Genomic DNA, 57,671 nt, shown 5'->3' with positions numbered 1-57,671 from the left:
GAACGCCAGGAGAGGCGCAAGGGGCTCCTGATCCGGTGGGGCGTAGTGGCGGCTGTGGTGGCCATCCTGGTGGTGGTGGGGCTGATTGTCACGAACACCATTCGCGGGCAGGTCCCCGACGCCGGTCCGGCGCCGTCCGGCGGCAACGAGTATGGCGGGATTGTGCTTTCGTCGAGCACCGAGATGGAGTCCTTCGAGACGGGTGACGTCGATCTGGCCACCCTCCCTTCCGATCCGCGGCCTGCCGGGGAACTGCCCCCGGGCATTGCCGCTTCGGGCGACGGGGAACCGGTGCAGGTGGTCTCCTACGTGGATGTGAACTGCGTGTTCTGCGCGGAGTTTGAGAGCACCCACGCCGAGCAGATCAGGACCTGGCTCGACGCCGGGGAGATCACGATGGAACACCGCAACGTGGCGTACCTGGACCGCAACTCCTCCACCGACTACTCCTCCCGGGGCGCGAATGCCTTGGCCTGCGTAGCCGAGGAATCCCCCGAGGCGTACTTCGACTTCTCCACCGGGTTGTTTGCCAACTATGAGAACGGCGAGCTCGACGACGCCGGGCTGGCGAGTCTCGCCTCAACGGTGGGTGCAGCGGACATCTCCACTTGCCTATCCGAGGGCACGTTCCGGCCATGGGTCAACTTCACCACCGAAGCGGCTGAGCTGGATGGCATCACCGGGACACCGACCATCTATGTGGATGGCGAGGCAGTACCCGAAGCCATCGACAATTTTGCGGAGTTCACCCAGGAGAAGATCGACGCCAAGGGCTAGTTTTCGCTGACGCCCCGGCTGGGCTAATCTGGACTGTGCGCAATCGATCGGTTTAATGCCGATGACGGCGCCAGCTGGCCTTGCCAGTTCGCCTCCTTAGCTCAGTTGGCCAGAGCACCTGTCTTGTAAACAGGGGGTCGCCGGTTCGAATCCGGCAGGAGGCTCCACGAAATGCGATTTGACTAGGGCATATGCTATTTTGGCTGCCGATATTGGCGGGCATGGCGCTCCAGAATCAAGAATAAAATCAAACTTTGGCACGCTGGTGTTGCGATCTTTACCGCCGTCAGGCCCCGAGCCGCATAGAACATCACATGAACGTAAATTCTGAGAACCGGCTGGCTTCAGTTGCGGACCTGCCAGAGCAGCTTTTGACTCGTGCAGATGTGGCGCAGTGGCTAAGCCTTAGGCCGAAGACTTTAGCGAACTGGGCGTCGTCAGGACTCGGTCCTAACTTCGTGAAGTTCCCATGCGGCAGCCTCCGGTATGAACGTGCCGCAGTCCAGACGTGGATCGAATCGAATCGGCGGGCGGCCTGATGGGTCGTGCACGCATAGAGCTCGGTGAATACGGGTCGCCTAGTGTATCCGCAAGGAAAAACCACACGGGTCAGTACCGTGCCTGGATTACGGTCCGCGAATGGAACGGTAAAACCAGGATGCTAACCGCCCACGCGACTACGATGGGCAGGGCCCGGAACCAAATTTTGATTCGGGCTGAAGAATGGGCGAAGAGCAACAAAGTCTTGGGATCAGACCCCACAATCGATCAACTTCTAAAAACGTGGCTGAACTCGCGTTCCACCACTGAGAGCGCCGTGGACGGCGAAATCTCTCAACAGACGCGTGCTAGCTATGAGTACTACGCGAACAAATACATCGTCCCCGAAGTGGGGCAGATACGAGCAAAAGAACTTCGTGCCAGTCACGCCAAGCGCTTCCTGCTGGGCTTGATTACGCCGGAAGGCGGGCACACCACTGCCCGATTATGCCGAACAATCTTGAAACAGGCTTTTGATTACGCAGTGGGGGATGACGTTATTGGCGCCAACCCCGTAACATCCGTAATTCTGCCGACGAAGAGGAAGAGCCGGCCTCGAGCACTTCGCGATGATGAACTGCTGACGCTCCGGAAAGCAATCCACAGTTGGCGTCGCGAACCAGGCCTTAGCGGTCCGCCCCGGTCGGAGCATCTGTCAGATGTGTTCGAAGTGATGCTCGGTACGGGTCTGCGAATAGGTGAGGTGCTCGCGCTTTGCTGGAAAGACATCGATTTGATTGATGGGCTTGTGACAGTGCATGCCACTCTGGTGGAAGAGCGTGGAATGCGGGATGAACACGGTGCCATGCAAATGGGAAGGTTCTTCTACCAGGATCGACGGAAGCTGGGAGCACCGGACTATTCTATCCAGCTTCCCGAATGGGTACATACCCTTCTGATTGCTCGGAGGATCAATGCGCCCGCTCTTAACCCGATCGATGCCGTATTTGTCAGCAGGGAAGGAACTTAGTTGCGTATGAGCAGCATCCGGCGGAGCTTCAATTCGGCGAAAAAGGAGGCGAACATTCATACAGACTTCGACTGGGCCACACCGCACACGTTGAGAAAGACGGCAGTAACGGTTGTGGCTCATGCCGCCTCTTTGGAGGAAGGAGCACGTCAGGCTGGACATACCGATGACCGGGTAACTGAAAGGAACTATGTCGATTCGACGATGAAGGTTGCGCTGAATGGGGTGGTGCTGCAATCGCTTGCTCCTAAAGGGAACGGTTCTCCATAGCGATCTTTCAGGCGGAAGCTATCACCGATCGCCGGCGCTACTAGGTTCTTCACATAAAAGGGGGATATGTGCTGTCACGCTCAGAAGTGCGAGTGGTGGATCCGACGCCATTCAGTGCTGGGTGGAACCTTGAGATTCCTTCGCAATGAAAAGGTCAGGGGTTCGATTCCCCTAAGCTCCACTACGAAGGCCCTTTGGCCTGCGGAAACGTCGGCGTGAAGGGTTTTCCTCCTGTCTCGCGAAGGCTTAACCACACGAAAACCACACGCCTTCGGGTGATTCGGGATCAGCCTTGGGTGTTGGATTCCGTGCGTCTGGGCCTCAGTGACGGTGGGTGGTATTTACATAGACATGCCCTCCGGTCCGGATAGTGATGCAGTGCCAAACTTTTGGAGGACCGCTGCGAGGTCCGGCGACTGGGTTGCCTTGGCGATGTAGTGCTTCTCCGTGATTGCAGTTCCAGCGTGACCCAGCTGTACGGCGGCTTGTTTGGAACTGTATTCCTGGCCGATGAGAGTGGCAACGGATTTCCGGAAGACATGCGGGGTTACCCACTCAAAGGGTGATCCAGCGCGGGCGTCCCGCCATTGCCTGCGGAAGTTGTGCGGGCTGCGCACGGTTCCGGTGGAAGACGGGAACAGCACGTCTCCGGGTTTGGGCTGCCGGGCTAAGTACCTGCGCTGGAGTGTTTGTACGCAAACGGCGGCACCTTCATCGTGCGAAAGCCGGCCCTCGTCTTCGGGTGGTCTTGCCGGTAGTCGCCGCGGCCTTTCTCCATCACAACGGTTCCCGAGATCGTGATGGTCGATGGTTCCACTCTAAGGTCGACGTCCTTCCAACGTATGGCCAGGACTTCACCAATTCGGGCGCCCGTGGCAAGGAAAATGTCGAGAACGTCCAGCAGGTCCGGCGCGCGTGGCCGTCCTTGGTATGTGGGGCCCTCCTGCCACTGACCGCTGACATCTTCAAGCGCGCCTGGAAGCACTTGCGGATCGCACGAACCGAAGCCGCGGCGTATATCTGAGGTCACGATCACGAGGATGCTGCCCGCACTGACGGCCGAGCACTGGGCACAGACGAGCGCCTAGTACGACTTCTTCAAGCAGGAATTCTTCCGGCTCACCACCCCACTCCTCGAAGACCGGTCATCGAAATATTCCGCCTGGGACGACTAACGGGTGTTGCGCGCGACGTCTAGGCACTCACCGAATTGCGTGCCTTGGAGTCGTCCTGAGGATCGCCACAGGTGTGCGCAAGGGTCTGGAGGTAATGGACCAGAAGGGGCAAAGAACGGGATTCGCATCGAGCGTCGAGCATAATGTGATTCATGCCCGGGTCTTGCCGGAGGTCTGGTCACCACCGCCCAATCAATCATCGCTAGCGACGAAGTTGTTAACTTTGCCATCTTGCGGGCCCTTTAAGGCGGACGCCCCAAAGGTTGAGGAATTTCAACCGGGTACTTTTAACTCGTTTATTATGGGTAAAAAATCAGCGGGAATCCCTTGAGATGTCATCAGGTTCAATTTCGAGGAGTAGTTTTTCAATCAATCTTGGAAGGTCAGGTCCAGCGCGGAAGCAATTGGACTTCGCACAACCGGTTGCTCCGGGATGATTTTTGGTTCGACATGAAAGACACATCCAGCCAGGCAGGGTCTGGCTGCCAGATTCAGTCAAGACAGTCTGGATATTGCGAGGATGTAACCTGCTGGCTCGCTGTAGAGCTGCCTCCCGCACATGACCATCTGGATCGGAAAGGAGGCGGAGATGCTCGTCGCTGAGATGCTCGTCAGCACCAATTTCGCACCAGGCAGCCGCGACCGCACGCAGAACAGGATCCTCCCCGTCGATCCAGCATTTCGGTTCCGGTCCATCGACGAGGGAGCTGAGTGTGTGAGCCGCCAGTCGTTCATGTCTTGTGCTGCTAGCAAGATTGGGAAGGATTTCCCGCAGCATGGGGGCGGCCCTGTCTGCTACGGGGGAATCCCAAAGAGCCATGCAAGCGAACTTCGCGTGGGCCTCTCCCCACGTCATCATCCTGCCGAGAAGGATCACTGCTTCATCTGGGTTGGCAACAGCCTTCCAATTATGAGTATCTCGTACCTCAGCACCGTCAAAGAGGGCGTAGTACGGGTCTGAGTTGCCCATAGTATCCATGCGTTGCAATGTGAGCTGGGCCTGGGCCGACACCACGAGGGAATCAAACCCAAAGAGGGTTTCGGTAAGCTCCAGGACGGCTGGGATTTCGTCGGGTTTTCTAAACATGTGCAAGCTGCTGGCCTCGTTCAAATGGAGTGTCTCCAGGAGGTCGGCGAGTTCATCAACCCGTGTCTGCTGTTGGTAGGTCAGGTCAGCCAGCGGTCGGTCAGCGAGTACATTGAGCAGCCTGCGTTCGCTTTCTTGGTCGAAGTTTCGAAGCCAGTCGGGTATCTTCAAACCCGGGAAGTCCTCCGTCGTTTTTGCGGCATCAGCCTGAAAGCCGGCATGAACCAGGATCTTTTGCAGGTCCCGGACGAGACTACGCGGACCATTTTTTACTAGCTCGATGACGGCGGTGTGAGCGGCTGGCACGACCCCTACGAGGACCTCGGCGGCGGCAACCTGAACACTATGCAATCCTCTGTCGGTGAAAATTTCACGCAGGTGGGAGGTCCCCTGTTTCTTAGGAACCGTAGTTTGCGGGAGGTTCCTGATCGTAAGGACCGCGAGCAACGACTCAGGTTCATGCTGAAGTTCCTTGGGCGAGCGGAACCTCAGATCTAGTGCAGCCCGCATTAATTTTTGCCGCTCAAGGTCATGGGTAGTGGCGGCGGACTCAATAGTTTCACGCATGTCAGCGGTGATGGGGAGTTCGAGTAACCGGAGCCAGCTGTCCCACCCCAGAGATGTTCCAGTCGCCATATCAGCGATCAAACCGGCACTGATAGCTCGAAGGGCCAAAGGATTCATCACGGCGCCTTCTCGGTACGCTCGTACTGCTGCGTGAAGAACGCTGCGGTCCTGCTTCTGGCCGGCGACAGTTCCGAACGCTTCGGCTGCTGATTGGTTGATCCCGGCTGCAAGGATGAGTGGCTCGAACTGACCAGCATCTATCCTGGCGTTCACCCAGTCGACGATCTTATCGGGTTGGGTAATCGCTCGGAGGGCATCTCCGATTTCAGCGAACAGTGCCACTCGGGGTGCCACCGTTTCCTGGGAACCTGTGATTACGAAAATGCCGCTGACGTCAAAAAACCGGACGGCGTCGCGAGCTGTCACTTCTGCGTTCCCCAAGCTCATATCCCAATAGGCGGCTATTTCCCCGCCAATAATTGAAACCAGTTCTTCCATCCCTATCCGCCCGTTTGCACCCAGGATTGCCGACGCTTCACTGGCGAACGCATGCATGGCTGCCGTATTGATGGATCTTCCGGTTAATGGTCCTAGGGAAGTCGTGTCAGGCCTGGACAGCTCGTGCCGCGACACAGCATCCCGAACCACGGCTTCGAGGATGCGGGCGCGCCCCTTGGGCAATGTGTCGATGTCCTTCTCCGCCGCCAGCAACGCCAGAAGAACAGGAAATAGAGGTGTTTCCTGGAGAGTTGAATCAGCTGCAAGAGCGTTTCTCACCCACTGCATCCGTTCATCCACCCATTGATCGGCGTCTGACCTTGCATCTGTGACCGGTTGAGCCCCACCTGCACGAATCAGGATTGCCTTGATGATGCGCTCTGCATTTTGGGGACGCCGGAGTGCGAGATTGGGCCATCCCAGTGTTGCCGCGAAGCCGTACGCAACGTCACGTGTAGAGAGCAACGCATCAACGTCGTTGGAAACAACGGACATGAGTTCGTCGATTTGACGCGTCACGCTGGCTCGTTGATCGTAAGTTTCATCCAGTGAATCCATCAACAGGGATACCCCACCAGCGGACAGGCGGCGTTCCAGCTCGCCACGAATAAGTTCCCTGTCCTCAGGCTGGTCATCACGTACCGCGATCGACAGCAACCGGTCCTGGAAACTCCGCTCATGGCCAAGCGCATCAACGTCCTTGAGTGAAACGCGGATAGGCAGGGGTGCGCCCGGGAGTTCGCATAGCTGGGCCGCGAGTATTCGGATAGCAGTCGATTTCCCCCCACCAGGCAACCCGGTAAGGACGACCCGACCCCGTCGGAGAAAAGCCCATACAAGGTCAGCTTCAGCTCTGGGGTCGTCTAAATCATTTCCAACCCGTACCTGGGCGTCCGATTCCGCGATCGGGAGCGGAGCAAACTGTGCACCGAGATCACGGAGGTCGATCGAGCTACCTTCGCGAATCATGCGGTCCCGGTATAGCCGCAGCGCTGCGGACAGCCGCTCCAGTTCAGCCGCCGGTGTATTCCCAGCTACGGTAAGTTCAATCCCTGTCCCACGAAGTTCTGACAGCCAGCCTTCCAAAAGATGTCCGCCCCGAATTCGAGCCATCCGACCGGCGGCTGAAGTTAATTCCTTCCATGCCCTTAGGGCATCCTCCGGTAACCCTGTGGAAACCACCGACCCCAAGTACCCGACAGCTTCACGGGATCCGGTATGTTCTAGCTCTTCGACAGCCAGTTCACAGATAACACCGCACCTGAGGACAAGTGCCCGTTGTGCAACCGTCAACTCACTTAGTAGTTCATCCAGCACGGCAAGTGCGCCGGCTTCGCCAGCTGTAGGCGGTCCCGGCTGATCTGATTTATGCCGTTCCAAAACCCGCTGCAATACCTTCATAGGACCAGAAAGCGACCCGGCGACGATAACCAGCCGGAGTGTCCCCGGATCAGGCGACGACTGGGCGGCGTCAACCCATTGGGCCACAGCCGTGGAGAGCGGTTTTCCCTTACGGAGAGTCCGCTTGGCTTGTACGAGTGCGGTCCAGCCCGATTCGAACTCGACTCGAATATCATCGAGGGCGTCCTCGGTTTCCAATGCCACGGACCGAACCTGTGCCGTTCCCGCTGGGACACCGAAACCGACTAGTGGATTTCCGGACAGGCCGCATGCCACAGCGTAGGCGGCGACACCTCGCCTGTACTCAACGCCAGCGTCTCCGGATGCGCCGGCAACGCTGCCGTGTCCCGCTCGCGGCGTAGTTCGCACGTTCGTCACAGATCCTGCATTTGAAATGGTCGCGACACATCTTGGTCATGCAATGGCTGATCCTTTTTCATTCGTTTCGAAGGGAAATCTCATTGTCCTACTTCATGGCACTCCTAGGGGAGTGATGCCCGCAGCAGGTACATTTCGAGGTCGGGCCAGAGCTCGAGGTCCTAGTTGAACTTCGCTGCCTGTGGGCTGTGATCCTGTAGGTCGGCGAAAGCTCACATGCGCCTTGAGGGGAGAAACAGGCCGGTCTGAGGAAGTACAAGCTGCGGGGACATGAAGGACTCGCCAGTATGCGCATGCTTCGTATAGCGCCGCATCTGTACTCTGAAGAGTCGCCTGACTAGGTCACAGGCGGCGTACATGGCCAGGACGATACCTTGCTCGTCAGAGGTGAGGCGCCCGGCGATGATCTTTGATTGTAGGTCATCTTGAGCGTCCATCATGGTCAAGAAGCCACTGATCCAATTCCTGCCGTGGGTGGCGGCGGAGCACATCTGCCACATGAGGACGGGTGTCGTACCAGCGTCGAATGCTTCGCATGCAGCTTGGATTATCTTCAGGCTGCCGGGCGCGCGGCCTTTGATATTCTCGCGCTGGAACCCATTGCGGACGATGGCGTCATCAAGGATCGCCCGACGATGGGTAGTGTCTGCATCCGTGCCTTGCACCGTTTCGTATGCTTTGGAAACTTCAGCCAGATTGATGCTTTCAAGCCTAAGGGCACGGATGGCAGTCTCGCGCGGGGAGTCATCGGCCAAGATCCATAGTCCTGCAGAGGCTGTCTCCAGAGCGGCTCTAATGAGTGAATATGGGGCGAAGATGTGCTGTGCTTGTGCTTGCCCCATGAGAGTTCGCACCGCGTGTAGATGGTCCACTGCTGTCAGGAGTAGGTAGTTCGCCCCATGAGATGCCTGAAAAGGCTCTGAAAGCTGGTTTGCTATGTCGGCATGAGAGTGCGGCTCGACCTGACGGGTGACATGCACGCGTTCATGCCACATATCGATCTCGTCAAATAAGCGTGCGAGTGTGTCCAGAGCATCTTGATGTTCTCGTTGCGTTCTTCTACGGACAAAGAAGCCCTCGGATCTAGCTGGTTCAGACATCTTTAGTCGTAGTCCACTCTCAGTAGCTGGGGAGTATGTCGGATGCTGCAGCGGTGAAGGGAAGCTGCCTCAATCCGGTTCGATACTCGACATATGCGGGCGTGGGCGACCCTTTGACCTGACGCCACCGCCGGCTTAGCTCGTCCTGGCCCAACGAATGAACGGTAGCCTCTCCTGACATTCCTTGTGAATCCGAGAGCGCAAGTCGCCCGAATACCAATTTACGTTGTGCAGCAGTGCGCTGGTAGGGAGGCTGTGCATAGCCACCGCTCCTCTGCAACCTCATCCCATCGTCCTCCAAGCGCGGGAGAGCCACGTGGGCGATGATCCAAGCCTTGGCCCTCACTCAGACCATCAATAGCTTCAAAACAAACGACCAGTGACCAAACAACAACGTGACTGTTGCGTCGACTGCTCGAATCCGCAGCACCCCCACTGGGCGTTTTATCGGGCAGGTCTTACGGGAATCGACCAGTGAACCATTCATACGGACCCCTTATAGCTGGCCAGGTGGAATGAAGGTGTCCCGGTGGGGGACCGGTTAACGGACGCTTCCATGTACCCAATAGGGTCGGCTGTCATGGCCCGACGCTCGAACTCGCTGGTCGTCGACCGGCGCCAGAACTTGCAGATGTAGTTGAAAGTCTCTTCACCCGGCGTCCGGCCTGGACTCCGCGTGACAAGCGGGATCAGTGCAGAAAATTCCTTAGCCCTGGGCAGGTTGAGCGGTGGCTGAAGGTATGGTTGACGCGGCCCGTCGCCAAGGCTTCTGCGTCCGAACCCCCGGGGTCCCCGGGTTGGTGATGAGTGCACGGTCCAGGATGTTCTGGGCGGCGTTGGTGTCAGCGTGTGCCTGGTGTCCGCATTCCATGCAAGTGAAGACCGCTTGGCTCTCGCGGTTGCGTGCATCGATGTTTTGGCAGGACTGGCATTGGCGTGACGTATTGCGTGGATCGACCCGGATGACGTCCATTTTTTGGGCCAGACGAGTAGTGAATTGCCGCCAGCAAGAGGCAAGGATGGCCCGGTTCAAGCCAGCCTTCGCGCGCGCATTGTTGGGGAGGAAGCTACCCGGGATGTCGGGATCTGGCCGGGGTGCAGGGCGGCGGACCATGTTGGCGATCTTCAAGTCTTCGACGGCGGCCAGGTCGTAAATCCTGGCCAAGGCCGTTGTGGTTTGTTCGACCCAGTTGGTCCGCCGGTCTTTCAGGGTGCGGCGGAGGCCGGCCAGCTTCGCAAGGGTCCTGGCACGCTGTTTCGACCCCTTCTCCTGCCGTGCCAGTCTGCGCTGCAGAGCCAGGAAGCGGCGTTGTTCTCCCCGGGTCCAGGAAGGCGCCTGAATGAAGATCCCGTCGCTGCTGGCCACGGTGTTCGCCACACCGACGTCAATCCCGACCTTGGCCCCTGTGCAGGCAGGAACCTTGGGCCTTGGTGGAGTGGTGATGGAAACATGCCACCGCCCGTTGTGGTGAACGGCCCTGGCGCTGGTGCCTTGCTGGGCATCCCGATACGGGTAGGTGAGCCGGAACTTCACCCATCCGACCTTCGGGATCAGAACTTTGCCCCACCGGCGGTTGATGCGGCGTAGCACCAGATCCCGGATGGCAAACCCCGACTTCGGATCTCGGGCCGACCGGAACCGCGGGAGTCTTGCCCGTCGGGCGAAGAAATTTTGGAAAGCCCGGTCCAGGTCCCGCAGGGCCTCCCGTTGGACGGAGCTAGATCCGGCCCGCAGCCAGTCCAGCTCCTGGCGCAGTTCGGTTAGCTCCTTGCCCTGGCTGTAGACGGTGATCTTCTGCTCGAAGTGACGCTTGTCCTTCGTCCACATTGAACGCTGCTCCAGGCCGAGGTTGTAGACGAACCGGGCGTGCTCAGCGTGCATCACCATGAGGGCACGTTGCGCCTCCGTCGGATACATCCGCTGCTTCAGGCTCATAGCACCCAATGTGTACCACGAGGGAGTCGTCATTGGTCGTTAAAGACACAACCTGATCGGCTTTTCTCTGCTGAACCCGTACCAGCTGGTACCGCGAGCTGGCCCAGCGGAACACGACGATGGCGTACTCGTACCCATTCTCTCTCGTGCGGCTACTCATCATCCTTGACGACGGGGGGCCAGTCGGCAGGCTCGACGTTGGTCGGTTTGGATGTCGGATCGTCATCCCAGTCGAACTTCGGCGGCGGATCCCACATTTTGGGGTCAACAAAACTGACCAATTTTGCTCCGAAATCGACAGGCGAAAAACTGGTTGGGCCGGTGAAGTGTGCGCCGATGAACGAGGTCTCGCCGGTGAATTGGGCTTCGCTGAACGAGATGTATTCGCCGGTGAATTGGGCTTCGCCGAACGAGATGTATTCGCCGGTGAAGTGGGCTCCCCAGAAGTAGGTTTTTTCGCCAACGAAGTGGGCTCTCCTGAAGTGGGTTTTTTCGCCAGTGAACTGAGCTCCGGTGAGCATGGTGTATTTGCCAGCGAATTGTGCTTCAGCGAACGAGATGTTTTGGCCGGTGAAGGAGGTTTCGATGAAATGGGTTGTTTTGCCGGTGAACTGCGCTCCGACGAACCGGGTGTCGGTGCCGGTGAAGTCGGCCTTGCTGAACAAAGTGTCAGTGGCGGCGAAGTGGGCCCCGTCGAAATGGGTGTAGTCGCCAGCGAAGTGGGCTTCGCTGAACAAAGTGTGGTTGCCGGCGAAGTGGACTTCGCTGAACAAGGTGTAGTTGCTGGTGAAGTGGGCGCCGTCGAAACGGGTGTAGTTGCTGGTGAATCGGGCTCCGTTGAACCAGACGCCTGTACCGGTGAAATGGGCTCCGTTGAACAAGGTTTCTTCGCCGATGAAGTGGGTTCCGTTGAACAAGGTTTCTTCGCCGGTGAACCAAGCTCCTTGGAAATAAGCATCCTCGAACACCGCCTTGCGGAAATCGAAGTTGTATGGCGACCACGAAATATCTGCCGTCTGTTGCAGGTGAGCTGTGATGACGCTGACGATCGTTTGCCTGACGACCCGGTCGTTCTGCCGGTAGCTGTGATGCTCCTCGATTTCTGGGCGCAAATCCCCTGAGAGTCGCCTAACGACGAGTTGGTGTTGATGGTTGGCACCAGTATCGGCTGAGTAGGGTAGCCGGAGGTAGCCGCAGAGCACATCGATGCACTGCTGCCGTTTGAGTCCATGAACCTGGTCAGCGACACCGGCCATGGCGTAAACACCGGCCATCCGTACCGCTGGGTCGGGATGTCCGAGTTGTTGCGCTGCGGCACCGAAGTGCTCAACGAACCGTCCGCTTTCCAGGTCGCGCTGCTTGCGATACGCGACGACAAGGAATACGACACCACCGACGCCGGCAACGATTGTTAGCACCGTTGTGGTCAGCTCAGTCGGCTGGACTTTCCGGGTACCGATGTCGAGGATCCAGGAAAGGACGAGGGTCGCTGCGATAGCTACCAGTACCGCCGCTGCCAAGCCGAGAAGGACAGCCGGGAGAAGGGGCTGTCGTACTGCCCATTTTTTGGCAGATCTATAACGGCGCTTCAAGTTCGGGAGAGTCATTGACTCCGTGAACCGCTTTTGTGCCTCCTGAAGCTTTCCCACACTTCCCCCATCCCCGCTCAGACGAGGCAGGTGCGATCCTCGCGCTTCACAGGATCATATGTGTTCAGGCGGGCCAGTGGGGGAGCGCTTTGCTTTCATCGCGGCGTTCCTGCTGCTGATGTTCTCCTGGCGGGCGTCCGTGCGGCGAAGTTAACCGACCAGTTCGCGGCGCTAAATCGACAGAGAGCATCCTCTCCAAACCAGCAGTGCTTTACTCTTTCCGGATGAGGCACGTTCACAGAAAATTGATCCCTGCAAAGCTTGCCGGCGTTCGTAAGGCGAGGAGCATGCCTGATCGACGAACTCGACGCGACAAGTGGGTACACGACGGCTTGTTAGCTATCTTGGTGGGCTCTGTGGCTGGGTTGATCTCCGGAGGGATACTGTTTGTCGGACAGTCCCGGCTGGACGATTCCAGAGCGGAGCGCGAGATGACCGCCGCCGAAGAGTTGGCCGACAATGCCGCACGGCTTGAAAACTTGCGCTACGTTCGCGATAAGTCCGGAGTCGAAGGGGCGTTCTTTGGCTCACTGGATCTGGCTGAAACGCAACTCTCTGGTTTGCAGCTACGCGAGTCGAACTTCTACAACTCCGTTCTAACCGGGGCGTATATGTCCGGGATGGATCTTACTTATTCGAATATCACGGGCGCCGACTTGACCAACGTCTTCAGCACGGGAACTGATTTCACCGGATCTGATTTTTCCGGTTCGAACATGGAGAACGCCTTTTTTCTGCTCAGCGAGTTCGAGGGTGCCTCGTTCACGAGAGTTTCAGCAAGCGGTGTCGATATGTTCGATTCGAGTTTCGCCGGTGCACGTATCGACTGTATGGATGTGCGGGGTGCGAGTTTCAGAGTGGCTGACCTTTCCGATGCTACTGTCTCGAACCTAATCCATGACGCGAGCACCATCTGGCCGGAAGGGTTCACACCACCGCCCACTGTCACCCGGGAATCTTGCATGCTGGAAGAGCACAGATCGCCGTCAGTGGCAGCCGTGGAATCCAATATGCGCGACAGATGAACCCTGTTGCCTTCCGCGATCCCCTAAGGCAGCGGCGCCCATGCGGCGGTGACCAACACCGAACGGGCACGTTCATCGGAGCCGATCGCGAGGGGCTAGTCCAGCACGGCCGGCACCACATATCGAGGTGCCAGAGTGAGGTTAGAGTTACCACTTCTCGGGATGGTCGATGAGTTCCTGTGCGAGGATCTGGGAGCCGGTCCAAGGCGCAGGGCAGTCGTGGGGTGGGGCCAGAATTTCGGCTGGTGTCGCCACTGTGCCGAGCATGAAGACCACTTCTTCCCAGCACTGGCGGCAACCGGTGGGGGTGATGTCCCGTTCGGTGATCGCGTGGAAGTGGACCCGGAAGAGGTCGCTGGCCTGGGTCGACTTTGAGCTCATGATGGCTTACTGCCGTTCTTTGTTGTGAGGGCTCGGTACAAAGTGGCCGGGCTGACTCCGACGACCGCAGCGATTTCTTTCACGGTTATCTGGCCGGCGTCGTAAAGGTCCTGGGCGCGCTGTTGTGATCTGGGGGAGAGGGCCTTAGGACTGCCGCCAGTCCGCCACCGCGGTCTAACAGCGTCTTTGAGCGGCGATGTCCGCCTCGCTCATCTAAGGTCTCCATGTAGCTGATTGCTGGCCGCGCGCAACACTGAGAGAAGCGCAGCTTCGCACGGGCGGAATCGATCCCTTAGTGAACCACTTCTCGCACAGAAGCAGACGAGTCAGCGTAATATTCTCGGCACTGATGATGAGGTCATGGGGCAAAGCCGGATGTACTAGCTAGGGGCGTGGGTGGGCGTGCTTGATTCCTTCTTCGATTTCCTTGAACAAGTGCGCGTTTGGATCGAAAACGATGTCGATGTTCAGGTCGATCCACTAGCCGCGTTCATCGCAAGCCTTGCTCTCATCGTGGCGTTGATAGCCAATCGGCGCTCTTCAAAGATGCTGGCGGACGATCGAAGTCGAGCGGGCAACATTTCGAAGGTCGCAATTCACGAACACTCCATGCAAGCAGTGTTTGAGGATTACACCCGCTCACCCAAGACATCGCCTCGAGACGCCGGGGAGGGTGAGGGATTCACGTGCAGCGTCTACTCTGGTGACACTGAAGTCGAAGTAGAGAGTATTTACCTCAAAATTGTTTTTATCGAGGGCATGCTTGCACAGAGACGATGGGAGGTGCGCGTAGACATTCAGGCGTCAGAGGGACTCGCACTGCCTGCAACGCCGCTTCCGTTTCGCATGCAACCGAATAGCCGTTTGGACTGGACATTCCCAACCTTCATCACCTTCTTTCCTAACCGCCGCGGCAAGGAGCGGAAGATGGATGTGACCCGAGTTATGCGCACGAGTGAGCAATTGTGCTTCGAGTTTGGGGCATACTCGAGAGTTAGTTCCTCGCCAGTTACCGTGCTCAAATGGCACCGCCTCGAGTTTCTAGGCCTGCCTTTGAGGCGGGCTCCGTGGACCAGGGTGGTCAAGTACCCATCTCTATGGGCCACCTTGACATCACCCAGCTGCCCTCACTCCCTAAGGGGGTGGTTCCTGGAATGGCTCGAGTGTCGAGCTGATTTCGATCAGCGTCTTGCCGATGACGTGTCTGGGCAGCTCCGCGAGCTGTTCCTCGAAGTTGTGTACTGGCACTACTGGCCCGTAGGTGCCATAACAATTGGGGGAGGCAACGTCGCTTTTGGCAATCCCGAGCACGACTCGGCGAAGCATCGAGTTATGGGTACTTTACTCGCACGCGGCGACCAGTCGCCAATCGACCGCGGCCTAGCCGTGAGTGGACGCGGAGGTAGCAGTGAAGCTAGTCAGTTGCGCATGTATATCGTCATGTCACTGCTATCAGGCAAGGTCCTGTCCTCCGACTTATCCGCCATAGGGTACGAGTTGGCACCGGGTCTTGATCTTGATGATGCCCTCCTGCAGTCTGCTATGAAAGCGTGTCGTTTAGGTGGCATCAGAAATCGCAAGCTAACTGCACGAGAAAACGACGAGCTGGCGAAACATTTATCCGCCATCGCCGGAGAATTGTCGAGGTGCACCTACATGCCGCCGACCTACTGCGAAGAAGTCGTATCCGATGCTTTGCACGGGAAGACTGCAGAGCGGATCCTCTAACCGGCAGTTGTCAGCGCGGATGACAATGCTCCTCGATCAAAAGTGTGTCCAGCTTCGCCCGAGCATCCACCAAGGGCATTCTCGGCGCTGAGGTGGTCGAGAGTTCCCTTTGGAGTTGTCAGTGTGCCGGTTAGTATCACTTCATGACTCTAATTCCAGCCATATCCTCGCAGGGCTGGCAATCTTGGTGCGATTCTCTTTTCGCGAAAGTAGGAAGGGGAGCTTAGATGCACTTTCGGTCATGGCCAGGCGCTTTGTTATGTCTGCTACCTGGCGGACTGGGTTGTTGGTTCTTTTTTAGTGCCAAGCAATTAGGCACAGCGTATGAGGCCTTAGGCGCAAACCTTATCGGAGCGTCTGCCGTGGCCCTCGCTGTGTACCTCGTTGAAACCAAGCGCGACAGGAGCCTCGGGCAGTTCGCACAGGAACACGCTTTCACCTTGCAAATCGCTTTATCGCGGGACCTATCTGGCGCCGACCTAAGTAGGCGAAACCTTACAGGGCTATCCTTTCGAAACAGGAAGTTAAGGGGTGCGAACCTCGAGGGCGCTTCCCTGGATGGAGTGGATCTGTCTTTCGCTGACCTTGGTGGAGCAAATCTGCGCTATGCCAGCCTTAAAGGATCAAAACTCGACAGCGCGGATCTGCGCCTGGCGGACTTTAGCCAAGCCCAAATGTCACATTCGTCGCTCATATTGGCGGATTGCCGCGGATCCACCTTCATCAGCGCCAAGATGATAGGAGTTCTTGGGCTAGGCGCCAACCTTTCAGTCCTGCCAGCCGAGGAGATCGTCAGTCTTCAGTCTTCGATAGGTCGCGAAGGGGCGCACTGGCAGCAAACTCCTCTTCCAAAGCTGAACCGCGAGGCTGGACAGCCGGCGACAATGGGTGGAGCGAGCCTGCTGGGGTCACAGTGGACAGGAGCCAATTTTACTGGAGCTGATTTGTCGCAGGCAGACTTTAGACACGCGGTGCTCGGGACCGATGTGTTTCGTTACGACCACCCGGGCTTCTGGAAGTTTCTGTGGTGGGTGATACAGAAAGACGACCGGTGGCGCGCCGTTGGTTCCACTCGCATGGGAATCGCCCACGGCAAAGGGGTTGAATGGGTGCCTGCAAATTTCTCAGATACACGCACCACTGGCGCCCTGTTCGAGCGCTGTGCCGGGCCCGACTTGGAATTCACTGATAAGCAGCTTGCCAGCTGCAAGTCACCAGTGGACCCAGAAGAGTTGCGAGGAGACTAATAATCGCCCGAGTAGATTACTGGACCACATAGTCTGCGCGTAGGCTTCGACGGTGACCAGACCCAAACCTCCTGCGCCCGCTCATACCATGACGAAGATGGCTTCTTGGCGCTTCACGTGGCTCACCCTAAAGGCAATGCTTTTTCACCGGAGCACTGCTGGCGATGTAGTCATCTACTGGATTGCGCCGCTCGCCCTTGCCGCCTCCACTGTCGCACTGTCCTTTGTTTGGAGTCCGGGCTTCGCTATCACCGCACTCCTCCTGTTCGTCGCCGGTGAGTTGGCTATGGTCCATCTCCTTGAATGGTCCGGGTGGTGCGCGACACGGTACGTCAACAAAGAGCAGACACTAGCTCTTGTGGTCAAAGTGCTTTCGGATGGCTCGTGGAAACCGGACACCCATGTCAAGGAGCCAGAAGTGTCAAAGGAGGATACCGCAGCCTTTCGAGTTAGTGTTATGGCGCATCTTCTCGAAGCGGCAAACCGGAATGCGGTGATTCTGAGAATGACCGCCCGCGATGAAAAGCTACTTAAAAGCTACGAGCAAGATTTGAAAAAGGCACAGGAGCAGATGGGGATACCCTTGGCCGACTTCCAGACCATCGAAATTGAGGGCAAGAATTGGATTCGCGGTTTCAACTGTGCGGTCAAGCCGTCGGTTACGGCCTCCGGCCGCGGGTAGTCCGAACCCTAGGTGACCGCAGTTGCGACTTCGAGTCTTCATTCCGCCTAATGCCCCAACTCTCTATGCGTTGCTGTCTCGAAACCCTTTAGATATGAGGTGTCTCTTTGAGTAGCTCTCTGCCCGATCGGCGTCACCGGGATCTCCATGGTTCGTGATTCTCATATCTATGCCTCGAAACCATATGCTTGGATTAGGGTCAAAACCTTTAGATACGAGACACCTGGAGTGATGTGGCGAAGCTGATTGGTTACGCGCGAGTCTCCACTCGGCCTCAGTCGACCGATCGGCAGGAGACAGGTCTGATCGCGGGCGGAGTGCGGCGTGATGACTTGTACATTGACCAGGGGGTGTCGGGCGCGCGGGCGACGAGACCCCAGTTCGATCGTGCCCTCGCTGCGTTGGAGCCCGAGGACACTCTCGTGGTGACCACTTTAGACAGGCTCGGGCGATCGACGCAGAACATGCTCGACTTCGCGCAAGAACTCCGTAGTCGGGGAGCCGGTCTTCGGGTGTTGAACCTCGGCGGCGGCGACGTCGATACGTCGACCCAGATGGGCTCAATGTTGTTCACGATCATGGCGGCGTTGGCGCAGATGGAACACGACATCAAGCGAGAGCGGATCCTCGACTCGATCGCGAAGCGGCGGGATGCAGGGAAGGATTTAGGAGGGAGACCACGCCTGATCAGTGACAGTAAAATCCGAAACGCTCTCAGACTCGTCGACAGTGGTGAGCCAGCCGCGCAGGTCGCCCGCGACCTCGGCATGTCTCGCGCAACCTTCTACCGCCGTTCACAGGGGCTGAACACGAACTAGAACATTCGACCGACCGCCGCCAAGACGGAGCCACTCAGGGTTGCGATTCACAGGCCAGTTTCTACGATCCGCCGTCGCAGTCAACAGGACTTGTAAACGACCGTGTTTGTGAGAGGCAGGCCGCGCAATTTGTCCGGTGGAAGCGGCGTAGCCGTCGATTAGCGGGGCTTCGACGGTCGTGAAGTAACTTGACGCAGAAAGTTCAGCCTCATCAGCTGGCTCGTCGTCCCTAAGCCTAGGCTCAGAAGCTGAACTTGGGCCAACCGGGTCCACAGCGGTCTCATATTTCGAGATGAAACCCTAAAGCCCGCAGGATTGTCTGTGTCGCGTTGTGCGTATTGGTTTAGCTACCGTTTCGTTTACCTTGCGCAGACTAGTAACGAGCGTGGCGTATATTGCTAAAGTGCACGCAATCGTGCCATCGAAATTCTGGGGGATCGAATGAGACGACTACTCGCTTTTTTGACTCCACTCGCCCTATTGCTGACTGCCTGTGGAGCGTCGGAGCCCCCGGCGGCAAAACCTACCCCGTCGCCGGAGAGCGAGCAGATCGTGCTGGTGGAGACAAGCGTCAGCTGCGAGACCCTTATTGGCGATGACGGGGGCTTGATCACCCGATCTGGGGAGTTCCTGGGAGGTGTCACGGAGCTAAGTGCAGAGAACTTGGAGAAGGCAGAAGGGTTCTCGGAAGATTTCGGTGAATTGTTGCGCGCCGCCGATGAAGAACTCCAAGAGCCGATTGCCATCATGCAGGACGAGCTTGATGGACTGATCGCAGCCATCAAGAACAATACCGACTACCAGCTTGTCCTTAAGGACTTTGCCTCGGCTGGCCAAGAATTAATTGACACTTGCAGCGGCGTCATGACCTCACCAACAGCCGCAGCGACACCGGCACCGACGCCCACGCCGACAGAGGATGAATCAGTAGCTAGGGGGTCCACAGAGCTCGAGGTTGTTGCCTCCGAGTTCGGCAACGAGGGTTATACCTTGGACTTTGACTGGGCGATTGCAGATCCCGGTCAGGCAGAGATTGTTTCTGTTGAAGGGGGCGCCTTGGGGTCTCGAGATTTATCGCTAGTCTTTGACTCCGCAATGCAGTTCACCAATACGACCGAGGGCAGCCGCACTTTCAACTTCCACGATGAAGGTGGCGTAAGCATCGTATTGCGTTATCCCAACGGCAGCCCTGTGTGCGACTACGCCCTCAACCGAGCTGCGACAGATGAGTCGTGCTATGTAGACACATGGGACGGAACCATAGTGGGAATTCGATTCAGCGACTTCCCCTCCCTCAACGAGATCATCGAAGGGGAAGCGACAGATCAGGTCCAAACTACACACGAACTAACTTTGTATGATGTGCCCGAAGCTGAAGAGGACCAGATTTCTGAAGCGCTGCTGAATTACGAACAAGTGACGATGTACATGCACTACGGAGACACTACGGACGAGTTCAAGTCCAATTGCGATCAGGCGGCCCTCGAGAGTATGGAGTACGCAAGCATCTACTTAGCTATAGGCGCCATTGGCGCGGTCCGTTGCTCAGAGTAAGGGACTCCTACAGCGGGGGATAACACCCAAGAGATTCGCCCCTCTTGCGACGGCCTATCCATATAAGCTGTTGTTCGACTGTCGGGACACCGACACTGAGACGACCAGTGCCCCACTCGCCCTGACGCTGGCCGTGGATGCGTAAACCGAAATATTCGACGCCATCCAGGACCACTCTGGCATCTTCGTCCGGGCAGCCATCGATTAGATCCAAGATGCGATCGAAGGCCACATCCGGGCTGCCGGCACCGAGCTGGCCATCCGGGTCGAACACTCGCTGCTCGCCCGGCACCCTCATCGCCAGCCATGCCGTGGTCGATGCAAGCTTTGCCCGTCACAGCCTGATCTACTTGGCTGAGCTGCATTCCCCTCTCGAAGGTCTCACATGCCCAAGTTCCCAGCTGTCCTGTCCTTGGCTGTCGTAGCTGTGCTCCTCACTGGTTGCAGCGTTGCAAGAATGGAGCGGGAGGACTAGGGAATAAACGAGGCGAAGAAGCGCAATGCCGGTGTTCGGCCTCGCGCTGCCGATAGACTCTTAGGATCAAATTTATGTCAAGAATTGAACGGGAAGATCAGGGAATGTTCGGGAACGTCCATTCGGGGCTCGAGCACTGACTCCCCATGTCGGGAGGTTCTTTGGGGAAGTTCTGGGAAGTCTCGGGAACTATTGCTTGTAAACAGGGGGTCGCCGGTTCGAATCCGGCAGGAGGCTCCACCAAAGACCGCCGCTGGTTCTAGCGCGGCCCCTGGACCCCACGGCTCCGAATCTCCTCAGCCCTTGCCGCCTGCATGCCGTGTTTCACCCCGAACCGGATGATGAAGTACAGGACGAAACAGCCGAGGATCGCAGGAATGATCGTGACCAGCAGTACCGGAAAGATGATTAACGCGTCCAAGCCCATGTGTTCCCCCAAAGATTGCTTGTACAGGCAGCCAACGGAGTGCCTCGATCCAATCTAACCTCGATCTTTCCAGTACCCCATCACAGGGCGGTGTTTACGAGGTGGCCGCGTCGCGAGCGGCGAGGATCGAATTCCAGTCAGCCGGCACGCGTTCCGCTGGCCCCGGAACGGTCTGTTCTATCGGACGGCTTGTTGGTGGCGCCAATTCCGGCCCCAGGAGCGCGGTCTCTTCACGGTAGTCCCAGAACCACGACTCGCCAGGTTCGAAGCTGCGCACATAGCGGTGTCCGGTGGCCTGAAAATGCGCGGTGGCATGCTGTCCGAGTGAGGAGTCGCAGCAGCCGATGTGTCCGCACACGGCGCACCGTCTGAGGTGGACCCACCAGCTACCTGACGCTTCACACTCAAGACAACCGGTTCCGCTCGGGGGCGCTGTCACGTTGATCCCTGCCATGGTCATTTGCTGCCTCCTGGGTCGATTCAAGGTGAAGAGTCCGGACTTGCACCAGCGGCGGCCTTGGGGAGCCGTCACATGTTGGGAGCGCATCATTTAGGTCCATTAAGCCCCTGGATCATCATGACGGCAAGGGTGCCGGGGGCGGGGGATGAAGGAAAGCCGATCCCAAGAGGGAGACTCCAGCCACCCGGGCTGAGGTCCATACCAACAGGTGTGCCCCGGGATAGGGTGTCAGGGTGAACCCGACGACGACGTCTCCGCTGTCCCTGACCCATCGTCCCTGGACCGCCTCGCTGGGGCGCCCGGCGATGGCGAACCAGGAGGATCGACACACGCGGATCGGCCTGACCACCCGCTACCTGGAACGCGACGGCGCCCCCTACATCCCGGTGTCGGGTGAGTTCCACTTCAGCCGTGTTCCGCGCCGGGATTGGGCGCGGCGGCTACGGGCGATGCGGGCGGGTGGCATCACTACCGTGGCCACCTACGTGTTCTGGATCCACCACCAACCGCAGCGTGAGGTGCCGCCGGACTTCGCCGGCCACCTCGACCTCGCAGCGTTTGTCGACCTCTGCGCCGCGCACAATCTGGATGTGGTGCTCCGGATCGGCCCGTGGTGCCACGGCGAGGTCCGCAACGGGGGGTTCCCCGACTGGGTCCAGGATGCCCCGGTCCAGCATCGGACGGATGACCCGGCGTACCTGGCGCTGGTCCGCGGGTGGTTCACGGCCATCGCAGCGCAGCTTCCCGGGCGGTTCGGCGATACCTCGTGCATCATCGGGATCCAGCTGGAAAACGAGATCTACGACCAGCCCCAGCACATCGTCACCCTGAAGCAGATGGCCCGCGACTGCGGGATGACGGCCCCGCTGTGGATGTCCACCGGCTGGGGCAGTGCTGAGCTGCCACCGGATGAGGTGCTGCCCATGTACGGAGGATATGCGGACGGTTTCTGGGTGGACGCCGACGCCGACTGGGACCCGACGTTCCGAGAGCACTTCTTCTTCTCCCATGTGTGGGACGACCCCGGAATCGGCGCCGACATCCTCAAGATGAACGGTGGACAGCGGTCGGACAGCCGCGGGACAGTTTCGGCCCGGTTCCCACCGGTGACCTGTGAGCTCGGCGGCGGAATGGCCACCGCCTATCATCGCCGCCCCCTGCTCTCCGGTGCCGATATCGCTGCCGTCGCCAACGCAAAGATCGGCAACGGGTCGGCCTGGCAGGGGTATTACATGTACGTCGGGGGGACCAACCCCGGTCCGGGGCTCCAGGAATCACAAGCCACTGGCTACCCCAACGACATGCCGGAGTTCGACTACGACTTCCACGCTCCGATCGGCGCCTCGGGCCGGCTCAACGACACCCACGCCATGCTGCGACGGCAGCACGCCTTCCTTGCGGCTGTCGGAGACCGGTTGGCGACGATGCCCTCCTCACTGCCGGACCTCATGCCCCGGGGAGTGCAAGACACGGAGGTGCTCCGCTGGGCGGTTCGCAGCGACGGCACCAGCGGGTTCGTCTTCATCAACTGGCACCAGCCGCACGAACCACTCCACCCCCTGACCGGGGTCACGTTTGACCTGCAGCTCGGTGAGGAATCGCTGCGCTTCCCCGACCAGCCGACCACCATCCTCCCCGGAACGCTCGCCCGGTGGCCGTTCAGACTTGCGGTGGGTAACCTGACCCTCCAGTGGGCCACCGCCAGCCTCCTGACGCTCCTCGACCGTCCGGGCGGCGGCACCGTGGCAGTACTGACTGCAGAACCGGGGACTGCCGTGGCTATCGCTCTGGAGGATGGAACAGTGCTCCCGTCACCGGATGGCCGGGTGTTCGTGCACGCGGACGGTGACGACGCCGTCGTCGTCCTTCCCGTCGCAACCGCAGATCTCGCCTGGGTTATGGACGGCACCCTCTACCTGTCAGCGGACGAGCTGGATGCCGACGACGACGGCGTCACCACCTGGGTGCGGACGCCCGGACCGCCGCCGGAGGTGTTCGACACCGGCGCGCTCCACTTCGTCTCCCTGACGCCGTCTGACCCCTTAGGTCGGGCTCACTCCGGCCGGCGACCCGTAGCTGCCGAGCAACTTCAGACAGCCACACCACCGCCGTCCGAATATGGTGCTCACCAGGGGAGGGCTAGCGCGCCGGGCCACGACATCCTGGTGAAAAAGGGTGCCGCCTATCGGCTCCATCTTCCCGAGGAGGCCGCTGGCGGGTCCTCACTGGAACTGGAGATCGATTGGGTGGGTGATGTGGCGGCCCTGGAAGTGGACGGGGAAGTGGTCGCTGACCAGTTCTGGGATGGCACTTTGTGGACGGTCGATCTGGGGCCGGCCGATGACGCGCCCCGTGAGGTGATCCTCCGTGTCCTGCCGCTGCATCACGAAGCCCAGGTCTGGCTCGACCCCTCGGTCCGAAGGAAGCTCCCGGCCGATCCTCAGGAGCAGGGCCTACGCAGCGCAGCTGTATATTCAGCTGTGGCAATGCGCCACGGCGTCGCAGTTGTGAGCGCGCGATGAACCTGCAAACCGTGATGAAGCCGCGCACCATGTCAACGCAACGAAAGTGCTGAACGAACAATGGAACCGAACAACGAAGTCGAACACATCCTGGCACTTCACTGTCCGGAACGCCCGGGAATTGTCCACGCGGTGTCCGGCTTCCTTTTGGAGCAGGAGCGGGACATTGTTGAACTCAAGCAGTTCGGGGACCGGCAATCGGGACACTTTTTCATGCGCGTCCACGTCGCCGGTCCCGACGTCGACGGGCTGACCGAATCGATGCAGGCCGCGTTCGGCCCTATCGCAGCGGAGCTCGACCTGACGTGGCGTTTGGAGCCGCTCGGCACCAAGCGCCGGGTCCTGATCATGGTCTCGAAGTTTGGGCATTGCCTCAACGATCTGCTTTACCGGTCGCGGATGGGTGAACTCCCGATTGACATCGTCGCAGTGGTGTCCAACCATCCGGACCATCAGGACCTGGTCGAATGGCACAACATTCAGTTCTTCCACGTACCCGTCACCGCCGACACCAAACCCGCCGCGGAGGAGCGCCTGATGGAGCTCGTGGATCAGCTCGACGTCGAGCTGGTGGTGCTGGCGCGGTATATGCAGGTACTCAGCGATGACCTCACCCGCCGACTGAACGGCCGTGCCATCAACATTCACCACTCTTTCCTGCCTAGCTTCAAGGGGGCGAAGCCCTACCACCAGGCTCATGCGCGAGGCGTGAAAACTGTCGGTGCCACCGCCCACTACGTCAATGCTGAGCTGGACGAGGGCCCGATCATCTCCCAGCAGGTGGTCGAAGTGGATCACACCTACAGCGCCAACGACCTGGTGACCGCGGGAAGGGATACGGAGCGAAAGGCCCTGTCCAACGCCGTCCGCTGGCACTGCGAGGGACGTGTCTTCTTGCACGGGAACCGGACAGTGGTCCTGAAGTAACTGGCTGTCCAGACGACCTATCGTTCGGGGATCGTCCTACGAGTTGCGGGTTTGCTCAACGGGAATCCAAAGTTGTCCCTTCCCTTCGGTGCCGCCTGGTGCCGGCTGGACACTGAGCATCTCCGGACCCGGCGCCCAGCGGTATGGGTTGGCGGGGAACCACTCAGTCGCAGCGTTGGCCCAGAGGTACTGCAGCGCCTCCGGAAATTTGCCCTCGGTTTCGAAGACCACCCATAGGCTGGCCGGTACCTCAAGCGAGTCAAACTCCTCAGGGGCTGGCCGCGAGGTGACTACGGCATGCCAGTAATCCAGTTCGCTGCCTTCGGTGCGCTGCGCATCGATGCTCCCAGTCACGGAGACGGTACCGGCCGGGTCGGTATCCGAAAGCTCGGCCAACCTGATCTTGGCCTCCTGATCGAGCCCCCGTTCGAAGTCCTGGATAGCGGTGTTCGGTCCCTCATGGACCAGCGGCACCCGGGTCTTGAATCCGACCAGGCGGAACGCGTCCTTCTCGACAATGCGGTGTTTCATGTCGATGCTCCCTTCAATGCGTAGATGAAATCTCAGTTGCGGTTGGGAATGGAGGACCGCTCCTGGGCGTCGGGCCTGGGAGGGCGTGAGTTCATGCATGGTCTTGAACGCACGGGTGAACGCTTCGGCTGAGCCGTACCCGTACCGAAAGGCAACCTCCAGAACGGCTTCACCGGCTACGATCTCGGCGGTTGCCGCGGTAAGTCGTCTGCGCCTGATGTATTCAGATACCGGCATGCCCGCCAAGGTCGCGAACATGCGCCGGAAGTGATACTCAGATGTCATGGCGACCTGCGCCAACGCGGTCATGTCCACTATTGCGGTGAGATCCGCCTCGATGAGCTCTATCGCCCGGTTCCATTCCTGCACTACTGCCTCCGTTTCCACCTGCAACGCTACGGGAGCCATCTCGTCGCTGCCCCGACAATCCCTGCCCGAAGAGGTCGGGTGGCCAGGGGGCGTCCGGGAGAGGGGCAACGGCGGGAAGGGCGGGAGCGAGGGCTGGTACGTCCGCGAGGTGGTCGTTGGGCGGAACATCGGCCGGGGGTCACTCACCCGGTGTCGTCACTGCCCCAGGGACACGGGGAAGGCAGTGCGGGGGCGGCTTCGGCCCCCGCCAAAGGCTCCGCGCAGGGCAGAGCCGACTGGCTTCCCGCTGCGGCTCATCGTTGAGTCGACGCAGCGGGAAGAAAGAGGAAGAACTGTCTAGGCGGCCTCTGCGATGCAGCAGTCTTCGCAGAACACTGCCTCAACGAGTTCTCCGCAGCACTGGCACCTATGATCCATGTTTGTCATGGACCGAGAGTAGGCGGACTCCGGTGCTGCGTCACGAGTAGGACGTACTCGACTTATATAACCGACGATGCAAGTAACTACCTGCTTGTGGCCCGGTCAGGATGCCGCAGGAACCGACTCCGGCGCGGTGTTGCTGCGACCTTCGCCCGCGTCGGCAACACCAGCTGCTGCGGAGTCCGTTTCGGTTTCCTCTGGCTTCGGCGACTGGCCGGATTCATCCTCGTCCTCGCATCCCGGGGCGGGGTCAGCGGGCTCTTCCCCGTCGACGTCACCGTCTTCTGGACCTGCTTGCACCACCGGTTCGGGTTCAGTGGTGGGCTGCGGCGACGGGCTTGGCGCTGGGGCAGGCGCCAGATCGGACTTGCCACCCGTTTCGACTCCCTCTGCGCCCTCGGGATCAGGTTCCGGTGCCGGCTCTACGTCACAGGTCGGCTCGGGCTCGGGCTCCGGGGTCGGCGAAGGCTCGGGATCTGGGGTGGGTGAGGGCGAGGGTGATGGCGATGGCGAAGGCGTGGGCGACGGTGTCGGACTTGGCGTGGGCTTCGATGTCGGGTCCGGCTTGCCAGCCTCGACGGGATCCGGGGTGGAGGGCGAGGGCGTTGATGTGGGCTCAGAGGGCGAAGCCGACGGACCTGGCTGAACCGGTGCTGGTTTCGCTGATCCGGGTTTAGGTGATGGGTCAGCGCTCGGGGCCGACGACGGCCGGGCTGGCTTGGGAGTGGCGGCGGGTGGGGGTGGATCCGTTCGGGGAGCAGGCGTGCTTGCCGATGGTGTGCCCACGGCCGGCGCGGCGCCGAGCACCAGCCCTGCCCCGAAGTTGTCGGCTCCCTGGTCGGCAGCGTGGTCGTGGGACACCTCGTGCGGCATGGCGATCACCCACGGGACGGGGCCGCTGTCCCCGGAACCGCCGGGCTCGTAGGAGGTCATCGCGGGTGTCTCGATGCTTGTTGCCGGGCTCAGGGGGTTGAGGGTCCAGCCCTTCGGGTCCACGTGGGACCCGTCGCGGATGGTCTCGAAGTGCAGGTGGCAGCCGGTCGACGAGCCGGTTGATCCGATGGCCGCGACAATCTGGCTGACGGCGACGGTGTCGCCGGCCTTCACGGAGATGCCTTCCAGGTGGTTGTAGGTAGTGATCAGGCCGTTGCCGTGGTCGATCTCCACCCGGTTGCCGCCACCCCAGGGGTGCCAGCCCACGGCGCGGACAGTACCGGCGTCGGCGGCGTGGACGGGGGTCCCGCACGGGGCGGCGAAATCCAGCCCATAGTGGAACTCGCCCGCCTCGCCGGTGATGGGGTTGATGCGCTCGCCGAAGGGGGAGCTCGGGCTGAGCAGGGCCAGGGGAGACATCAAGGTTCCGGGTGCGGGCCGGGCAGGGTCATCGGACTGGACGCTGGTGACTTTGAAGTCGTCCGGCTCGTCGGCCGCGTTCCCGGTCGCTGACGGGAACCCCTTGAGGGGGTCCGCCGGAGCAAGGAAGTTCTGCGAGGCGGGAACAGGGAGGGCCAGAAGATCCCGGCCGACCCAGCCGGTGGGGAGTGTCGAAGAGACCGAAGTGCGGTCTTCCGCTGCGGCGACCAATTGCCCTGGGGCGCCGACGGTGGAGTTCTGGTAGCCGGAGCCGCATACCGCCGCGACAGCGATGCAAACTGCGAGTGTTGTCCGCGTTGCAGACTTTCTCAATCCCGGCATCTTCGGGTCGGCGATTGGTCGGGCAAGTGTCACGTTCAGCTCCAGGCATATCCCCGCTGGGCAAGCTGATCGACGGGTTAAACCCCGTCAACGGGAAAGCGAACTGGCCCCCACCGACTCACCCCTGTCACGGGGAATTTCATATGTACTCACTCAGAGTGACGCAAGCAGCACCGATGCGCAACGGGTTGAGGCAACGGACTTGCTAAGTTTTTGCGCAGGAGTTCTGCAGGGACTCAACCGAGTCCCGTGGCACGTCGTCACCGGCAGCTGCGATCTCCCTCAGGGGATCCGTAAACTCGGCTGGTAAACCGGCTGTTTCGGCCGATCCGACCAGGTCCGAAAGGAGCTGTTGATCAGCCAGACTGACCGAACCATCCTCGACGAGGCGGCAGGCCTGGGTGCGGAGTTCGTCGGCGGTGGCCTCAGCGAACCGGGAGGCGGCGTCACTGGCTATCCCAGAAGCGCTTTCCTCGAGTTGGGCGCAACTCGATAGCGCGAAGGCGGCGGGAATAAGGGCCAGGAGGGCGAGGCGGGTTTTCACTCACCGATTCTATCCTTCGGGTCGCCCTCCCAACGCTAGCTTTCTTCAGGAAAGCTCGCTACGGTATCGACCATGCCACTGCGTTCGGACTGGTCAGGAAAAAGCTGCCCCATTGCCCGGGGCCTCGAGGTCCTCGGCGACCCCTGGAGCATGATGGTGCTGCGGGAGGTGTTCTTCGGCAACACCCGGTTCGGCGACATCCAGGCTCGGATCGGTATCGCCGACAGCGTCCTGAGCAAACGGCTTCTATGGCTCTCCGACACGGGTCTGCTGGAAAAGACACCGTACGACGACGGCGGGAGGACCCGCAACGAGTATCGCCTCACCACCAAGGGGGAAGGCGTGCTGCCGGTACTCAACGCCGTCGCCCAGTGGGCCGACAAGCATCTTGAACCTCCCCACGACGAAGCCCACATGCGGGTTATCCATACCGGGTGCGGCGAGGAAACCACCAGCGCCGACACCTGCACCCACTGCGGGACCTCCCTGGACGCATCGGTGACCAGTTGGCACAGCCTGACACGATCCGAGGCGCCCATTCGTCTCGCCACCGCCCTCGGTCAGCACCGATGAGTAACCAGTCGTCCCGGCGGAGCAACATCGGTCCAGCAGCAGCAGCACGACGGCGGTTCCATCCGGCCTGGGCGGTCGCCGCTGTGGCGTTCCTTGCCCTGGTCGGATCAGCCGGGTTCCGCGCGGCACCGGGTGTCCTCATGCTGCCCCTGGAGGAGGAGTTCGGCTGGTCCCGCAGTATCCTCTCGCTGGCCGTCAGCATCAACCTGGTGCTTTTCGGCCTGACAGCGCCCTTCGCCGCGGCCCTGATGGAACGGTTCGGGATCCGCAGGGTCACAGCCATTGCCCTTCTGGTCATCGGGGCAGGGAGTGGACTGACGGTATTCGTCACCGAACCGTGGCAGATCGTCCTCACCTGGGGTGTGCTGATCGGCCTCGGCACCGGTTCCATCGCGCTCGTATTCGCAGCCACGATTGCCAACACCTGGTTCGTCAAGCACCGTGGTCTGGTGGTCGGGATCCTGACGGCCGGCAGCGCCGCCGGTCAGCTGGTGTTCCTGCCGGTCATTGCGGTGATGGTCGAATCGTCGAACTGGCGGAACGCGTCACTACTCATCGCCGCCGGCGCCATCGCCGTCGTGCCGATGGTGCTGCGCTGGGTCCGCAACTCTCCCCGCGACCTCGGGGTCGCCCCGTACGGAGCGGAACCGGGGGATGACCCGCCCGCCGTGGACACCGGCACCCGGGTCAATGCCGCGGTCCGCGCATTGCAGGTTCTGAAGAGGGCCAGCAGGAGCCGCACCTTCTGGGCACTGGTAGCCGGATTCGCCATCTGTGGTGCCACCACCAACGGCCTGATCGGCACCCACTTCATCCCCTCGGCCCACGACCACGGGATGCCGACAACGACGGCGGCCGGGCTGCTCGCCGTCGTCGGTCTCTTCGACATTGTCGGAACCATCCTGTCGGGGTGGCTGACTGACCGGTACAACCCGAAGATCCTCCTGGCCGTCTACTACCAGTTCCGCGGCATCAGCCTGATCGCCCTGCCTGCGCTGCTGTCGGCCACCGTGGAGCCCAGCATCGTCATCTTCGTGGTGATTTACGGACTCGACTGGGTGGCAACAGTCCCTCCCACCGTCGCGATCTGCCGTGATGCGTTCGGCGCGGACGGCGGAATTGTGTTCGGCTGGGTGTTCGCCTCACACCAGCTCGGCGCGGCTGCCGCAGCTTTCGCCGCCGGCGCCATCCGCGACGCGACCGGCCGGTACACCATCGCCTGGCTGGGGGCCGCCGCGCTGTGCACGGTGGCGGCGGTGATCAGTCTCAGCATCCGCACCGACAGGAACGAGCGCACCATCAACCCGGACGATGCGCTCGTGGACCGCTAGCGCGGCCCTTCCCTCGGCAGGTTAGGAGGCGGAGGCAGCCGCTTCCGGGTCCTGATAGAACGGGTAGTCGATGTAGCCTTCGGCGCCGTGGGAGTAGTAGGTCAGCGGGTCCGGCTCGTTCAGGGGCAGGCCCTCCTGCCAGCGGCGCGCCAGGTCCGGGTTCGCGATGGCCTGACGGCCGACGACGACGGCGTCGCCCAGGTTCGATGCCAGGATGTCCTCGGCTTCGTCCAGGTCGGTGATGACGCCGAAGCCGCTGTTCACCAGGAAGGGCCCCTTGAAGCGTGAGCGGATTTCCTGGATCAAGGCACCGGCGGGGTCTTCGTGCAGCACACTCAGGTAGGCGAGGTTCAACGGGGCGATGGCGTCGGCCACAGCGCCGTAGGTGGCGAGGATATCCTCCGGGTCGGCGGGCAGCACATCCCTGCCGCTTGGTGCGGGGGAGATGCGCAGGCCCACCCGCTCGGCGCCGATGGCCGCAGCGACAGCCTGCACCACCTCGATCATGAAGCGGGCGCGGTTCTCCGGGCTTCCGCCGTAGGCGTCCTCGCGCTGGTTGGTCTCGGTGAACATGAACTGGTGCAGCAGGTAGCCGTTGGCCCCGTGCAGCTCCACCCCGTCCATGCCAGCCTCAATCGCGTTCCTTGAGGCCTGCACGAACTCCTCGATGACGCCGGGCAGCTCCTCGGTGGTCAACGCGTGGGGGACCGGGTAGGGCTGCTTCCCATCGTAGGTGCGGGTCTCCCCGTCAATGGCGACGGCGCTCGGCGCGACGACGGTGTGCCCACCGGTCGTTGCTTCGTGGGTGACCCGGCCCGCGTGCATGATCTGGGCGTAGATCAGACCGCCGTCGTCGTGCACCGCATCGGTCACCTGGCGCCACGCGGCCACCTGTTCCGCCGTGACCAGTCCCGGCTGGCCGGGGAAGCCTCGGCCTGCGTCGCAGGGGTAGGTGCCCTCAGTGACAATCAGGCCCAGCGAGGCGCGCTGCCGGTAGTGTTCCACCACCATGGGCCCAGGAATGCCTTCCCTGCTCGACCGGACCCGGGTAAGGGGTGCCATCACGAGGCGGTTGGACAGTTCAATGTCACCAATGGTGAGCGGGGTGAAGAGAGTCACAGGCTGCACTTTCCGTTGGAAGTATATTCTGCAGTGGGCAACCACACCTACGGGTGACCTATTCCGTGGTGCCTCCGGAGGGGTCCGGAAGCGGTGCTGCGGGGGAATATTTGGGCTCCGGTTTCCCTTACACAGGTGTCACCGGGTGGAGCATTCCGGAAGGCCCGAAACAGGGCGTCTTAGTCGCGCAATCGTGCGAGAATATCCCCGGCACAGTGGCCGGGATAAACGGGTTAGACTCGGTGGCTGCATCACCCCAGAGGGCTTTAACGAATTCAGGAGAACGGCACCGGCATGGCAACGGATTACGACGCACCGCGCAACAACGATGAGGACAAGGAAGCCGAGTCCCTCGAAGCCCTTCAGGCTAACCGTGGCAGCAAGTCGCAGTCGGCTTCGGTTGATGTCGAGGACGCTGACACAGCCGAGGGCATCGACCTTCCCGGCGCCGATCTGTCCGGTGAAGAACTGCTGATCCGGGTGATCCCACCGCAGGAGGACGAGTTCACCTGTTCCTCTTGCTTCCTGGTACGCCACCGCAGCCAGGTAGCCCGTCAAAAGGGCGACCTCCTGTTTTGCCGGGAGTGCGAAGGCTAACGATGATGGCGGGGGAGCGCAGTGTCTGAAACTGCAGCGTCTGCAACTCACGACGACGGTGGACAGCCCATCCGTTTCTCCTCCACTGCGGGCCGCTGGGTCCTGCTGGCAGCAATCCTCGGCTCAGGCCTCGCAGGCATCGACGCCACGGTAGTCAACGTGGCCCTGCCTGCCATTGGCGCTGACCTGCAAACCGACTTCTCCACCCTGCAGTGGACAATCACTGCCTACACCCTCACCCTCGCGGCCCTGATTCTGCTCGGCGGGTCCCTCAGCGACCGGTACGGCAGGCGCAGGATCTTCGTGATCGGCGTCATCTGGTTTGCCGTCGCGTCCCTGTGCTGCGGCTTGGCACCCAACGCTGAAATCCTAATCTTTGCCCGGGCGCTCCAGGGAGTCGGTGCGGCCCTGCTCACGCCGGGCAGTCTCGCCATGATCCAGGCCACGTTCCATCCGGATGATCGGGCGCGGGCTATCGGCGCCTGGTCCGGCCTTGGCGGGGTGGCCACGGCGATCGGCCCGTTCCTCGGCGGGTGGCTGGTCCAGACGGTGTCCTGGCGGTGGGTCTTCCTGATCAACGTCCCGCTGGCAATCGCCGTCGTCCTCGTCGCCCAGCGCCACGTTCCGGAGACCAGGGATCAGACCAGCAGCGGACGACTGGACCTGTGGGGTGCCGGGCTGGGTGCGGCGGCGCTCGCCGGCGTCACCTATGCCCTGATCGAGGCTCCGGCGAGGGGGCTTTGGTCGCCCGCAGTGCTCGGCGCGGCAGCAGTCGGCGTCGTCGCGGCCGTCGCCTTCCTCCTGGTGGAGGCACGTGGCCGGAACCCGATGCTGCCGTTGTCGATCTTTTCCTCCACCCAGTTCAGTGCCACCAATGCTGTGACCTTCCTGGTCTATGGAGCGTTCGGCGGGGTCTTTTTCCTCCTGGTGGTGCACCTGCAGGTTGTTGCCGGGTTCACCCCGCTGGCGGCCGGCACCGCGATGCTGCCGATCACCGTCCTGATGCTGCTGCTGTCGTCACGGTCCGGACAGTTGGCCACACGAATTGGACCGCGGCTGCCAATGGCCCTGGGCCCGCTGGTGTGCGCGGTCGCACTGCTGCTGATGCTGCGGATCGGACCGGGCGCCTCGTACCTCTCGGACGTTCTGCCGGGCGTCGTCGTCCTGGGCCTGGGTCTGTCAATCTTGGTGGCTCCCCTGACCGCCACCGCGCTTGCCACAGTCGATAGCCGCCACGCAGGGCTGGCGTCAGGAGTGAACAATGCCGTCGCCCGAGCAGCGGCCCTGATCGCGGTCGCGTTGTTGCCATCGCTGGCCGGTCTTTCGGGGAGCAGCTACACGGACCCCGTGGCCTTCAATGGGGGTTTCCGGATTTCCGTCCTGATTGGCGTCGGCACCCTGGTTGTCGGGGCTGCCCTGGCAGCCTTGACCATCCGCAACAATGTCCTGGTAGAGGAGGGCGGCCAGCAGCGGCCGGATCAGCCCGCCGCCTCTACCGCCCCGGAGCGGGAGCCCCAGGGGATGAGCCACTGCGCCGTCGATGGTCCCCCGATTGGGGTGTCGACGACGCAGCGGCATCAGGCTCAGCCCTAGGAGGGCGGGCACGTCCTACTGGTCGAGCAGATCCTGCGCTTCCTGACCGAGCGGCGAACCGCCCAGGTGGGCGCTGTCGTCGCTGGCATCAACCTCCGATTCATCGGCCGGGTCCTCGAAATCCACATCCGCCACTGCTTCGCCCAACGTCGGGACATCAGGTGCCAAAGCTCCGTCAGCGCCGTCGCGGAGTGCCTGCTCGCTCATGATGTCCTCTTCGGTCGCCGTCGCGGCCGGTTCCTCCTGCAGCAGTGGGTCGTTCTGCCACTGGTCGGGGTTGTCTTCGGCCGCGCCAGGGTAGCTGTCGGGCTGCCCCTCGGTCACCGGATCCAGTTCTTCAGGACCCGCCGGGTCGATTCCGTCGGTGATGCTCAGGTCCTCTTCAGGACGATTCGTTTCCTCAGTCATGACATGCCCTTTCGAGTAAACACGTGAACTACCCAGCCTACTGACCAGTTGATCAAAGAGATAGTTTCCTCAACGGGGCTCGGGTTGAATGGAGACATGACTTCCCACCTGTCACCCAGGACAACCACCGGCTCCGACCTGTACCGCCAACTGGCAGTGACGCTGAGCCTGATCGTCTGCGTGGTGGGCTCCATGATTGGCGTCGGCGTCTTTGGCGGTACGCCCATCGCGGAGGCGGCGGGTGGCGCCCTCGGCTCGGATGCCACGCTGCTCGCTCCGGCCGGTGCCGCCTTCTCCATCTGGAGCGTCGTGTACCTCGGCCTGGTCGCCTATACCGTGTGGCAGTGGCTGCCGGCCCAGAAGGCCAGCCCGCGTCAGCGGGCGTTCGGCTGGCTGGTAGCAGCTTCCATGCTGTTGAACGCCGCGTGGATCCTGAGCATTCAGGCGGGCTGGCTCAACGCCAGCGTGCTCGTGATCCTGGTGCTGCTAGCCGTCCTGACCGTTGCGTTCCTCCGCTACAGTTCACGACCCGCCGCGTCGTGGCTGGAGGCAGCGATTGTCGACGGCACGCTCGGCCTCTACCTGGGCTGGGTGTCGGTCGCAGTGTGCGCCAACATTGCTGCCGCGTTGTCGGCGGTGGGGTTCGACGGTCTCGGCCTCAACCCCGACCTGTGGGCAGTCGGAGTGCTGCTCGTCGTGACGGTGGTCGGCGTCGGCCTGGCGGTCAAGGGCAACGGCCGCCTCGCGGTGGCTGCGGCGATCGGCTGGGGACTGACCTGGATCGCCGTCGGACGGACCAGTGGTCAGATGGAATCGTCGGCGACGTCGATCACGGCCGCCGTCGTCGCGACAATCATCGTGCTCGCCACGATCACCATCAGGATGCGTTCGGGACGCCGCTCAGAAGCTGTACCGCGCACGGCCTGAGCCAGTACACACCGCGAGGGGAGAGACAGGGCGGGTCCGGGAGTCCCGAACCCGCCCTATCTCACCCCTCGGCGGCTGCGGTGTCGCTGAAAGTGCCCGCTACACGTGATCGACCCACTTACACGTGGTCGCGCCAGCTGTATTGCGGGTCGAAGCCCAGCACGCGGCGAGCGTGATCGATGGAGAGCAGGGTCTCGTGTTCGCCCACTTCCTTCACCACGTCGACGTCGGGAAACACCTCGGCTGCCAGCGAAGCGCTGGAACGGCTCATCACCGTGTCAGCCGCAGCAATGATGAACCGGTCGAAGCCGGGACCGGCATTCTCCAACGCCCGCTGCACCGCCTGTGCGCCGTCGCGGCCGTCGATGTATCCCCACAGGTTCCACTTCCGGGCCATCGGGTCCTCGTCGAACGAGGGGAACTTCGCGTAGTCCTCCGGGTCCATGACGTTTGAGAACCTCAGGGCCGTGATGCTCAGCTCGGGGTCCCAGCGGGTCAACTGGATCGCCATCTGCTCTTCGAGGTGCTTCACCAGGGAGTAGGTGCTTTCCGGGCGGGCCGCATACTCCTCGTCGACGGGGATGTACGGCGGGTCCTGATCGAACGGCAACCCCAGCACCGTCTCGCTGGAGGCATAGGCGATCTTCTTGATCCCCAGTCGCCGGCACGCCTGGAACACGTTGTAGGTGGACGGCATGTTGTTGTGGAAGGTGGCGGCATCCGAGTAGATCCCCGGCGCCGGAATGGCTGCCAGATGAACGATTGCGTCGAAGCCCTGGTGCCTGTCGTCAACTCCCGAGAACGCGTCGATGACATGCCCGTAATTGGTCAGGTCAACCTTCACGAAGCCGGGGCCGCGTTCGCCGAGTACATCCATTCCGGTGACGTCGTGCCCGGCGGCCCGCAGGACCGACACCACTGTCTTGCCCAGTTTCCCGCTGGCACCGGTTACGGCGAGCCTCATGCTGGGCGCTGCTCGGGGGAGACGGTCTTGGCGGGGTCGGTTTCGGCCATTGAGCCAACGGCGTCGTCGATCTTCGCCATCACCTCGGCGTCAAGGGTCACGCCCGAGGCGACGGCGTTGGACTTCACCTGCTCCGGCTTGGACGCACCAATGATCGCGGCTGCCACGTTCTTGTTCTGCAGGACCCACGCGACGGCAAGCTGCGCCATGGTCAGGCCCACCTCGTCGGCGATGGGCTGGAGCTTCTGCACACCGGTGAGTGTCTCATCCGACATCCACCGCTTGATCATGTTCGAGCCGCCCTTGTCGTCAGCCGCCCGGGACCCCTGCTCCGGGGTGCCACCCGGCTGATACTTCCCGGTCAGCACACCCTGGGCCACGGGGGACCAGACAATCTGGGACAGACCCAGTTCCTCGGACACCGGCACCACCTCGCCCTCGATGACTCGCCACAGCATCGAGTACTGCGGCTGGTTGGAGATGAGCTGGAAGCCGAGCTCCTTCGCCAGTTCATGGCCTGCCCGGATCTGCCGCGCGTCCCATTCGCTGACCCCGATGTACAGGGCCTTGCCCTGGCGGACGACGTCGGCAAACGCCTGCATGGTCTCCTCCAGCGGAGTCTCGTGGTCGTAGCGGTGCGCCTGGTAGAGGTCCACGTAGTCGGTCTGCAAGCGTTCCAGGGATCCGTTGATCGACTCCATGATGTGCTTGCGGGAGAGCCCGCAGTCGTTGGGCCCCTTGGGTCCGGTGGGCCCCCAAACCTTGGTGAAGATCTCCAGCGACTGCCGCCGCTCGCCCTTGAGTGCTTCACCGAGCACGGTTTCAGCCGCCGTGTTCGCGTACACGTCGGCGGTGTCAAAGCTGGTGATGCCCACATCCAGGGCCGCCCGCACGCACTGGGTGGCGACGTCGTTCTCCACCTGCGATCCGTGGGTCAGCCAGTTGCCGTAGGTGATTTCTGAAATCTTGAGTCCACTGTTTCCGAGGTATCGATAGTCCATGCTTCCGATGCTAGGGCACCATCAGCTGAATGAGGAGGATCACATCGCGGTGTCGGTTGCCTAAGGTGACCAGTTTCCCCACAGGGATCGTTGGCCGGGCACCGGCGCTCCCGGCGCAGCCTGCTGGCTGACCAACGCCAAGCGGGCCAGCCGTTACACTGAATTGTCTTTGTGTCACCACCACTGATTGAGGGATTTTGGTTAAGTTCACCGCGCGTCTAGCCACGGCCGAGGAGCGGGACAACTGGGACGCGCTGGTGACGGCAAACCCCAACGGCGGAAACATACTCCAGTCGGCATCCTTCGCCGAAGTGAAGTCGCACCACGGGTGGACTCCCCGTTTCCTGGTCTTCGAATGCGCCGACTACACCACCTACAATCTGGTGATCGAAAAGCGGCTCCCCCTGCTGGGTGCCTTCTGGTACCTCATCAAGGGGCCCGACGTCGCCGACCCGTCGCATGTCCCCGCCGTCCTCGACGCCTGCCGGGAACTGGTCCGCACCGGACGCCACAATGTGTTCGCCATCAAGGTGGAGCCGGACATCCCCGCCGACGACGACGTCGACCGTCAGTTCCGGGCCGCGGGCCTGATCAAGACCTTCGACCTGCAGCCGAACGACCACACGGCCCTCCTGGACACCACACCGGAGCCCAACCAGCTGTTGCGCAACCTGCATTCACGAGGGCGCAACGCGGTGCGGCGCGCCATCCGGGAGGGTGTTGAGGTGCGCCGGATGGATCCCACCGACGAGAACTTCCGCACCATGTACGCGCTGATGGCCCACATTGAGGACCGGTCCGCGGCGAAGCTGCGCTCCTACGAGTACTACAGCCGGTTCTGGAAGAACTTCGCCGACGCCGGTCAGGGACGCCTGTACTTCGTTTATGAGGACGGCGAACCGTCGGTTGGCGCGTTTGTGATCAACTACGGGCTGAAAGGCACGTACAAGGACGGCGGCTCCAAACCCAGGCGGTCCCAGTACGGCGACTCCCATCTGGTGCAGTGGCAGGCGATCACCGACCTCAAGGAAGAGTTCGGCATCATCGAATACGATTTCTGCGGCACACCGCCCAGCGACCGGCTCAAGGACACCTCCCATCCGCACCATGGATTGGGGCTGTTCAAGACCAGCTTCACCAAGACTGTGACGGACTTTGTCGGCTGTTATGACCTTCCGCTCAGCGCGTGGAAGTATCGACTGTGGAATGCCATCGGGGAACGAGTCGCCCGGCAAATCTACTGGCGCCGACACCACCAGCCGTTCTACTAACCACCACTCCCGCCGCGGGCGGGCACACCGGATGAAGGGGTGAATCCCATGGGTGAAAAGACCGAGTCAGACGATGGCCGCAACCCCGACACCAATCCGGCGCCGGTAGCCCAGCAACTTCCCATCATCCCCACCGCCGGGACCCCCGCCAGTGTGGCGGCACCCGCGTCCCGGCCGGTCCACGCGCTGCCGGGAACTCCCGACGCTCCGGGGTCCGTGGGCCGCCCGGGCAAGCCAGCCAGGGGCCTGTCGGCCAAAGGGAAGCCCAGGCCGCGCCCGGCAGCCGCCAAGCCGGACCGCCGGACCTATTCGACGCCCACTGACGCGCTGCCCACCACTCCGCGTTCGGTCCGTCCCGACCGGTCCAACGCCGCCGCCCGCAAGGTCCTCCGGCGGCTGGTCCAGGGGGAGGCCCCGCCCACCCAGGCCATGAGTATCGTGGAGCGGCTCGCGGGAAGCCCCTACGCGAATCCCACCATCCAGGCGTCCGGGCCGGACATCAACGCCCGACGGACCCTTGACTTCGCGCTGAGCCTCGCCGAGACAATGTTCAGGTACGGCGCGGGCGCACTCGAGGTCGAAACCAGCATCATCGCGGTCACCGCCGCCTTCGGGTTGGACAACATCGAAGTGGATATCACCAACCAGTCAGTCATCCTCAACTACTCGGCCAAGGACCAGACACCGGTCACCGTCCTGCGTGTCGTCCGATCGTGGACCAACAACTACGCCGGACTCCTGAAGGTGCACCAGCTGGTGACCGACATTGTCGACGGCGGCACCACCCGGATCGAGGCCGTGACGCGGCTCGAGGAGATCACCCACAAACCCAAACCGTTCCCGCGGTGGATGGTGACCGCTGCCTTCGGCATCTTCGGTGCCGCCATCGTGGGGTTCATCGGTGGTACCCCGCTCGAGTCATTGATCAGCTTTGCCAGCTGCATCGGCGTCGACCTTCTCCTGCGGCAACTGGGCAAGTGGCGCGTCCCGGAGTTTTTCGCGGTGGCCACCTCCTCCGGCATGGTGACGATTGTCGCCATGTTCTTCTGGTGGCTCGATATTGGGGTGGCGCCGTCGTTCGTGGTGGTCGGTGGCATCCTGCTCCTGCTGCCGACCGGGCGGCTTGTCTCTGCGACCCAGGACGCGATCAACGGGTTCCCCGTGACCGCCGCGGGCCGGTATCTGTCAGCCTTCCTGGTGTTCGCTGCGATCGTCTCGGGCCTCGCCGTGGCGTTGGTCGCGGGCGCCCTGATCGGCATCCCGGAGCTGGAGCTATCCACCTCCGTGGGCTCCCTGTACCCCCTCCCGGTGGTCGCCGTGCTGGTGTTCATTGCGGTCGGCATGATCTGCATCGCCGAGCAAACGGATATGAAGCTGGTGATCCCCACCTCGCTGATCGGGGTGACGGGGTTCCTGCTCTATTCGCTGGTGATCTTCCTGGGGGTGGGCTACCGCCTTGCCCCAGCGGTTGCCGCAGTGCTGATTGGCATGCTGGCGAGGGTGGTGGCGCTGCGCATGGGGGCGCCCCAGTTGGTGGTGGCGGTCCCCGCAGTCATGTTCCTCTATCCGGGGCTGATGGTGTTCCGGTCGATGTACGGGCTGACCATCGAGACGGAACTCATCGGGGACGGCACCAACACCCTGTTCAACGCGCTGACCATCATCCTGGCGGTGGCTGGCGGCGTGGTGCTCGGGGACAACCTGGCGCGCCCGCTCACCAAGGGCGCCAGCAGCAACGAACGCCGCAACCGGCGGCGGTAGGTCCTAGCGCAACTGCCAGTCCACGCCGCTGGCGCCCTGCTCGGCGAGGAGGTCGTTGGTCCGGCTGAAGGGGCGGCTGCCGAAGAACCCGCGCGACGCCGACAGCGGGCTGGGGTGGACCGACTCGACAGTGGGGGTGTCCCCAAGCAGCGGCTTCACCTGTTGGGCGTCGCGACCCCACAACACGGCGACCAGGGGAGTGTTCCTCGCCACCAGCGCCTGGACGGCCGCGCTGGTCACCGCTTCCCAGCCCAGTCGCCGGTGCGAGGCGGCGTCGCCGGCGCGGACCGTCAGCACCCGGTTCAGCAGCAGCACACCCTGCTCGGCCCAGCCGGTCAGGTCTCCGTGAGCGGGAACCGCCACCGACGTGTCAGTGGCGAGCTCCCGGTAAATGTTCGCCAGGCTTCTCGGCAGCGGTCGGGTCCGCTCGGACACCGAGAACGACAGTCCGACGGCGTGACCCGGCGTTGGATACGGGTCCTGGCCAATGAGGAGCACCTTGACCTCCTCCAGGGGGTAGCTGAAGGCACGCAGAATGTCCGCGGGTTGGGGCAGGATCTGGTGACCGGCGTCGACCTCGGCCTGCAGGTCACGAGCCAGGCGGTGCAGGTCGGGTTCCACGGACGCCAGCGCTGCTGCCCAGCTGGGATGGACGACGTCGGCCACCGTGCTGGGCGCAGCGAAGGGAAATGGTTCGCTGTGCTGCTTCGCCGAGGATGATGCACGCGGGGGTGCGGCGGGGGCAGCCACGGGTTCCGGGAAGAGGGCAGCCTGATGATCCGACATCTTCCCATCCTGCGGCCCACCTGCACTAAATGACAACCTTGTTATTCCCAATTACCATGGGGAGCAATCAGGCAGCGTGAAAGCGGGCTGCATTTTGCTAAGGGGCGGTGGACAGTGACGGAAGCAGCGGGTGCGGATAACGCCGTGCAGCCATCCCCGGAGCAGCGCCCGGGGGTAGGGGACCTGGGCGACCGGGAGCAGCAGATGCTTGCCCTGGAACGTCAATGGTGGAAATACTCGGGCGCCAAGGAGCAGGCGATCCGGGAATTGTTCGACCTGTCGGCCACCCACTACTACCAAATCCTCAACGCCCTGATCGATACCGAGGCGGCTCTCGCCCACGATCCCATGCTGGTGAAGCGACTGCGTAGACTACGTACATCCCGTCAGCGTGCTCGCTCAGCCCGCCGCCTCGGCGCTGACATTTAACGTCTCTTCTCGAGACGTAACAGGCGCCCAAACCAAGGACAACGCAGCAGATGAGCCAATACCCCCGGGACGAGTTCGACAAAATCCCTGAATCCGCCTCGCGGCAGGGCGTCCACCGGGAAAGGCTGGTGCCGCCGAGCTCCAGCGGGCTCGCGTTGAAAATCCTGGTCGGAGTACTGGCGCTCGCCGTCGGGCTCGCCGCCTTCTTCGTCCTTCCCCGATTGGGCTTTGGCAGCGGTGCGGAACCGACATCCGGCCAGTCCGCGGCGACGGCAACCCCCACCGGCGACGCATCGTCCAGTCCTACGGCCGGTACCGACCCGTCCGAACCGGTTCCGTCCGAACCCGTCTCCGATGAGCCGACCGAGGAGGGGACTGCCGAGCCGACTCCCACCGCGGACCCGGACGGCATTGACCGCTCCGAGCCGGTGAATGTCTACAACGCCACCGGGATCGGGGGACAGGCCACTCTGGCCGCCGATAGGGTCACAGCTGACGGGTGGACCGTGGGAGAGATCGCCGACTGGGGTGGAGTGCCCCTGCAGAACTCGGTCATCTTCTACAACGACGCCTCCCAGCTTGAAGCGGCGCAGGAGTTGGGCGGTGTGCTCGGGATTCCGACCCTGATCGAGACTACTGAGGTCTCACCGGACGTCACAGTAGTGGTCGGCCCCGGTTTCCAGTAGACGCGGGCGGCGGATCCCGTGCTGATACTCGAGGGCAGGAAGGTCAGGCTACGCGACTGGTCCTCCGCTGATCTTTCCGCTTACCGCGAATGGCTTCGCCCTCACCAGGAGTGGCACCAGTGGGATGGGCCGTACTTTCCGCCTCCCACTCCGCAGGAAGCCGACGACGCTGTGGGGCGCCTCGCGGGGCAGCTTGCGGCCGGTCAATGGCCAGCAGTCCGACGCCGGATGGTGATCGCTGACACTCGGACAGACCACCTCATTGGGACCGTTTCCTGGCACTGGGAATCAGAGGAAACCGAATGGCCCCGGGCCGGGATCACTGTCTATGACCCGTCGCAGCGCGGTCGCGGGGTCGGAAGCGAGGCTCTCACCCTCTGGGCGGACTACCTCTTCGCCGCAACGGAGTTCCGACGCCTCGACTTTTCCACCTGGTCCGGGAACCACGCGATGTGCAGCGTAGGGCTCAAAATCGGGTGGACCGAGGAAGCCAGATTCCGTGACGCCCGGGTGGTGCGCGGCACTGTGTACGACTCGGTTGTCTACGGTGTGACGCGTGCTCAATGGGCCGGGCTCCGCTTGCACTCAAGCAGCCAGAGTGCTAATTATTGAGTTAGCACTCTATGCCGCTGACTGCTAACCGTCGGCGGCTGGCGAGTGAATCGCACACCTCTGTGGTGAGGGCCGCGTCAGGACGTAAAGAGATCGTCAGGATGTTGCCCGTCCGTCGCGGGCACCACAGCGGGTGAGCATAAGTTTGCTGATAAGCAGGACTGTCCCCGAAAGGACCTAAGCCACTATGGCCAAGATCATTTCTTTTGATGAAGAGGCACGCCGCGGCCTTGAGCGAGGACTTAACATCCTCGCCGACGCCGTCAAGGTAACGCTGGGCCCACGCGGCCGCAACGTAGTCCTTGAAAAGAAGTGGGGCGCCCCCACGATCACCAACGATGGTGTTTCCATCGCCAAGGAGATCGAACTGGACGACCCGTTCGAAAAGATCGGCGCCGAGCTGGTCAAGGAGGTCGCCAAGAAGACTGACGACGTCGCCGGCGACGGTACCACCACCGCTACCGTGCTGGCACAGGCACTGGTCAAGGAAGGCCTGCGGAACGTTGCCGCCGGCGCCGACCCGCTGAGCCTGAAGCGCGGCATCGAGAAGGCTGTCGAAGCCGTCACTCGCGAGCTCCTCGCCTCCGCCAAGGAAATCGAAACCAAGGAAGAGATCGCCGCAACCGCGTCCATCTCTGCCGGTGACCAGCAGATCGGCGATCTCATCGCCGAAGCGCTGGACAAGGTTGGCAAAGAAGGCGTCATCACCGTCGAGGAATCCAACACCTTCGGCCTGGAGCTTGAGCTCACCGAGGGCATGCGGTTCGACAAGGGCTACATCTCCGGCTACTTCGTCACCGACGCCGAGCGTCAGGAAACGGTCCTCGAAGACCCATACATCCTGATCGTCAACTCGAAGATCTCCAACGTCAAGGACCTGGTTGCTGTCCTCGAGAAGGTCATGCAGTCCGGCAAGCCGCTGCTGATCATCGCCGAAGACATCGAAGGCGAAGCGCTGGCCACCCTGGTGGTCAACAAGATCCGTGGCACCTTCAAGTCAGTTGCCGTCAAGGCTCCAGGCTTCGGCGACCGCCGCAAGGCCCAGCTGGCCGATATCGCCATCCTCACCGGTGGCCAGGTCATCGCTGAAGAAGTTGGCCTCAAGCTGGAGAACGCCACCCTTGACCTCCTGGGCAGCGCACGCAAGGTTGTTGTTACCAAGGACGAGACCACCATCGTCGAGGGTGCAGGCAACGCCGACGAGATCGCCGGTCGCGTCAGCCAGATCCGCGCCGAGATCGAGAACTCCGATTCCGACTACGACCGCGAGAAGCTGCAGGAACGCCTGGCCAAGCTGGCCGGCGGCGTTGCAGTCATCAAGGCCGGAGCCGCAACTGAGGTTGAGCTCAAGGAACGCAAGCACCGCATTGAGGACGCAGTCCGCAACGCCAAGGCTGCAGTCGAAGAAGGAATCGTCGCCGGTGGCGGCGTAGCCCTGATTCAGGCTGGCGCCAAGGCTTTTGCATCGCTGCAGCTCGAAGGCGACGAGGCAACCGGCGCGAATATTGTCCGCGTTGCCATCGACGCCCCTCTGAAGCAGATCGCCTTCAACGCTGGCCTTGAGCCAGGCGTTGTTGTCGACAAGGTCCGTGGACTGCCTGCAGGCCACGGCCTGAACGCAGCGACCGGCGAATACGAAGACCTGCTGGCAGCCGGAGTGAACGACCCCGTAAAGGTCACCCGCTCCGCACTGCAGAACGCAGCTTCCATCGCTGGCCTGTTCCTCACCACCGAAGCCGTAGTAGCTGACAAGCCTGAGAAGGCTCCAGCTGGCGGCGGCGGCGGCGACGAAATGGGCGGCATGGGCGGTATGGGCGGCTTCTAGTCCCCACCCCCTGAGGTTTCGCACCTCACCTGGCTGTAACCGGTTGGACGGTATCCCTGAAGGGGGTGCCGTCCTTCCGGCGTTAACCGGCTAGTACTGGAACATGCGTGCGTTGCTCAGTTCGGCGTCCACGTATTGCTGGGTGGCGACCGAGAGGGAGTGGTTGATCTCGGCCAGTGACTCCTCGACCCTCGCTTGGGTGGCCCGCCACTGGATGACCAGTTGCTGGAAGTTGGCCGCGGCCTGTCCACGCCACAGCTGCTCCAGCTCCTGCAACCCCATCTGCATGGCGTTCACCTCGGACTGCAGGCGGGTGATCGTTCCCTGCACCTCGCTGTTCTTGGCCACGAGGGCGTCAGTATCGACCTGGAAGTTTGCCATTGTTGTCCTCCTTTCCCCCTTGACCCTAGGCCGGGGAGCGCCGCCGTGAACGGGCAGGCGGCGAAGTGTGGGCAAACCCCACCAAACTTAGGACGCTGTGGAGGACGAGTCTGCCTCGACGGCCGTGTAGGGCAACCTGATGGACAGGGTGGCGCCGCCACCTTCCGTCTCCTCCAGACGCACCGAACCATCATGCTGGGCCACCAGCGCCGCCACGATGGCCAGTCCAAGGCCGGTACCGCCCGTCTCCCGATACCGGGACGAGTCGGCGCGGTAGAACCGTTCGAAGACCCGGGCCGCGTCCTCCTCGGAAATTCCGGGGCCGTGGTCACGCACCTCAATGACCGAGTCCATCCGGCCATGGATCACCGGAGCCACACCGACGGCGATTTCAATGGGTGTCCCGTCGGGAGTGTAGCGGAGGGCGTTGGTCATCAGGTTGGCTACCACCTGCCGAAGCCGCGCCTCGTCCCCGACGGTCGGTGCAGGCCGGGCCGGGCCTCCGTCGAGCCCGATCACTGTGATCTCGCGGTCCGGGGCGATGGCTCGGGCGTCCAGCGCGGCGTCGTTACCCAAAATGACCAGGTCAAGCGGCTCGGATTCCAGCGGCCGCTGTTCGTCGATCCGGGCGAGGGTCAGCAGATCCTCCACCAGTTCGCCCATCCGTTTCGCTTCGCTTTCGATCCTGCCCATGGCGGCGCGGACGTCGTCGTCGTTCTGTAGGGCGCCGTGGCGGTACAGCTCCGAGAACCCGCGGATGGTCACCAGGGGGGTGCGCAGTTCATGCGAGGCGTCGGCCACGAACCGTCGCATCTTGCGCTCGGATTCGGTGCGGGCAGAGAACGCCGCCTCAATATGCGCGAGCATAGCGTTCAGTGAGCGTGACAGCCGCCCCACCTCGGTGGCGGGCCGTTCCACTTCGACGCGTCGTGACAGGTCTCCGGCAGCGATCGCGGCGGCGGTGCGCTCCACCCTGCCCAGCGGCCGGAACTGCCGGGTGACCGCAATGAATGCAATGCCGCTGGCGACCATGGTGGCACCGAGCCCGACGGCGAAGATGATCTGGCCTGCCTCCTCCAGCGACCGGTTGACCGTCGAGAGGCTGGAGGCCACAGCCACGCTGCCCTGCCCGTTTCTCAGGGCAAAGAGCACCACCCGCCACCCCGGACTGCCGCTGACGCTTCCCGGGACGGTGAACCCGTTCTGTCCCCGCGCCTGGACCTGTTCGACGGTGAGCTCCGGAATGTCGGGAATATCGGTCGATTCCTGGGAGACGGTCGCGCGGAGCGGTTGCCCGTCCTCATTCCTCAGTTCGCCGTAGAACCTCAGCAAGGATCCGTCAGCTGTGCCGTCGGGGAGGATGTTCTGCGCCACATTGGGTGCATTGGCGAGAATGTCCGAGTCCATCTGCTCGATGAGGTTGGTGCGTAGCAGGGACACGGTGACAATGCCGGTGATCGCAACAGTGACCACCATGAGCAGAGTCATGGTGGCCACCAGTTGGGTGCGCAGTGATGCGGCTTTCCACCGATCGATCACGTCGAGGGCTACCGCTTGTCGGCGGTGCGCAGCAGATATCCGACGCCCCGCTTGGTCTGGATCAGCGCCGTGGCGTCGGGGTTCTTGTCGATCTTGCGCCGCAGGTAGGAGATGTAGGACTCGACGATCGAGGCGTCACCGTTGAAGTCGTATTCCCACACATGGTCGAGGATCTGCGCCTTGGAGAGCACCCGGTTGGGGTTCATCATCAGGTAGCGCAGCAGCTTGAATTCGGTGGGGGAGAGGTCGATGATCTCGCCGGCGCGGCGCACCTCATGGGCGTCGTCGTCGAGCTCGAGGTCGTCAACGCGGATCACGGCGTCGTCGTCGTCCATCGGCTGGGTACGGCGCAGGACGGCGCGGATCCTGGCCACCACCTCGTCGAGGCTGAAGGGTTTCGTGACGTAGTCGTCGCCGCCAACGGTGAGGCCGGTGACCTTGTCGTCGGTATCGTCACGGGCGGTAAGGAACACCACCGGGAAGTGGCGGCCGGCGGCGCGGAGCCTGCGGGTCACAGTGAAACCGTCCATGTCCGGCAGCATGACATCCAGGACCGCCAGATCCGGGTTGTGGGTCTCCGCGGCAGCGAGCGCCTCCCGGCCGTTGGCGGCCGCGACCACGTCGAAACCGGCGAACCGGAGCGAGGTGGAAAGGAGCTCGCGGATGTTCGGCTCGTCATCGACAACGAGAAGTTTTGCCTCTGGTCCAGTCTTTTTCACAGTTCCCAGTATCCTCCCAGACTCTGGGAGTTCTCTGGATGGCCAGTGTGAGCTTCCCGTATGTCAGCCCTGAGGAATGTCTGCAGCATCCATGATCCGGTAGGCGTAGCCCTGCTCGGCGAGGAAACGCTGCCGCTTGGCCGCGAAGTCCTGGTCGATCGTGTCGCGGGCGACCACTGTGTAGAACCGGGCAGCCCGGCCGTCGGCCTTGGGACGCAGCAGGCGTCCCAGCCGTTGGGCCTCCTCCTGGCGGGATCCGAAGGACCCCGAAACCTGGATAGCAACTGATGCTTCCGGTAGGTCGATGGAGAAGTTAGCCACCTTGGAGACCACCAGCGTGTGGATCTCCCCGTTCCGGAACTCCCCGAACAGCCGCTGCCGTTCCTTTACCGAGGTGTCGCCCTTGATGACCGGCGCGTTCAGGCGTTCGCCGAGCTCATCCAGCTGGTCAATGTACTGCCCGATCACCAACAGCTGCTCGCCCTGATGGGCTGCGACGAGCTTCTCGACGACGCCGGTCTTGGTTTCCGATGTCGCACACAGGCGATACTTGTCGCCGTCCTCGGCCATCGCGTAGGCCACCCGTTCGTCGCGGGGCAGGTCCACGCGCACCTCAACACAGTCCGCGGGCGCAATGTACCCCTGCGCCTCGATGTCTTTCCACGGTGCGTCATAGCGCTTGGGCCCGATCAGCGAGAATACCTCGCCCTCCCGGCCGTCCTCGCGCACCAGGGTGGCGGTCAGGCCGAGCCGGCGTCGTGCCTGCAGGTCGGCGGTCATCCGGAAGATCGGGGCGGGCAGCAGGTGCACCTCGTCATACACGATCAGACCCCAGTCGTTCGCGTCCAACAGTTCCAGGTGCGGGTACAGGCCGCCGCGGCGGAGGGTGAGCACCTGGTAGGTGGCGATGGTGACTGGCCGGATCTCCTTGACGGCACCCGAATACTCGCCAATCTCATCCTCGGTGAGTGAGGTGCGCTTCAGGAGCTCCTCTTTCCACTGCCGGGCGGAGACCGTGTTGGTCACCAGGATCAGGGTGGTGGTCTGGGAGGTGGCCATGGCCGCCGCGCCGACCAAGGTTTTCCCCGCACCGCAGGGCAGGACGACGACGCCGGACCCGCCAGCCCAGAAGTTCTCCATCGCCAGTTTCTGGTACGGGCGGAGTGTCCAGCCGTCTTCCAGCAGGGCAATGGGGTGAGGGGTTCCGTCTACGTAGCCGGCGAAGTCCTCGGCAGGCCAGCCCAGTTTCAGGAGCAGCTGTTTGAGCTGACCGCGCTGTGAGGAGTGCACCACCACTGTCTCGCCATCGATCCGTGGGCCGAGCAGGGGCTGGATCTTTTTGGCGTGCAGCACCTCCTCGAGCACCGGGTAGTCGTTCGTGCGCAGGACCAGACCGTGCTGGTCGTCCTTCTCCAGGCGCAGCCGGCCATACCGCGACATGGTCTCCTCGATGTCGACGAGGAGGGCATGCGGCACCGGGAACCGGGAATACTTCAGGAGGGTGTCGAGGACATGTTCGGCATCGAGGCCGGCGGCCCGGGCGTTCCATAGGCCCAGCGGCGTCAGCCGGTAGCTGTGGACGTGTTCCGGGGCGCGCTCGAGCTCGGCGAAGGCGGCAATCGCGTGCCGCGCCTCGGTGGACTGTTCGTGGTCCACCTCGAGCAGGATGGTCTTGTCGCTCTGGACGATCAGTGGGCCGTCAGGCATCGGTTGGTGCCCCTTCATCGAGTGTCAGTAGTTCAACGTCCATGATCCGGTGGATCGAGACAACTTTTTCCACCTCGTTGGCAGGGTCGATGACCCGCACCCTGCCGCCGGACACTGATAGTGGAACAAGGACCTGGCGGGTGGAATTCCCCTGGCTGTCGGCAAAGCCGAGCCGGACCGGGCTGCGGAGCCGGATGGCCTTGCGGAGGGTTTCCAGCCCCAGCAGGGTATCGCTCTCCGCAGTGGTCATCCCGCTGGCCGGTGAGGTGCCGGCGCCGCGCAGCACCTCGACCTGGTGCGTGATGTCCTCCGCCGACAGCGTCCACGGGTTCACGGTCACCCGCGACGACGACGGCGACCCCGCGCCACCCGCCGAGGCGGACCGCCCGGCTGTCGGCTGCAGGGGTGCCCCTTCAAGGGCGGGAGCATAGCCGAGGTCGCGCAGGACCGCCGCGAGTTCGGGGCCGGACGCCTGCGACACGACCACGGTGGGCGCGAGCTGCACCAGGCCCAGGGCGGCGGCCCGGGGGTCGGTGAGGAGCGCTGACAGTGCGGCGTCGTCGTCGCTGCGGACGTAGCTATTGGCCCGTCCGACGCGAAGCCTGCCGTACCTGGATGCGGTGTCATCCACCAGGTACTTCAGGGGCTGCGGAACGTCGGTAGCGGAGTGTCGCGCCAGGAACGCCAGGATGGATGGGGCGTCCTGCCCGGCGTCGAAGGCGCGCCGCAGCGAGTCAGCCGAGAACCGGTAGATGCTGGCCGGACCCTGCCCCTCGGGGGTCGACAGGAGTGCCAGCTCGGCTGCAACTTCCGGTTCCAGGTAACCGGGGGCGACGGCGGTCAGATCGGCCTGGAGCATGAAGTGCCGCAACGGTGCGGGAAGGGCGGAGCGCAGGACGGCGGCGGCGTCGTCGAGCTTCCCCTCGGCGGTCAGCGCACCCAGCTCGGTGAGCGCGCCGGATCCGAGCAGACCCAGTCGTGTGGCCTCGGCCATCATGCCCGGAACCAGGCGGACAAAGCGCCTCTGTAGCCGGGGCTGGCTCCACGTCAGCCGTTCGACCACCGCGTTCTCCGTGAGGACCGGAGCCCGCCCGTCGTCGCCGGGTCCCCCCTCGGCGGCGGTGCTCAGCGCCGTCAGCGCCGCGAGCATCCGGGACCTGATGTGCGGCGCGTCCGGCCTGGCGGCCTCCGCGGCCAGCGCGTTGATGGTGGTGCCTGCGGTCAGCTGGGATCCGACGAGGGCTGGTGCGCGCTGTGCATCCTGCCAGGCTGTCACCAGCCGCTGCCATTGCTCCACCCGGTCCTGGGTGAGCCAGGGCATGCCCGGTTCGACCCGCCAGCGGGAGGTATCCACGTCGAGGGCCAGGAGGCCGGCAATGGCGCCAAGCTCCACCAGCCAGGACGCCTGATCGGTGTCCACCCGCAGGGCCTCAGCGAGGCGGCGGATCTCCCTGACGCCCACCCCTCCGGACCGCAGGGTGGCGATCGGGTGCTCGCCGACCACTGCCACCAGCTCGGTGATCAGGCGGAGGGTCTCGGCGACGGCGCCGTGCGCCGCGTTGTCCCGCAGGCTGGTGCGAATGGCGCCCAGGTCCGGAGTCGGAGGGGCAGCCCGCAAGCGTCCGATGATCACGTGCCCCCGGGAGGCGCGGCCCACCTCACGCGGCAGTTCCACGTGGTTGGCGTCGAGCCGGGCCAGCAGCCCGTGCCGGATCAACCACTGGATGGGAGAGGAATCGTCGCCGGCGGCGGCCGGTGAGGTGCCCACCGCCGAGACGCTGAGCCTGCCGAGGAGGTCGCCGGTCCGCTCGGGAGCCTTCGCCAGGAGCGCTTCCCAGCTGGCGGGGGAGGACACCGCCCGCTGGACAACCGCCGCGGCGTCGTCGGTGGTGGCTGCAGTGCCGGCCACGGGAACGTCGAGGCCCAGCCCGCGGAGCAGTTCCACAGCGGCCGGGAGCCGCTGGGCGTAGCTGGGCAGCAACCGGGCCAGCTGCGGCAGTTCGCGGCCGAGCCCGGCGGGGTAGGGGCCCAGCGCCTCGCCAAGCGATTGCACTGGCAGGTAGAACCGGCGGTTCCGGTCGGCGTCGGGGGCGTCCCCGGGGGGCGGGGCGCGGCGGACCAGGGCGAGGGAATGCAGGTGGGCGAGGATGCCGTCGAGGACCTTCACGGTGGCACCGGCGATTTCCGCGCGCAGCCAGCCGGCGGTGGTGCTTTGGCCGGTGTCTGAGTGAGCGGTCAGCTGTACGGCCGTCAGGACGTCGAGTTCGGGTTCGGTGAGGTTTTCCAGGGCCCGCTGGACGCTGATCCGGGTGGATGCCCTGGCGGCAAGCGCGGCGAAGTCGGGCACTGGGGGAAGGATCAGATCCGGGCGCGCCGTGAGAAGGTCACGGAGCCGGGCGTCGCTCCGTGCAGCCAAATCGGAGGCCAGATCGCGGATAGCGGACATTATGACAACGTTACCCCGTCTACCTGTGACGGCCCCTCCCTCGAAGGGTCGTCAGTAGACGGGGCCGAGCTGAAAGGACTAGACCCGTCGTCGGGAGCGGACCCCCGAAAGCACCAGCGCAATCATGAGGACGAAAGCGATCGGGAGGCAGAAGTAGGCTCCAGCCATGAAGCCCGGCCAGACGTCGCCCTGCAGGAAGGCGGTGATGAGCACTGCCGTCAGACAGAGCAGGCCGACGGCGGCCAGCACCACTGCTGTCACCATCAGCACCAGTCGGGGCATACCCGGTGCAGGTTCGCGGGAGCCATGGTCAGGGGCGGGGCTAGGGGAGGTATTTGACATAACGCTAACAGCGTACACAGAGTGTCCCCTTCACAGAGCACCCCGGTATAGGGGATATTCTGGAGGATAGAGACTTCCCCGACGAGACGCTGACCCGCCGCAAGAACCTTGGGCACCGGATCCTTACCATGGGATCGGCACGGTAATCGCAGCGTCCGACGCAGAACCTAAAGAACGAGGTAACGACGTGCCTATTGGCAAGGTCAAGTGGTTTGACGCTGAAAAGGGTTTTGGTTTCCTGGCTACCGACGACGGCCAGGAGGTCTTCCTCCATGCCTCGGCGCTGCCGGCGGGTGTGACCGAGGTGAAGGTGGGCACCAAGCTGGAGTTCGGCGTCGCCGATGGTCGCAAGGGGCTGCAGGCCCTGTCCGCGCGCATCCTCGAGGCGCCGCCATCAGTGGCGAAGGCGTCCCGCAAGAGCGCCGATGACATGGCGGTCATCACCGAGGACCTCATCAAGTTGCTCGACGACGTCTCCAACGGGCTGCGCCGCGGCCGGTACCCGGACAAGTCGCACGCCGGCAAGGTGGCAGCGGTGCTCCGCGCCGTCGCCGACGACCTGGACGCGTAGACCCCGATGGACTCCGACCTCGAGATTGTCGCCCACCCGGACACCACCGCGGGCTCCGACGCTGGACCCGGTGACGCCGGGACCGCCGTCGTCCCGCCGAAGCGCAGGGCGCCGCGGAAACCGTCGAAACCCGACTCAGTGCTGGCCGCCGCGGTGGAGTTCGCGCGGAACGGTGTGCTGCAGGTAGCCGAACCGGGGCAGGTCGGCGACCATGTGGGCGCCTACCCCGATGCCGAACGGGTGGTCACTCACCGTTTCGTGGCCCACCTGCCTGGGTACGGCGGCTGGCACTGGTTTGCCACCCTGGCCCGGGTCCCGCGCGGCAAGGAACCGACCCTTTCCGAGGTGGGACTCCTGCCGTCGGAGACCTCACTCCTCTCTCCGCCCTGGGTCCCCTGGGCTGAGCGGGTGCGCCCCGAGGACTCCGCTACCGACGACGATGCGGGCGTTGAGTCCGCCGAGGGCTCGTCCACTGCGACCGGCTCCCGGCACGACTCCGCTGAGGAAGAATCTGCCACCGGCGACACGCGCTCCTCCGACGCTGCGCCCGGAGGCGAATAACCAGTTGACTCACGGTAGACGTGGAGTGCACCGAGCGGAATCCACCTAATGGGGATGTTCCGTTCGTTGCATATCCACAACTACCGGGTCTGGTTCTTTGGCGCACTGGTCTCCAACATTGGGACCTGGATGCAGCGCACCGCCCAGGACTGGCTGGTGTACGACACTCTTACCGACCAGGACGCCGCGGCGATGGGCATTGTGATGGCCCTCCAGCTGGGTCCCCAGCTACTCGTCGCCCCCTGGGCCGGACTGATCGCCGACTCCGTCGACCGGCGCAAACTGCTGATCCTCACCCAGCTCTCAATGGCCGCACTCGGCGTCGGGCTGGGCCTGATGGTGGTCCTCGGAGTCGCCGAGCTGTGGCACGTCTATGCGTTTGCCCTGGCGCTCGGCTTCGTCTCCGCCGTCGACGCTCCAGCGCGCCAGACCTTCGTCTCCGAACTGGTCCGGGATGATTACCTGCCCAACGCGGTGGCCCTGAACAGCGCGTCCTTTAACGGCGCGCGGATGGTGGGCCCGGCGGTGGCGGGGCTGCTGACGGTGGCGGTCGGCGCCGGGTGGGTTTTCATGATCAACGCGCTGACCTTCGGCGCGATGATCTTCGTCCTGATGACCATCAGGCGCTCCGAGTTGCGGGTCCTGGAGAAATCACCGCCCGGCAAGGGCCGGATCCGTGAGGGCTTCCGCTATGTGCGCAACCGCCCGGATCTGATGATGGTGATGCTTGCCATTTTCATTGTCGGGACCTTCGGGCTGAACTTCGCTGTCTACATCGCGGCGATGGCCCGCACCGAGTTCAACAGTGGAGCGGGCGTTTTTGGTGTGCTGTCGTCGGTGATGGCCGTCGGCTCGGTGGCGGGCGCACTGCTTTCCGCCCGGCGCAGCAAGCCGCGCCTGAGGTACATCTACGGGGCAGCGGCCGCCTTCGGCGTCGCGTGCGGGGCCGCCGCGCTGGCCCCCACCGTCTGGCTCTTCGGGATCACGCTGGTCCCGGTGGGCCTGTTCGCCCTCACCCTGATGACCAGTGCCAACGCCTACGTCCAGACCACCACCGAGCAGGTAATGCGCGGTCGGGTGATGGCGCTGTACTTCGCCATCTTCCTGGGCGGCACTCCGATCGGCGCCCCGATCGTCGGCCTGGTCTCCAACGCGTTCGGTCCACGGTGGAGCCTAGCCGTCGCCGCGGCAGCCGGGATCACCGCGGCACTGGCCGGGATGATCTGGGCCTGGCGCGCTCACCATCTCAGGCTGCGGTACGACCCCGCCCCACGGCGACGGTTCCGGATTGAGACCGACTTCGGGAAACCGGCTACCGACCCCTGACGGGCCGGTTCCTCCCGCTTACCAAGCGAACCCGATCACTACTTCCCGATGACGAAGTCGATGCACGCGAGCAGGGCCGACACGTCGTCCGGGTCAATCGAGACGAACGTCGCGATCCGCAGTTGGTTGCGACCCAGCTTCCGGTAGGGCTCGACGTCGACAATCCCGTTGGCGCGCAGCACCTTCGCGACCAGTGCGGCGTCGATGGATTCGTCGAAGTCGATGGTCGTGATGACGTTGGAGCGGTCCTCCGGGCGGGCCACGAAGGGGGTGGCGACGTCGGACGCCTCCGCCCACCGGTAGATCCTGCCCGCCGAGTCGGCCGTGCGGGCGGCAGCGAACCCCAGCCCGCCGCTCTGGTTCAGCCATTCAACCTGGGCGTTCAGCGTGACCAGGGTGGCCAACGACGGAGTGTTGTAGGTCTGGTTCAGCAGCGAATTGTCGATGGCAGTCTTGAGGCTCAGGAAATCGGGGATCCACCGGTCCGTGGCGGCGATCTGCTCAGCGCGTTCCAGCGCGGCCGGGGAGAACAGGCCCAGCCAGAGGCCGCCGTCGGACGCGAAGTTCTTCTGCGGGGCGAAGTAGTAGACGTCGGAGGCGCTGACATCGACGTCGAGGCCACCGGCCGCCGAGGTGGCGTCGATCAGGACCAGCGCATCGGGTGCGGCGCCGTCGACCCGGTGTACGGGTGCGGCGACGCCGGTGGAGGTTTCGTTCTGCGGCCAGGCGTAGACGTCGACGCCGGTCTCGGCCTCCGGGCTGGGCCGCGTCCCGGGAGGGGAGGTGATCACCGACGACGCCTGCAGGAAGGGTGCCCGGTTGGTCGCCGACGCGAACTTGGACCCGAACTCCCCGAACGACAGGTGCTGTGCCTTGTCCTGCACCAGCCCGAAGGACGCGACATCCCAGAATGCTGTCGACCCGCCGACGCCGAGCACCACTTCATAGCCGGCGGGCGCAGAAAACAGCTGGTTAAGCCCCTCCCGCACCGAACCGACCAGGTTGCGCACCGGTGCCTGGCGGTGGGAAGTTCCCAGCAGCGTCCGGCCAGCCTGCGTCAACGCCTCCAACTGGGCGTCGCGAACCTTCGACGGGCCAGCACCGAAGCGCCCGTCGGCGGGGAGGAGCCCCGCGGGGATCTGTTGGTCCGGGGAAATGCTCATGGTCTCTCCAAGCGGTTGGTGCGGGACGTCGTCGGGATACATTCTGCCGCACGGCTGCCCAGCCCCCGCATTTATGAACAGCCCTCCGCCGCACCCCTGCTTGGGCGGCCAATTGCCGTGGCCAGCCCGAAATGGGTTAACCTTGGGAGGCGTAGAACTTGTGTTCGGCGCTGGCATCCGGCGCCGCGTTTGTACCGCGAAAGCTGCCGCTGTTCCATCCCGCACCAGTGCCTAGGAGCTGAACCGCATGACGGACCTCATCGATACCACTGAGATGTATCTGCGGACCATCCTGGAACTGGAGGAGGAGAACATTGTTGCCCTCCGCGCCCGGATCGCCGAACGGCTCCGCCACTCAGGCCCCACCGTCTCCCAGACCATCGGACGGATGGAACGCGACGGACTGGTGGTGGTGTCCGGCGACCGGCACCTCGAATTCACTGACCTGGGACGACGCCGCGCCATTGGTGTGATGCGGAAGCACCGCCTCGCTGAACGGCTGTTGTCGGATGTGATCGGCCTCGACTGGGCCTACGTCCACGAGGAAGCCTGCCGCTGGGAGCACGTGATGAGCGAACGGGTTGAACAGCGCCTGTACGAGCTGCTCGGCAAGCCGACCGAGTCGCCCTACGGCAACCCCATCCCCGGATTGGAAGCGCTTGGAGGCCCGCCCGCTGAAGACTTCTCCGTCGGGGTGCGCAGCCTGTCATCGGTGATCGGCACGTCCCCGGCTGGATCAGTGATCACCCTGGTCCGGCTTGCCGAGCCCATCCAGGTGGACCCGGAGCTGCTTTCCCAGCTGGATGAGGGCGGATTGCGCCCCGGAACCGCCATCTCCGTGCAGTCGGTGGGGGACTACGTCTCGGTTCGCGTGGACGGTATCGAGGGTGCGCTGGAGCTTCCACCCGAGGTGGCCGCGCACGTGTTCGTGTCAGTCTCACCAGCCGCCATCTAGCGCCCAAGGGCAGCCGCGTAGCGCCGATCCCCCGATAGTCCAGATAAGTTATCCACATGAGGATAACGAACGCATCTCTTTTGCATCTGTCTTCGTAAAATGGAAAACTACCGTTGATACGTAAGCGTTATCTAATCAGCAGGATCTAAATCTTTGCGCTTTATCCTGCATCGTGCCAATCCCGTTGAGGGGTCCATGGCCGGGGCGCGAGTTGCCCGGGGGCAGTAAGTCACTTCGCCCTGAAACTGCAGTTCGATTTCGGTGCCGCACCGCGGCGTGGATCAGAGCCGAGTTCTCCGAATTCGCATCATTGACCCATTTCACCCGGCCTTTTGGAAAGGGAGCCTTTGTCGGAGGACAACGTTGTGGACAGCCAACGCCTGGCCATCCCGGATCAGACCCGGCGGCCCCGGGATGGCAGGCGGGACGAACGGCGACGCCGGGCCTCGCGCAGCGCCGATGGTGGGACCCTCGCGCGGATCGGCCAGAAACTGGCGATCTCCGCCGCGGTGTCCGGTCTGGCCCTGACGGTCACTCTGCCCACTACGGCAGCGACCCAGCCCATTGCGGTTCCGGCGCCCACGAGTGTCAGCGTCCTTCCCTCAGGCGAGGTGCATGCCGACTCCGGCGGGATCAGGGCGCCATCAACGGCGCCGGTCGACTTCAGCCGCACAGCCCTGCGGAGTACCTTCGACCCCGAGACCAAGTTGAGTGAGATCCTGACCGCCGGCGACGGCGGGGTTCCCACCGCTGCCAAGGGATCCCTTTCTTCACCGGTCAAGGACGTAGAGATCTCCTCCCCGTTTGGGAATCGCATCAGCCCCATCACCGGCATCGGCGGCGAGCATCACTCCGGGCAGGACTTCAGCAGCCCGTGCGGCTCCGCTGTTCTGGCCGCGGCCTCAGGCACGGTCACCTTTGTGGGGTGGCACGGCTTCGGTGGAGGCAACCGGGTGGTGATCGATCACGGCAACGGACTGGAATCCAGTTACAACCACCTCTCCGTCAGTAGCGTCGAGGAGGGTGAGTCAGTTGACCGCGGCCAGACAGTGGCACAGACCGGCAGTACCGGTGCATCGACCGGCTGTCACCTGCATTTCGAAGTACTAGTCGACGGTGACCCGGTCGACCCGATGGGGTGGCTGTAACCATCTCCATACCGTTCCGTGACCGGAATGTGACATTAGGTCTGATCTGTTGTACCGTCGACCTCGTGCCCAATTCTTATAGGTTGGGCACTCTCGAGTGGATCGCCTAGCTCTGCCACTGCTCGAGATCCGTTCGCACAATTCGCATGGCAGAGGCGGGGGAACCACATTATTTGGATTTCGCAAGAAGTCCTTGGGGTTAAGTCGTGCCATTCCGAAGAGGAATTGCGCGGCCGGGTGACTCCCATCCGAATCCGACAGCTCACCTCGCAGGCAATTGGGAGAGGCAATCGAACGTGTCAAATAACTCTGCTCTGGGCCGCCACCGGGCCGCCCGCACCCACACCAGCGGGTTGACCGCCATTTCAGGCGCTGTCTCCTCCAACGCTGGATCGGTTGGCCGCCAAGCCGCGGTCATCGTTGCAGCAACCGGTCTGGTCCTGGCCGCCGGACTTCCCGCACACGGCATCGGCGAGTCGGAGCGCGTAGTACTCTCCACCCCCCTGAACGCGGCCGCCGTGACCGTTGACGAAGTCAGCGCCCCCGCCACCGCCAAGATCACCTTCGAGCGTGCGGCAGTCAAGGCGACGCCGGCCCCCGCCAAGATTGCCCCCGTGGTCGAAGCCAAGGCTGAAGCAGTCGAGCCGGTCGAGGTTGTCGAAGCAGTTGCCCCCGCAGCTCCCGTCGTCGAGCCCGTGCAGGCAGTCCCAGCCGTAGCGGTCCAGCCCGCCGTCGCGGAGTCCGCCCCCGTCGAGGCTCCGGTTGAAGCCCCCGCAC

50 protein-coding genes, 1 tRNA gene, 1 pseudogene and 1 riboswitch (1 of these 53 running past the window's edge) are annotated in these 57,671 nt (G+C 62.9%); of the genes and pseudogenes, 29 read left to right on the top strand and 23 right to left on the bottom strand.

From position 1 onward, the window contains the following. From HMI58_RS12630 to HMI58_RS12615, 4 genes are all read left to right on the top strand, one after another. A protein-coding gene (locus HMI58_RS12630) for a thioredoxin domain-containing protein (RefSeq protein ID WP_171620224.1) crosses the window boundary here: on the top strand, positions 1–777 show its 3' portion. The gene continues 87 nt to the left of window position 1, outside the view; the window shows 777 of its 864 coding nt (coding positions 88–864); its start codon lies beyond the left edge, outside the window; the stop codon is at positions 775–777. A 90-nt stretch (positions 778–867) separates the two neighbouring features. Further along, positions 868–944 (top strand) — tRNA-Thr (locus HMI58_RS12625). Between the two features lie 341 nt (positions 945–1,285). Continuing rightward, on the top strand, positions 1,286–2,287 hold the full coding sequence (locus tag HMI58_RS12620) for a tyrosine-type recombinase/integrase (RefSeq protein WP_171620222.1): 1,002 nt from the start codon (positions 1,286–1,288) through the stop codon (positions 2,285–2,287). Between the two features lie 6 nt (positions 2,288–2,293). Next, complete coding sequence (locus HMI58_RS12615) at positions 2,294–2,557, top strand: hypothetical protein (RefSeq protein WP_171620220.1); 264 nt, start codon at positions 2,294–2,296, stop codon at positions 2,555–2,557. Positions 2,558–3,224: 667 nt separating this feature from the next. On the opposite strand, the gene HMI58_RS14555 is transcribed toward HMI58_RS12615, so the two are convergent. The 5 genes from HMI58_RS14555 to HMI58_RS12590 all read right to left on the bottom strand — a co-directional run bounded on the left by HMI58_RS14555 (position 3,225) and on the right by HMI58_RS12590 (position 12,219). After that, complete coding sequence (locus tag HMI58_RS14555; RefSeq protein ID WP_205208149.1) at positions 3,225–3,587, bottom strand: hypothetical protein; 363 nt, start codon at positions 3,585–3,587, stop codon at positions 3,225–3,227. A gap of 458 nt (positions 3,588–4,045) precedes the next feature. Beyond that, the gene (locus HMI58_RS12605; protein WP_171620218.1) at positions 4,046–7,489 is read right to left on the bottom strand and encodes a hypothetical protein; all 3,444 of its coding nucleotides are present in this window, start codon (positions 7,487–7,489) and stop codon (positions 4,046–4,048) included. 386 nt (positions 7,490–7,875) lie between these two features. Continuing rightward, positions 7,876–8,418, bottom strand: coding sequence for a hypothetical protein (locus tag HMI58_RS12600; RefSeq protein ID WP_171620216.1), 543 nt, complete (start codon positions 8,416–8,418; stop codon positions 7,876–7,878). A gap of 1,051 nt (positions 8,419–9,469) precedes the next feature. After that, complete coding sequence (locus HMI58_RS12595; RefSeq protein WP_171620214.1) at positions 9,470–10,699, bottom strand: RNA-guided endonuclease TnpB family protein; 1,230 nt, start codon at positions 10,697–10,699, stop codon at positions 9,470–9,472. Between the two features lie 152 nt (positions 10,700–10,851). Beyond that, complete coding sequence (locus HMI58_RS12590; RefSeq protein ID WP_171620212.1) at positions 10,852–12,219, bottom strand: pentapeptide repeat-containing protein; 1,368 nt, start codon at positions 12,217–12,219, stop codon at positions 10,852–10,854. A gap of 416 nt (positions 12,220–12,635) precedes the next feature. Here HMI58_RS12590 and HMI58_RS12585 point away from each other — a divergent pair, with 416 nt between their 5' ends. Beyond that, positions 12,636–13,373 (top strand): pentapeptide repeat-containing protein, encoded by a 738-nt coding sequence (locus HMI58_RS12585; RefSeq protein WP_171620210.1) that lies wholly within the window; start codon positions 12,636–12,638, stop codon positions 13,371–13,373. A gap of 147 nt (positions 13,374–13,520) precedes the next feature. On the opposite strand, the gene HMI58_RS12580 is transcribed toward HMI58_RS12585, so the two are convergent. Continuing rightward, entirely contained in the window at positions 13,521–13,754 is a 234-nt protein-coding gene (locus tag HMI58_RS12580; protein ID WP_171620208.1) for a hypothetical protein, read from the bottom strand. A gap of 396 nt (positions 13,755–14,150) precedes the next feature. Between HMI58_RS12580 and HMI58_RS12570 the strand changes: the two genes are divergently transcribed. The 5 genes from HMI58_RS12570 to HMI58_RS12550 all read left to right on the top strand — a co-directional run bounded on the left by HMI58_RS12570 (position 14,151) and on the right by HMI58_RS12550 (position 19,783). Next, entirely contained in the window at positions 14,151–15,482 is a 1,332-nt protein-coding gene (locus tag HMI58_RS12570) for a hypothetical protein (RefSeq protein ID WP_171620206.1), read from the top strand. Between the two features lie 227 nt (positions 15,483–15,709). After that, positions 15,710–16,729, top strand: a complete 1,020-nt coding sequence (locus HMI58_RS12565; protein ID WP_205208148.1) for a pentapeptide repeat-containing protein — start codon at positions 15,710–15,712, stop codon at positions 16,727–16,729. 97 nt (positions 16,730–16,826) lie between these two features. Next, a complete protein-coding gene (locus HMI58_RS12560; RefSeq protein WP_171620202.1) occupies positions 16,827–17,411 on the top strand; it encodes a hypothetical protein in 585 nt (194 codons plus the stop codon). 233 nt (positions 17,412–17,644) lie between these two features. Beyond that, positions 17,645–18,229, top strand: coding sequence for a recombinase family protein (locus tag HMI58_RS12555; RefSeq protein WP_171620200.1), 585 nt, complete (start codon positions 17,645–17,647; stop codon positions 18,227–18,229). A gap of 441 nt (positions 18,230–18,670) precedes the next feature. Next, positions 18,671–19,783: a hypothetical protein gene (locus HMI58_RS12550; RefSeq protein ID WP_171620198.1), complete on the top strand. Its 1,113-nt coding sequence runs from the start codon at positions 18,671–18,673 to the stop codon at positions 19,781–19,783. Positions 19,784–20,517: 734 nt separating this feature from the next. Here HMI58_RS12550 and HMI58_RS12545 read toward each other — a convergent pair. Together HMI58_RS12545 and HMI58_RS12540 are read right to left on the bottom strand one after the other, a co-directional pair. Further along, positions 20,518–20,679, bottom strand: coding sequence for a hypothetical protein (locus HMI58_RS12545; RefSeq protein WP_171620196.1), 162 nt, complete (start codon positions 20,677–20,679; stop codon positions 20,518–20,520). A 100-nt stretch (positions 20,680–20,779) separates the two neighbouring features. Continuing rightward, on the bottom strand, positions 20,780–21,145 hold the full coding sequence (locus HMI58_RS12540) for a UBP-type zinc finger domain-containing protein (RefSeq protein ID WP_205208147.1): 366 nt from the start codon (positions 21,143–21,145) through the stop codon (positions 20,780–20,782). A gap of 233 nt (positions 21,146–21,378) precedes the next feature. On the opposite strand from HMI58_RS12540, the gene HMI58_RS12535 reads away from it, so the two are divergent. Beyond that, positions 21,379–23,667 (top strand): beta-galactosidase, encoded by a 2,289-nt coding sequence (locus tag HMI58_RS12535; protein ID WP_171620194.1) that lies wholly within the window; start codon positions 21,379–21,381, stop codon positions 23,665–23,667. A gap of 60 nt (positions 23,668–23,727) precedes the next feature. Beyond that, positions 23,728–24,594: a formyltetrahydrofolate deformylase gene (gene purU, locus HMI58_RS12530; protein ID WP_171620192.1), complete on the top strand. Its 867-nt coding sequence runs from the start codon at positions 23,728–23,730 to the stop codon at positions 24,592–24,594. A 36-nt stretch (positions 24,595–24,630) separates the two neighbouring features. On the opposite strand, the gene HMI58_RS12525 is transcribed toward purU, so the two are convergent. The 3 genes from HMI58_RS12525 to HMI58_RS12515 form a co-directional block, all read right to left on the bottom strand. Continuing rightward, positions 24,631–25,533: an AraC family transcriptional regulator gene (locus HMI58_RS12525; protein ID WP_205208146.1), complete on the bottom strand. Its 903-nt coding sequence runs from the start codon at positions 25,531–25,533 to the stop codon at positions 24,631–24,633. Positions 25,534–26,016: 483 nt separating this feature from the next. Further along, positions 26,017–27,642 (bottom strand): M23 family metallopeptidase, encoded by a 1,626-nt coding sequence (locus HMI58_RS12520; RefSeq protein ID WP_318779217.1) that lies wholly within the window; start codon positions 27,640–27,642, stop codon positions 26,017–26,019. A gap of 172 nt (positions 27,643–27,814) precedes the next feature. Continuing rightward, the gene (locus HMI58_RS12515) at positions 27,815–28,153 is read right to left on the bottom strand and encodes a hypothetical protein (protein WP_171620190.1); all 339 of its coding nucleotides are present in this window, start codon (positions 28,151–28,153) and stop codon (positions 27,815–27,817) included. 72 nt (positions 28,154–28,225) lie between these two features. Here HMI58_RS12515 and HMI58_RS12510 point away from each other — a divergent pair, with 72 nt between their 5' ends. Then, positions 28,226–28,726 carry a helix-turn-helix domain-containing protein gene (locus tag HMI58_RS12510; protein ID WP_171620188.1) on the top strand — a complete coding sequence of 167 codons (501 nt, stop codon included), beginning with the start codon at positions 28,226–28,228 and terminating at the stop codon, positions 28,724–28,726. Next, positions 28,723–30,057 carry an MFS transporter gene (locus HMI58_RS12505; RefSeq protein ID WP_171620186.1) on the top strand — a complete coding sequence of 445 codons (1,335 nt, stop codon included), beginning with the start codon at positions 28,723–28,725 and terminating at the stop codon, positions 30,055–30,057. The genes HMI58_RS12510 and HMI58_RS12505 overlap by 4 nt, the downstream gene beginning before the upstream one ends. A gap of 21 nt (positions 30,058–30,078) precedes the next feature. On the opposite strand, the gene HMI58_RS12500 is transcribed toward HMI58_RS12505, so the two are convergent. Beyond that, entirely contained in the window at positions 30,079–31,176 is a 1,098-nt protein-coding gene (locus tag HMI58_RS12500) for an alkene reductase (RefSeq protein WP_171620184.1), read from the bottom strand. 294 nt (positions 31,177–31,470) lie between these two features. Here HMI58_RS12500 and HMI58_RS12495 point away from each other — a divergent pair, with 294 nt between their 5' ends. Together HMI58_RS12495 and HMI58_RS12490 are read left to right on the top strand one after the other, a co-directional pair. Further along, positions 31,471–31,773, top strand: coding sequence for a DUF4193 domain-containing protein (locus HMI58_RS12495; RefSeq protein ID WP_026553250.1), 303 nt, complete (start codon positions 31,471–31,473; stop codon positions 31,771–31,773). Positions 31,774–31,794: 21 nt separating this feature from the next. Then, positions 31,795–33,366 carry an MFS transporter gene (locus HMI58_RS12490; protein ID WP_318779216.1) on the top strand — a complete coding sequence of 524 codons (1,572 nt, stop codon included), beginning with the start codon at positions 31,795–31,797 and terminating at the stop codon, positions 33,364–33,366. Between the two features lie 15 nt (positions 33,367–33,381). On the opposite strand, the gene HMI58_RS12485 is transcribed toward HMI58_RS12490, so the two are convergent. Then, entirely contained in the window at positions 33,382–33,774 is a 393-nt protein-coding gene (locus HMI58_RS12485) for a hypothetical protein (protein WP_171620182.1), read from the bottom strand. A 96-nt stretch (positions 33,775–33,870) separates the two neighbouring features. On the opposite strand from HMI58_RS12485, the gene HMI58_RS12480 reads away from it, so the two are divergent. Continuing rightward, positions 33,871–34,701, top strand: a complete 831-nt coding sequence (locus HMI58_RS12480) for a tryptophan-rich sensory protein (protein ID WP_171620180.1) — start codon at positions 33,871–33,873, stop codon at positions 34,699–34,701. A 118-nt stretch (positions 34,702–34,819) separates the two neighbouring features. Here the strand turns inward: HMI58_RS12480 and HMI58_RS12475 are convergent, their stop codons facing one another. Both HMI58_RS12475 and HMI58_RS12470 read right to left on the bottom strand, forming a co-directional pair. Beyond that, positions 34,820–35,665, bottom strand: coding sequence for an NAD(P)-dependent oxidoreductase (locus HMI58_RS12475; protein WP_171620178.1), 846 nt, complete (start codon positions 35,663–35,665; stop codon positions 34,820–34,822). Further along, a complete protein-coding gene (locus HMI58_RS12470; protein WP_171620176.1) occupies positions 35,662–36,666 on the bottom strand; it encodes an aldo/keto reductase family protein in 1,005 nt (334 codons plus the stop codon). The genes HMI58_RS12475 and HMI58_RS12470 overlap by 4 nt, the downstream gene beginning before the upstream one ends. Positions 36,667–36,863: 197 nt before the next feature. Here HMI58_RS12470 and HMI58_RS12465 point away from each other — a divergent pair, with 197 nt between their 5' ends. After that, positions 36,864–37,937: a peptidoglycan bridge formation glycyltransferase FemA/FemB family protein gene (locus HMI58_RS12465; RefSeq protein ID WP_171620174.1), complete on the top strand. Its 1,074-nt coding sequence runs from the start codon at positions 36,864–36,866 to the stop codon at positions 37,935–37,937. Between the two features lie 48 nt (positions 37,938–37,985). Continuing rightward, on the top strand, positions 37,986–39,698 hold the full coding sequence (locus HMI58_RS12460; protein WP_225668088.1) for a threonine/serine exporter family protein: 1,713 nt from the start codon (positions 37,986–37,988) through the stop codon (positions 39,696–39,698). A 3-nt stretch (positions 39,699–39,701) separates the two neighbouring features. On the opposite strand, the gene HMI58_RS12455 is transcribed toward HMI58_RS12460, so the two are convergent. Next, complete coding sequence (locus HMI58_RS12455; RefSeq protein ID WP_171620172.1) at positions 39,702–40,484, bottom strand: uracil-DNA glycosylase; 783 nt, start codon at positions 40,482–40,484, stop codon at positions 39,702–39,704. Between the two features lie 144 nt (positions 40,485–40,628). Here HMI58_RS12455 and HMI58_RS12450 point away from each other — a divergent pair, with 144 nt between their 5' ends. The 4 genes from HMI58_RS12450 (at position 40,629) to groL (ending at position 44,036) form a co-directional block, all read left to right on the top strand. Continuing rightward, a complete protein-coding gene (locus HMI58_RS12450; RefSeq protein ID WP_318779219.1) occupies positions 40,629–40,913 on the top strand; it encodes a DUF3263 domain-containing protein in 285 nt (94 codons plus the stop codon). Between the two features lie 50 nt (positions 40,914–40,963). Next, positions 40,964–41,599 (top strand): LytR C-terminal domain-containing protein, encoded by a 636-nt coding sequence (locus HMI58_RS12445; RefSeq protein WP_171620168.1) that lies wholly within the window; start codon positions 40,964–40,966, stop codon positions 41,597–41,599. Between the two features lie 18 nt (positions 41,600–41,617). After that, positions 41,618–42,211, top strand: a complete 594-nt coding sequence (locus HMI58_RS12440) for a GNAT family protein (RefSeq protein WP_318779215.1) — start codon at positions 41,618–41,620, stop codon at positions 42,209–42,211. Between the two features lie 187 nt (positions 42,212–42,398). Further along, positions 42,399–44,036: a chaperonin GroEL gene (groL, locus tag HMI58_RS12435; RefSeq protein WP_171586678.1), complete on the top strand. Its 1,638-nt coding sequence runs from the start codon at positions 42,399–42,401 to the stop codon at positions 44,034–44,036. A gap of 90 nt (positions 44,037–44,126) precedes the next feature. Here the strand turns inward: groL and HMI58_RS12430 are convergent, their stop codons facing one another. The 6 genes from HMI58_RS12430 to HMI58_RS12405 all read right to left on the bottom strand — a co-directional run bounded on the left by HMI58_RS12430 (position 44,127) and on the right by HMI58_RS12405 (position 51,170). Then, complete coding sequence (locus HMI58_RS12430) at positions 44,127–44,417, bottom strand: WXG100 family type VII secretion target (protein ID WP_171586679.1); 291 nt, start codon at positions 44,415–44,417, stop codon at positions 44,127–44,129. Positions 44,418–44,504: 87 nt separating this feature from the next. After that, a complete protein-coding gene (locus HMI58_RS12425; RefSeq protein WP_205208145.1) occupies positions 44,505–45,905 on the bottom strand; it encodes a HAMP domain-containing sensor histidine kinase in 1,401 nt (466 codons plus the stop codon). A 59-nt stretch (positions 45,906–45,964) separates the two neighbouring features. Further along, positions 45,965–46,675 (bottom strand): response regulator transcription factor, encoded by a 711-nt coding sequence (locus HMI58_RS12420; protein ID WP_171586681.1) that lies wholly within the window; start codon positions 46,673–46,675, stop codon positions 45,965–45,967. Between the two features lie 63 nt (positions 46,676–46,738). Beyond that, positions 46,739–48,382 (bottom strand): DNA repair helicase XPB, encoded by a 1,644-nt coding sequence (locus HMI58_RS12415; protein ID WP_171620165.1) that lies wholly within the window; start codon positions 48,380–48,382, stop codon positions 46,739–46,741. After that, positions 48,375–50,828 carry a helicase-associated domain-containing protein gene (locus tag HMI58_RS12410; RefSeq protein ID WP_171620164.1) on the bottom strand — a complete coding sequence of 818 codons (2,454 nt, stop codon included), beginning with the start codon at positions 50,826–50,828 and terminating at the stop codon, positions 48,375–48,377. The genes HMI58_RS12415 and HMI58_RS12410 overlap by 8 nt, the downstream gene beginning before the upstream one ends. A gap of 78 nt (positions 50,829–50,906) precedes the next feature. Further along, the gene (locus HMI58_RS12405; protein WP_171620162.1) at positions 50,907–51,170 is read right to left on the bottom strand and encodes a hypothetical protein; all 264 of its coding nucleotides are present in this window, start codon (positions 51,168–51,170) and stop codon (positions 50,907–50,909) included. Between the two features lie 187 nt (positions 51,171–51,357). On the opposite strand from HMI58_RS12405, the gene HMI58_RS12400 reads away from it, so the two are divergent. Genes HMI58_RS12400 through HMI58_RS12390 form a run of 3 tightly spaced genes read left to right on the top strand, consistent with a single transcriptional unit; the run spans position 51,358 to position 53,628 of the window. After that, positions 51,358–51,741, top strand: a complete 384-nt coding sequence (locus tag HMI58_RS12400) for a cold shock domain-containing protein (protein ID WP_171586685.1) — start codon at positions 51,358–51,360, stop codon at positions 51,739–51,741. 6 nt (positions 51,742–51,747) lie between these two features. Then, positions 51,748–52,302, top strand: coding sequence for a DUF3027 domain-containing protein (locus HMI58_RS12395; RefSeq protein ID WP_171620160.1), 555 nt, complete (start codon positions 51,748–51,750; stop codon positions 52,300–52,302). Positions 52,303–52,350: 48 nt separating this feature from the next. Continuing rightward, the gene (locus tag HMI58_RS12390) at positions 52,351–53,628 is read left to right on the top strand and encodes an MFS transporter (protein ID WP_171620158.1); all 1,278 of its coding nucleotides are present in this window, start codon (positions 52,351–52,353) and stop codon (positions 53,626–53,628) included. Between the two features lie 38 nt (positions 53,629–53,666). Here HMI58_RS12390 and serC read toward each other — a convergent pair whose 3' ends face one another. Next, a complete protein-coding gene (gene serC, locus HMI58_RS12385; RefSeq protein WP_171620156.1) occupies positions 53,667–54,791 on the bottom strand; it encodes a phosphoserine transaminase in 1,125 nt (374 codons plus the stop codon). A 247-nt stretch (positions 54,792–55,038) separates the two neighbouring features. Between serC and HMI58_RS12380 the strand changes: the two genes are divergently transcribed. The 3 genes and pseudogenes from HMI58_RS12380 to HMI58_RS12370 form a co-directional block, all read left to right on the top strand. Next, positions 55,039–55,746, top strand: coding sequence for a metal-dependent transcriptional regulator (locus HMI58_RS12380; RefSeq protein WP_171586689.1), 708 nt, complete (start codon positions 55,039–55,041; stop codon positions 55,744–55,746). A 365-nt stretch (positions 55,747–56,111) separates the two neighbouring features. Beyond that, complete coding sequence (locus HMI58_RS12375; RefSeq protein ID WP_318779214.1) at positions 56,112–56,894, top strand: M23 family metallopeptidase; 783 nt, start codon at positions 56,112–56,114, stop codon at positions 56,892–56,894. A gap of 109 nt (positions 56,895–57,003) precedes the next feature. Beyond that, positions 57,004–57,185, top strand: a riboswitch (cyclic di-AMP (ydaO/yuaA leader). Positions 57,186–57,190: 5 nt separating this feature from the next. Beyond that, positions 57,191–57,671, top strand: a pseudogene (locus HMI58_RS12370) (hypothetical protein); the annotation flags it as partial.

The sequence above is a fragment of the Arthrobacter sp. 147(2020) genome (genome assembly GCF_013116715.1).
GTDB lineage: Bacteria > Actinomycetota > Actinomycetes > Actinomycetales > Micrococcaceae > Arthrobacter_D.
The sequence above is the reverse complement of the archived record's forward strand: the minus strand, read 5'-3'. Positions and strand labels throughout refer to the sequence as shown.

Coding starts and splice junctions, on each gene's coding strand:
- HMI58_RS12615 (WP_171620220.1), top strand. CDS start 2,294: ATGAGCAGCATCCGGCGGAGCTTCAATTCGGCGAAAAAGGAGGCGAAC.
- HMI58_RS12595 (WP_171620214.1), bottom strand. CDS start 10,699: ATGAGCCTGAAGCAGCGGATGTATCCGACGGAGGCGCAACGTGCCCTC.
- HMI58_RS12585 (WP_171620210.1), top strand. CDS start 12,636: ATGCCTGATCGACGAACTCGACGCGACAAGTGGGTACACGACGGCTTG.
- HMI58_RS12580 (WP_171620208.1), bottom strand. CDS start 13,754: ATGAGCTCAAAGTCGACCCAGGCCAGCGACCTCTTCCGGGTCCACTTC.
- HMI58_RS12565 (WP_205208148.1), top strand. CDS start 15,710: ATGCACTTTCGGTCATGGCCAGGCGCTTTGTTATGTCTGCTACCTGGC.
- HMI58_RS12560 (WP_171620202.1), top strand. CDS start 16,827: ATGGCTTCTTGGCGCTTCACGTGGCTCACCCTAAAGGCAATGCTTTTT.
- HMI58_RS12550 (WP_171620198.1), top strand. CDS start 18,671: ATGAGACGACTACTCGCTTTTTTGACTCCACTCGCCCTATTGCTGACT.
- HMI58_RS12540 (WP_205208147.1), bottom strand. CDS start 21,145: ATGACCATGGCAGGGATCAACGTGACAGCGCCCCCGAGCGGAACCGGT.
- purU (WP_171620192.1), top strand. CDS start 23,728: ATGGAACCGAACAACGAAGTCGAACACATCCTGGCACTTCACTGTCCG.
- HMI58_RS12525 (WP_205208146.1), bottom strand. CDS start 25,533: ATGGCTCCCGTAGCGTTGCAGGTGGAAACGGAGGCAGTAGTGCAGGAA.
- HMI58_RS12510 (WP_171620188.1), top strand. CDS start 28,226: ATGCCACTGCGTTCGGACTGGTCAGGAAAAAGCTGCCCCATTGCCCGG.
- HMI58_RS12505 (WP_171620186.1), top strand. CDS start 28,723: ATGAGTAACCAGTCGTCCCGGCGGAGCAACATCGGTCCAGCAGCAGCA.
- HMI58_RS12495 (WP_026553250.1), top strand. CDS start 31,471: ATGGCAACGGATTACGACGCACCGCGCAACAACGATGAGGACAAGGAA.
- HMI58_RS12485 (WP_171620182.1), bottom strand. CDS start 33,774: ATGACTGAGGAAACGAATCGTCCTGAAGAGGACCTGAGCATCACCGAC.
- HMI58_RS12480 (WP_171620180.1), top strand. CDS start 33,871: ATGACTTCCCACCTGTCACCCAGGACAACCACCGGCTCCGACCTGTAC.
- HMI58_RS12475 (WP_171620178.1), bottom strand. CDS start 35,665: ATGAGGCTCGCCGTAACCGGTGCCAGCGGGAAACTGGGCAAGACAGTG.
- HMI58_RS12470 (WP_171620176.1), bottom strand. CDS start 36,666: ATGGACTATCGATACCTCGGAAACAGTGGACTCAAGATTTCAGAAATC.
- HMI58_RS12460 (WP_225668088.1), top strand. CDS start 37,986: ATGGGTGAAAAGACCGAGTCAGACGATGGCCGCAACCCCGACACCAAT.
- HMI58_RS12455 (WP_171620172.1), bottom strand. CDS start 40,484: ATGTCGGATCATCAGGCTGCCCTCTTCCCGGAACCCGTGGCTGCCCCC.
- HMI58_RS12445 (WP_171620168.1), top strand. CDS start 40,964: ATGAGCCAATACCCCCGGGACGAGTTCGACAAAATCCCTGAATCCGCC.
- groL (WP_171586678.1), top strand. CDS start 42,399: ATGGCCAAGATCATTTCTTTTGATGAAGAGGCACGCCGCGGCCTTGAG.
- HMI58_RS12430 (WP_171586679.1), bottom strand. CDS start 44,417: ATGGCAAACTTCCAGGTCGATACTGACGCCCTCGTGGCCAAGAACAGC.
- HMI58_RS12425 (WP_205208145.1), bottom strand. CDS start 45,905: ATGACTCTGCTCATGGTGGTCACTGTTGCGATCACCGGCATTGTCACC.
- HMI58_RS12415 (WP_171620165.1), bottom strand. CDS start 48,382: ATGCCTGACGGCCCACTGATCGTCCAGAGCGACAAGACCATCCTGCTC.
- HMI58_RS12410 (WP_171620164.1), bottom strand. CDS start 50,828: ATGTCCGCTATCCGCGATCTGGCCTCCGATTTGGCTGCACGGAGCGAC.
- HMI58_RS12405 (WP_171620162.1), bottom strand. CDS start 51,170: ATGTCAAATACCTCCCCTAGCCCCGCCCCTGACCATGGCTCCCGCGAA.
- HMI58_RS12395 (WP_171620160.1), top strand. CDS start 51,748: ATGGACTCCGACCTCGAGATTGTCGCCCACCCGGACACCACCGCGGGC.
- HMI58_RS12390 (WP_171620158.1), top strand. CDS start 52,351: ATGGGGATGTTCCGTTCGTTGCATATCCACAACTACCGGGTCTGGTTC.
- serC (WP_171620156.1), bottom strand. CDS start 54,791: ATGAGCATTTCCCCGGACCAACAGATCCCCGCGGGGCTCCTCCCCGCC.
- HMI58_RS12380 (WP_171586689.1), top strand. CDS start 55,039: ATGACGGACCTCATCGATACCACTGAGATGTATCTGCGGACCATCCTG.